Origin of the sequence: Knoellia sinensis KCTC 19936, assembly GCF_000768705.1 — a bacterium.
Classification (GTDB): Bacteria; Actinomycetota; Actinomycetes; order Actinomycetales; family Dermatophilaceae; genus Knoellia; species Knoellia sinensis.
Map to the genome: position 1 here is coordinate 230233 of NZ_AVPJ01000004.1, position 57671 is coordinate 287903.

At 68.2% G+C, this 57671-nt stretch carries 53 protein-coding genes and 1 tRNA gene (2 of these 54 only partly in view); 39 read left to right on the forward strand and 15 right to left on the reverse strand.

Features of this window, described 5'->3' with window-relative positions; genetic code table 11:
- Positions 1-1091, forward strand: the 3' portion of a protein-coding gene (locus N802_RS07480; protein WP_035914196.1) for a class I SAM-dependent methyltransferase. 190 nt of this gene lie to the left of the window's left edge; the window shows 1091 of its 1281 coding nt (coding positions 191-1281); its start codon lies beyond the left edge, outside the window; it ends in the stop codon at positions 1089-1091.
- On the forward strand, positions 1088-2218 hold the full coding sequence (locus N802_RS07485; RefSeq protein ID WP_035914490.1) for an NAD(P)/FAD-dependent oxidoreductase: 1131 nt from the start codon (positions 1088-1090) through the stop codon (positions 2216-2218). Before N802_RS07480 ends, N802_RS07485 begins: the two co-directional genes overlap by 4 nt.
- On the opposite strand, the gene N802_RS07490 is transcribed toward N802_RS07485, so the two are convergent.
- From N802_RS07490 to N802_RS07500, 3 genes are read right to left on the reverse strand one after another with little or no spacing between them, the layout of a single operon-like run.
- Complete coding sequence (locus tag N802_RS07490; RefSeq protein ID WP_035914198.1) at positions 2197-2844, reverse strand: class I SAM-dependent methyltransferase; 648 nt, start codon at positions 2842-2844, stop codon at positions 2197-2199. The two genes, N802_RS07485 and N802_RS07490, sit on opposite strands and share 22 nt — an antisense overlap.
- Positions 2841-4778: an acyl-CoA dehydrogenase family protein gene (locus N802_RS07495; RefSeq protein WP_035914201.1), complete on the reverse strand. Its 1938-nt coding sequence runs from the start codon at positions 4776-4778 to the stop codon at positions 2841-2843. The genes N802_RS07490 and N802_RS07495 overlap by 4 nt, the downstream gene beginning before the upstream one ends.
- Positions 4779-4780: 2 nt before the next feature.
- On the reverse strand, positions 4781-5548 hold the full coding sequence (locus N802_RS07500) for a TetR/AcrR family transcriptional regulator (RefSeq protein WP_035914203.1): 768 nt from the start codon (positions 5546-5548) through the stop codon (positions 4781-4783).
- Between the two features lie 112 nt (positions 5549-5660).
- On the opposite strand from N802_RS07500, the gene N802_RS07505 reads away from it, so the two are divergent.
- The 4 genes from N802_RS07505 to N802_RS07520 all read left to right on the forward strand — a co-directional run bounded on the left by N802_RS07505 (position 5661) and on the right by N802_RS07520 (position 9834).
- On the forward strand, positions 5661-6950 hold the full coding sequence (locus N802_RS07505; protein ID WP_035914206.1) for an acetyl-CoA C-acetyltransferase: 1290 nt from the start codon (positions 5661-5663) through the stop codon (positions 6948-6950).
- A gap of 5 nt (positions 6951-6955) precedes the next feature.
- Entirely contained in the window at positions 6956-8293 is a 1338-nt protein-coding gene (locus N802_RS07510; RefSeq protein ID WP_035914208.1) for a 3-oxoacyl-ACP reductase, read from the forward strand.
- The gene (locus tag N802_RS07515) at positions 8293-9150 is read left to right on the forward strand and encodes a MaoC/PaaZ C-terminal domain-containing protein (protein ID WP_035914213.1); all 858 of its coding nucleotides are present in this window, start codon (positions 8293-8295) and stop codon (positions 9148-9150) included. Before N802_RS07510 ends, N802_RS07515 begins: the two co-directional genes overlap by 1 nt.
- Positions 9151-9324: 174 nt before the next feature.
- Positions 9325-9834, forward strand: coding sequence for a matrixin family metalloprotease (locus N802_RS07520; RefSeq protein ID WP_156971318.1), 510 nt, complete (start codon positions 9325-9327; stop codon positions 9832-9834).
- 3 nt (positions 9835-9837) lie between these two features.
- On the opposite strand, the gene N802_RS07525 is transcribed toward N802_RS07520, so the two are convergent.
- Positions 9838-11730, reverse strand: coding sequence for an alpha/beta hydrolase family protein (locus tag N802_RS07525; RefSeq protein ID WP_035914218.1), 1893 nt, complete (start codon positions 11728-11730; stop codon positions 9838-9840).
- Positions 11731-11747: 17 nt separating this feature from the next.
- Positions 11748-12500: a GNAT family N-acetyltransferase gene (locus N802_RS07530; protein WP_035914221.1), complete on the reverse strand. Its 753-nt coding sequence runs from the start codon at positions 12498-12500 to the stop codon at positions 11748-11750.
- Between the two features lie 124 nt (positions 12501-12624).
- On the opposite strand from N802_RS07530, the gene thrS reads away from it, so the two are divergent.
- The 9 genes from thrS to pdxS all read left to right on the forward strand — a co-directional run bounded on the left by thrS (position 12625) and on the right by pdxS (position 20905).
- Positions 12625-14610, forward strand: coding sequence for a threonine--tRNA ligase (thrS, locus tag N802_RS07535; RefSeq protein WP_035914223.1), 1986 nt, complete (start codon positions 12625-12627; stop codon positions 14608-14610).
- Between the two features lie 25 nt (positions 14611-14635).
- Complete coding sequence (locus N802_RS07540) at positions 14636-15094, forward strand: GNAT family N-acetyltransferase (RefSeq protein WP_035914227.1); 459 nt, start codon at positions 14636-14638, stop codon at positions 15092-15094.
- A 94-nt stretch (positions 15095-15188) separates the two neighbouring features.
- Positions 15189-15752: a hypothetical protein gene (locus tag N802_RS07545; RefSeq protein ID WP_035914230.1), complete on the forward strand. Its 564-nt coding sequence runs from the start codon at positions 15189-15191 to the stop codon at positions 15750-15752.
- A gap of 252 nt (positions 15753-16004) precedes the next feature.
- On the forward strand, positions 16005-16553 hold the full coding sequence (locus N802_RS07550) for an HIT family protein (protein ID WP_035914232.1): 549 nt from the start codon (positions 16005-16007) through the stop codon (positions 16551-16553).
- Positions 16554-16579: 26 nt separating this feature from the next.
- The gene (gene pgsA, locus N802_RS07555) at positions 16580-17221 is read left to right on the forward strand and encodes a phosphatidylinositol phosphate synthase (protein WP_035914234.1); all 642 of its coding nucleotides are present in this window, start codon (positions 16580-16582) and stop codon (positions 17219-17221) included.
- Positions 17218-18171 (forward strand): phosphatidylinositol mannoside acyltransferase, encoded by a 954-nt coding sequence (locus N802_RS07560; RefSeq protein WP_245613855.1) that lies wholly within the window; start codon positions 17218-17220, stop codon positions 18169-18171. Before pgsA ends, N802_RS07560 begins: the two co-directional genes overlap by 4 nt.
- Positions 18168-19358 carry a glycosyltransferase family 4 protein gene (locus tag N802_RS07565; RefSeq protein WP_035914235.1) on the forward strand — a complete coding sequence of 397 codons (1191 nt, stop codon included), beginning with the start codon at positions 18168-18170 and terminating at the stop codon, positions 19356-19358. The genes N802_RS07560 and N802_RS07565 overlap by 4 nt, the downstream gene beginning before the upstream one ends.
- A complete protein-coding gene (locus N802_RS07570; protein ID WP_035914238.1) occupies positions 19358-19942 on the forward strand; it encodes a hypothetical protein in 585 nt (194 codons plus the stop codon). Before N802_RS07565 ends, N802_RS07570 begins: the two co-directional genes overlap by 1 nt.
- Positions 19943-19984: 42 nt before the next feature.
- Entirely contained in the window at positions 19985-20905 is a 921-nt protein-coding gene (gene pdxS, locus N802_RS07575; protein WP_035914241.1) for a pyridoxal 5'-phosphate synthase lyase subunit PdxS, read from the forward strand.
- Between the two features lie 235 nt (positions 20906-21140).
- Here the strand turns inward: pdxS and fdhD are convergent, their stop codons facing one another.
- Genes fdhD through kynU form a run of 3 tightly spaced genes read right to left on the reverse strand, consistent with a single transcriptional unit; the run spans position 21141 to position 25510 of the window.
- Entirely contained in the window at positions 21141-21965 is an 825-nt protein-coding gene (gene fdhD / locus N802_RS07580; RefSeq protein WP_035914245.1) for a formate dehydrogenase accessory sulfurtransferase FdhD, read from the reverse strand.
- Positions 21965-24247, reverse strand: a complete 2283-nt coding sequence (locus tag N802_RS07585; RefSeq protein WP_035914247.1) for an FdhF/YdeP family oxidoreductase — start codon at positions 24245-24247, stop codon at positions 21965-21967. Before N802_RS07585 ends, fdhD begins: the two co-directional genes overlap by 1 nt.
- An 18-nt stretch (positions 24248-24265) precedes the next feature.
- Positions 24266-25510: a kynureninase gene (gene kynU / locus N802_RS07590; RefSeq protein WP_035914494.1), complete on the reverse strand. Its 1245-nt coding sequence runs from the start codon at positions 25508-25510 to the stop codon at positions 24266-24268.
- Between the two features lie 72 nt (positions 25511-25582).
- Here kynU and N802_RS07595 point away from each other — a divergent pair, with 72 nt between their 5' ends.
- Both N802_RS07595 and N802_RS07600 read left to right on the forward strand, forming a co-directional pair.
- Positions 25583-27178, forward strand: a complete 1596-nt coding sequence (locus N802_RS07595) for a LuxR family transcriptional regulator (RefSeq protein ID WP_052109572.1) — start codon at positions 25583-25585, stop codon at positions 27176-27178.
- Positions 27179-27273: 95 nt separating this feature from the next.
- Entirely contained in the window at positions 27274-28341 is a 1068-nt protein-coding gene (locus N802_RS07600) for a class I SAM-dependent methyltransferase (RefSeq protein ID WP_052109574.1), read from the forward strand.
- Here the strand turns inward: N802_RS07600 and N802_RS07605 are convergent.
- Positions 28320-28847, reverse strand: coding sequence for a GNAT family N-acetyltransferase (locus tag N802_RS07605; protein ID WP_245613856.1), 528 nt, complete (start codon positions 28845-28847; stop codon positions 28320-28322). The genes N802_RS07600 and N802_RS07605 overlap by 22 nt on opposite strands.
- Before the next feature lie 46 nt (positions 28848-28893).
- On the opposite strand from N802_RS07605, the gene pdxT reads away from it, so the two are divergent.
- The 10 genes from pdxT to N802_RS07655 all read left to right on the forward strand — a co-directional run bounded on the left by pdxT (position 28894) and on the right by N802_RS07655 (position 39144).
- Complete coding sequence (pdxT, locus tag N802_RS07610; RefSeq protein WP_211254362.1) at positions 28894-29505, forward strand: pyridoxal 5'-phosphate synthase glutaminase subunit PdxT; 612 nt, start codon at positions 28894-28896, stop codon at positions 29503-29505.
- A 95-nt stretch (positions 29506-29600) separates the two neighbouring features.
- Positions 29601-30359, forward strand: a complete 759-nt coding sequence (locus N802_RS07615; protein WP_035914251.1) for a YebC/PmpR family DNA-binding transcriptional regulator — start codon at positions 29601-29603, stop codon at positions 30357-30359.
- Positions 30360-30453: 94 nt separating this feature from the next.
- A complete protein-coding gene (ruvC, locus tag N802_RS07620; protein ID WP_035914253.1) occupies positions 30454-30966 on the forward strand; it encodes a crossover junction endodeoxyribonuclease RuvC in 513 nt (170 codons plus the stop codon).
- Complete coding sequence (ruvA, locus tag N802_RS07625; protein WP_035914256.1) at positions 30963-31568, forward strand: Holliday junction branch migration protein RuvA; 606 nt, start codon at positions 30963-30965, stop codon at positions 31566-31568. Before ruvC ends, ruvA begins: the two co-directional genes overlap by 4 nt.
- Complete coding sequence (gene ruvB, locus N802_RS07630) at positions 31565-32752, forward strand: Holliday junction branch migration DNA helicase RuvB (RefSeq protein WP_245613857.1); 1188 nt, start codon at positions 31565-31567, stop codon at positions 32750-32752. Before ruvA ends, ruvB begins: the two co-directional genes overlap by 4 nt.
- A 203-nt stretch (positions 32753-32955) precedes the next feature.
- Positions 32956-33267 (forward strand): preprotein translocase subunit YajC, encoded by a 312-nt coding sequence (yajC, locus tag N802_RS07635; RefSeq protein ID WP_035914258.1) that lies wholly within the window; start codon positions 32956-32958, stop codon positions 33265-33267.
- On the forward strand, positions 33267-35063 hold the full coding sequence (gene secD, locus N802_RS07640) for a protein translocase subunit SecD (protein ID WP_035914259.1): 1797 nt from the start codon (positions 33267-33269) through the stop codon (positions 35061-35063). The genes yajC and secD overlap by 1 nt, the downstream gene beginning before the upstream one ends.
- A complete protein-coding gene (secF, locus tag N802_RS07645; protein ID WP_035914260.1) occupies positions 35060-36274 on the forward strand; it encodes a protein translocase subunit SecF in 1215 nt (404 codons plus the stop codon). The genes secD and secF overlap by 4 nt, the downstream gene beginning before the upstream one ends.
- A gap of 5 nt (positions 36275-36279) precedes the next feature.
- Complete coding sequence (locus tag N802_RS07650) at positions 36280-36840, forward strand: adenine phosphoribosyltransferase (protein ID WP_035914262.1); 561 nt, start codon at positions 36280-36282, stop codon at positions 36838-36840.
- Between the two features lie 9 nt (positions 36841-36849).
- On the forward strand, positions 36850-39144 hold the full coding sequence (locus N802_RS07655) for a RelA/SpoT family protein (protein ID WP_035914264.1): 2295 nt from the start codon (positions 36850-36852) through the stop codon (positions 39142-39144).
- Between the two features lie 319 nt (positions 39145-39463).
- On the opposite strand, the gene N802_RS07660 is transcribed toward N802_RS07655, so the two are convergent.
- Complete coding sequence (locus N802_RS07660; protein ID WP_035914267.1) at positions 39464-41209, reverse strand: DUF349 domain-containing protein; 1746 nt, start codon at positions 41207-41209, stop codon at positions 39464-39466.
- Between the two features lie 2 nt (positions 41210-41211).
- A complete protein-coding gene (locus N802_RS07665; protein WP_035914268.1) occupies positions 41212-42000 on the reverse strand; it encodes a peptidylprolyl isomerase in 789 nt (262 codons plus the stop codon).
- Between the two features lie 57 nt (positions 42001-42057).
- Here N802_RS07665 and N802_RS07670 point away from each other — a divergent pair, with 57 nt between their 5' ends.
- Positions 42058-42759, forward strand: a complete 702-nt coding sequence (locus N802_RS07670; protein WP_035914270.1) for an MBL fold metallo-hydrolase — start codon at positions 42058-42060, stop codon at positions 42757-42759.
- Positions 42756-44117 carry a histidine--tRNA ligase gene (gene hisS / locus N802_RS07675; protein WP_084071978.1) on the forward strand — a complete coding sequence of 454 codons (1362 nt, stop codon included), beginning with the start codon at positions 42756-42758 and terminating at the stop codon, positions 44115-44117. Before N802_RS07670 ends, hisS begins: the two co-directional genes overlap by 4 nt.
- Here the strand turns inward: hisS and N802_RS07680 are convergent.
- Positions 44080-44691 (reverse strand): hypothetical protein, encoded by a 612-nt coding sequence (locus tag N802_RS07680; RefSeq protein ID WP_035914275.1) that lies wholly within the window; start codon positions 44689-44691, stop codon positions 44080-44082. The genes hisS and N802_RS07680 overlap by 38 nt on opposite strands.
- Before the next feature lie 57 nt (positions 44692-44748).
- On the opposite strand from N802_RS07680, the gene ald reads away from it, so the two are divergent.
- From ald to der, 10 genes are all read left to right on the forward strand, one after another.
- A complete protein-coding gene (gene ald / locus N802_RS07685) occupies positions 44749-45864 on the forward strand; it encodes an alanine dehydrogenase (RefSeq protein WP_035914277.1) in 1116 nt (371 codons plus the stop codon).
- Positions 45865-45967: 103 nt separating this feature from the next.
- Positions 45968-46894, forward strand: a complete 927-nt coding sequence (xerD, locus tag N802_RS07690; RefSeq protein ID WP_035914279.1) for a site-specific tyrosine recombinase XerD — start codon at positions 45968-45970, stop codon at positions 46892-46894.
- Between the two features lie 57 nt (positions 46895-46951).
- Positions 46952-47914 carry a ParA family protein gene (locus N802_RS07695; RefSeq protein WP_035914282.1) on the forward strand — a complete coding sequence of 321 codons (963 nt, stop codon included), beginning with the start codon at positions 46952-46954 and terminating at the stop codon, positions 47912-47914.
- A gap of 4 nt (positions 47915-47918) precedes the next feature.
- A complete protein-coding gene (locus N802_RS07700; protein ID WP_052109616.1) occupies positions 47919-48800 on the forward strand; it encodes a segregation and condensation protein A in 882 nt (293 codons plus the stop codon).
- On the forward strand, positions 48793-49497 hold the full coding sequence (scpB, locus tag N802_RS07705) for an SMC-Scp complex subunit ScpB (protein ID WP_035914283.1): 705 nt from the start codon (positions 48793-48795) through the stop codon (positions 49495-49497). The genes N802_RS07700 and scpB overlap by 8 nt, the downstream gene beginning before the upstream one ends.
- The gene (locus N802_RS07710) at positions 49494-50411 is read left to right on the forward strand and encodes a pseudouridine synthase (protein ID WP_035914286.1); all 918 of its coding nucleotides are present in this window, start codon (positions 49494-49496) and stop codon (positions 50409-50411) included. Before scpB ends, N802_RS07710 begins: the two co-directional genes overlap by 4 nt.
- Positions 50408-51502, forward strand: coding sequence for a prephenate dehydrogenase (locus N802_RS07715; RefSeq protein ID WP_035914290.1), 1095 nt, complete (start codon positions 50408-50410; stop codon positions 51500-51502). The genes N802_RS07710 and N802_RS07715 overlap by 4 nt, the downstream gene beginning before the upstream one ends.
- Positions 51503-51529: 27 nt before the next feature.
- Positions 51530-52246, forward strand: a complete 717-nt coding sequence (cmk, locus tag N802_RS07720) for a (d)CMP kinase (protein WP_035914293.1) — start codon at positions 51530-51532, stop codon at positions 52244-52246.
- A gap of 2 nt (positions 52247-52248) precedes the next feature.
- Complete coding sequence (locus N802_RS07725; RefSeq protein WP_245613858.1) at positions 52249-52926, forward strand: lysophospholipid acyltransferase family protein; 678 nt, start codon at positions 52249-52251, stop codon at positions 52924-52926.
- A 31-nt stretch (positions 52927-52957) separates the two neighbouring features.
- Positions 52958-54439 (forward strand): ribosome biogenesis GTPase Der, encoded by a 1482-nt coding sequence (gene der, locus N802_RS07730; RefSeq protein ID WP_169743401.1) that lies wholly within the window; start codon positions 52958-52960, stop codon positions 54437-54439.
- 84 nt (positions 54440-54523) lie between these two features.
- On the opposite strand, the gene N802_RS07735 is transcribed toward der, so the two are convergent.
- From N802_RS07735 to N802_RS07745, 3 genes are all read right to left on the reverse strand, one after another.
- Complete coding sequence (locus tag N802_RS07735; protein ID WP_245613859.1) at positions 54524-56053, reverse strand: M28 family metallopeptidase; 1530 nt, start codon at positions 56051-56053, stop codon at positions 54524-54526.
- A gap of 282 nt (positions 56054-56335) precedes the next feature.
- A tRNA-Pro gene (locus tag N802_RS07740) sits at positions 56336-56409 on the reverse strand.
- A 90-nt stretch (positions 56410-56499) separates the two neighbouring features.
- A protein-coding gene (locus tag N802_RS07745) for a phospholipase D family protein (protein ID WP_052109576.1) crosses the window boundary here: on the reverse strand, positions 56500-57671 show its 3' portion. The gene runs 448 nt beyond the window's last position; the window shows 1172 of its 1620 coding nt (coding positions 449-1620); its start codon lies beyond the right edge, outside the window; its stop codon occupies positions 56500-56502.

Sequence of the window (57671 nt, forward strand, 5' to 3'; positions counted from 1 at the left end):
CCCGGGCCTACACCACCGGGGACCTCGTCCTCGACGGAGTGCACCCGGGAGACCCGTACGACGCGATCGTCGATCTCGAGGGCCTGCGGTTCCGCCGGCCCGACCCGCGTCTGGTCCTGGACCTCGCGCGGGTGTTGGGCGTGCGCGGCCTCACGCCGCCTCCGCCACCACCGCAGGAGTCGCTGCCGCGCTGGCGGCGAGTCACAGAGGGAGTCCGCCATTCGTTCCAGCGGGACAGCGAGGCGATCCAGCACCACTACGACGTGTCCAACGCCTTCTACGAGCATGTCCTTGGACCCACGATGACCTACACGTGCGCTGTGTTCCCCGACCGCGACACACACCTGGACCAGGCGCAGGAGAACAAGTACCGCCTCGTCTTCGACAAGCTGGCACTCAAGCCGGGGGACCGTCTTCTCGACATCGGCTGCGGTTGGGGCGGCATGGTGCGGTATGCCGCCCGTCGGGGGGTGCATGCCGTCGGGGTCACGCTCTCGAAGGAACAGGCTCTGTGGGCGCAGGCCTCCATCGACCGCGAGGGCCTCGCCGACGTCGCCAGCGTGCGGCACGACGACTACCGGAACGTCACCGAGGTGGGCTTCGACGCGATCTCGTCGATCGGGATCACCGAGCACATTGGCGTGCGCAACTACCCCGACTACTTCACCTGGATGCTCCGGCACGTCAAGCAGGGTGGCTTCGTCCTCAACCACTGCATCACTCGACCGGACAACAAGCCGCGAAGCACCGGGGCGTTCATCGATCGCTACGTCTTCCCCGACGGAGAGCTCACCGGCTCCGGTCGCATCATCACGACGATGCAGGATGTCGGCCTCGAGGTCCTGCACGAGGAGAACTTCCGTGAGCACTACGCCATGACCCTCACCGCCTGGAACGAGAACCTCGTGGAGCACTGGGACGAGTGCGTGGCGGAGGTCGGTGAAGGGACCGCCAAGGTCTGGGGCCTCTATCTCGCAGGTTGCCGGCGCGGGTTCGAGCGCAACGTCGTCCAGCTCCACCAGGTGCTGGCGACTCGCCACGACTCGACACGACAGCAGCAAGTGCCGCTGCGTCCGTGGTGGTCGGCATGAACGCCGGACCTGTGGTCATCGTCGGCGGCGGACTGGCGGGGGCGTCGGCGGCCGAGGCATTGAGGGACCGTGGCTACGACGGGGAGGTCATCCTCCTCGGCGTCGAGCGGCACCTGCCCTACGAGCGCCCCCCACTGAGCAAGAGTGTGTTGCTCGGTGACAAGGAGGTCGGCTCCGCCTACGTCCACGACCAGACTTGGTGGCGTGACCACGACATCGACGTCCGGACCGGGGTAGAGGTGCACTCCGTCGACCTCGCCGGCCGGCGCGTCGTCACCAGTGCCGGGGAGCAGCCCTACGAGTGGCTCGTGCTCGCGACCGGATCGGAGCCGCGGCACCTTCGCCTCGCTGACGAAGCCGATGCGCCGGTCCACTACCTCCGCACCGTCGAGGACTCGCTCGCGCTCAAGGACTCCCTGACGGACGGGGCGAAGGTCGCCATCGTCGGTGCCGGTTGGATCGGACTCGAGGTGGCCTCGGCGGCGCGTGCCGCCAAGGCGCACGTCACGGTCTACGAAACGGCCGACCTGCCGCTCCTTGCGGTGCTCGGTCCGGAGGTCGCGCAGCATTTCGCGGATCTGCACACGGCTCACGATGTCGACCTTCGCCTCGGCGCAGCAGTGTCATCTGAGGACCTCAGTGACGCCGACGTCGTCGTGGTCGGCATCGGGGCCGCGCCGCGGACCGAGTTGGCCGAGGCCGCGGGCCTGGCAGTCGACGATGGGGTCCTCGTCGACGAGCTCCTGAGGACGTCCGACGATCGAGTTCTCGCCATCGGAGACATCGCGAACCAGCAGCACCCCGTGCTCGGTCGGCGAGTGCGAGTGGAGCACTGGGACAACGCCATTGGCCAGGGCAAGGCGGCGGCGGCGACCATCACCGGTGCTGCCGAGCCGTACGCGAAGGTGCCCTACTTCTTCACGGACCAGTACGACTTCGGCATGGAGTACTTCGGGCACACCGGCCCCGCCGGCTACGACCGCGTCCAGACACGGGGTGACTTCAACGGACCCTTCCGCGCATGGTGGATCCGGGACGACGTCGTCGTTGCCGCCATGCAGGCCAATGACTGGGACGCCTCCGACGAGACGCGGGCCATCGTGGGTCAGGCGCCGCCACCCGATTGACCCGACGCGGGAACGCTGAGCAACCACACGGCATACTCCTCGTTCGCGGGATGGAGTTCGTAGGTGCCGAAGCGCTGGTCGACCGTGAGTCCGGCCGCCTCGGCGTCGCGAGTGAACTCGTCGGGGGAGTAGGTGCGGCTGCCGGCCGGCCCAGCCGTGAGGTGGAAGCCGATGAGCAGGCGGCCGCGCGGTCCCAGCAGCGTGCGAAGACGCGTGAGCGCCTGCACCTCGGTGCCCTCTGCCAAGAGGATGAACACGTTGCCGACGGCAACGACGAGGTCGTATGCCGTGGGTCGCTCATGCTCCGAAAGGGCTGCCGGTGTCGTCTCGAGGATGTCGAGGGGCAGTAACCCGAGACCGGGGTAGGTCCGCTCGGACTGCTCGACGAGGTAGGGGTCCGGCTCTATGCCCGTGACGTCGTGTCCGCGTGCCCGAAGCGCGGCCGTGACCCGGCCCATTCCTGCGCCTGCGTCCAGGATGCGCGCCCCGCGCGGGACCAAGGCGTCCGCGAGTCGAGCCTCCCCGTCGATGTCCTCACCCTGCGCGACGAGTTCGGCGAAGCGCGGACCATAGCCGCGGGCTCCTCCACCGCCAAGGGCCCATCGGGTGGGTGGAACCGTGTTCATCCGCGCCCCGCAGGCAGCGGCTCGAGCAGGCCCGGCGCGCCGAGCCATGCGTCGGGGATGGCGAAGGCGTCCACGAGAGTCCGAGCCTGGGGGGCGAGGTCCTTGCACAGGACACCGACGGAGCGGATCACTGCCTTGGAACCGGTCGGTGTGAGCCGCCCGTGCTCGAGGTACCAGCCTCTGTGACGCTCGACCGTCGACAGGGCGAACAGGTCGGTGACGGAGTCGAAGAGGTCTTTCGCGGGCCCCTCCTCAAGAGCCTCGACGGCTTGAACCATGGCCTCGAGAAGCACCCGATCGATGTGGGCCTCGGCCGCAGCGAGCATGTGGTCCTGGGCATTGTTGAAGATGCGGAACGCGGCGTCCGGCTCCTCCTTGGCAGCCTTGCCGAGCCGCAGGGCCACGCCTTCGAGGAGGTGCTTCTCACGGTCGAGGAACAAGGAGAGTTGGCGGCCACGGTTCAGTTCGGCTTCATCCGTGTCATCGCTCGGCGCCCGAGATTTCAGCTTGGCGATGAGTCCCGCGGCCGGGGTCTTCTCGAGGATCGACGAAGCCGTGAACCGTGACGCGAAGGCGATCATCGCCAGCATGGAGTTGTCCTCGAACGTCTCCTGGAACTCGGTGAGGAGGCCCTTGGCGACGAGTTGGAGAAGGACGGTGTTGTCACCCTCGAACGTCGTGAAGACGTCGGTGTCCTCCTTGAGGATGGTGAGCCTGTTGGCGGCCATGTAGCCAGCGCCGCCGCACGCCTCGCGACACATCTGAATCGTGTCCGTTGCGTGCCGCGTGGCGATCGCCTTGATGCCGGCAGCACGGGCCTCGAGTTCGCGCTGACCCTCCTCGGGTGCAGCACCCTCGTGGCCCGCGATCTCGTGCATCATCGCGACGAGGTCGTTCTGCGCGAGCATGAGCGCGTAGCTCTTGGCAATCGCCGGAAGCAGCTTGCGCTGGTGAGCCCGATAGCTCATGAGCGTGAGCTCCTCGGTCCCCCCGGGAGCCGCGAACTGCCGTCGGTGCAGGGCATAGCGCGTGGCCAGCGTCAGCGCCGAACGGGTTGCGGCGCCTGCCCCGCCCGCGACGGAGACGCGGCCCCGGACGAGGGTTCCGAGCATGGTGAAGAAGCGTCGTGAGGCGTTGTCGATGGGGGAGCTGTATGCCCCGTCGGGCTCGATGTCGCCGTAGCGGTTGAGGAGGTTCCACCGTGGCACGCGCACGCTGTCGAACTCCAGCGTGCCGTTGTCGACCCCGGTCAGGCCGCCCTTGGCGCCGCAGTCGCCGATCGTCACCCCCGGCATCGGCCGTCCGCCCTCGTCGCGGATGGGGACGAGCACGCAGTGGACGCCATGCGCTTCTCCGTCGGCGGTGACGAGCTGGGCGAACACTGCCGCCATCCGGCCGTCACGGGCGGCGTTGCCGATGTAGTTCTTCTGGCTGCCCGGCGTCGGTGAGTCGATGACGAGCTCGTCCGTGGTCGGGTCGTGCGTCGCCGTGGTCTCGAGGTGCTGGACGTTGGATCCATGCCCGGTCTCGGTCATGGCGAAACACCCCAGGAGCGTGCCGTCCACCATGCCGGGGAGGTATGCCGTGTGGTGCCGCTGGGTGCCGAGGTTGGCGATCGCGCCTCCGAAGAGGCCGAACTGCACGCCAGCCTTGACGAGGAGTGAGAGATCTCCGTGCCCGAGCATCTCGAAGGCGGTGACGGAGGCGCCGTAGTCACCCGTGCCGCCCATGCCGCGGGCCAGACCGTCCGGGGCGAAGCCCTCCTTGGCCAGTGCCATGAGCTGCTTCTTGGTCCACGCGCGGTGGTCCGCCATCGACAGGGGCTCGGGCGGAGGGGCGAACCGGGCCGCGTCCTCGTGGGCGCGCAACTGTCGCCGCACCTCGCCCCACCGGCCATCGAGGATCTGGGTCAGGGCGGGGGCGAGGTCGGTCACGGTCACTCCTTGTCGGGTGTGGCGTCGGTCGTCGGCCAGGCCGAGGAGAGTCCGCCCCAGATGAGCTCGGTGAGGTGCTCCTTGAGCGTCTCACGGGAGGTGCCGGAGGCAGCCGCTCCGGCACGCAGCCATTCGTCACCAGCGGCGCGGACCATGCCGACGACGGCGTGACCCCAGGTCTGGGCAGCGGACGTGTCGCGGCCGGCAGTCTCGAGAGCGGCTTCGATGAGCGTCCCGATCTGGACGGCCATCGCCTGGCTCACCGTCGAGGCGAGATCGATCGTCTCGGTGCGCTCCGACGGTGGCACGAGGGGAGCGGCGACGATGAAGCGATAGACCTCGGGGTCGTTCTCGACGAGGGAGAGGTAGGCATCGACGGCGGCGCCGAGCACCGTGCGAGGGGGAGATGCTGGGTCCGAGACGCGGCCGGTCAGCGCCGCAAGGTCGCCGACGGCCCGGGTGATGTCCCGCATGATGATGGTGTTGACCCGCTCGGCCACGGCGCCGTAGAGCCCCGCTCGGTCGGTGAAGTGGCGGTAGAAGACCGTCTTGGACGTCCCGGCCACGCTGGCGATGTCGTCCATCCCGACGCCGGCGCCACGGCTGCGAATCGCGCGCAGGGTCGCCTCCACCAGCTCGGTGCGGCGTTGTGCGCGGTGACGGTCCCAGCGGCTGCTGCGACCGTCGACGACGACGCCATCGAGCGTCGTCGGAGTGCTCGATCCGGTCGAGTCGCCGCCGTCGCTCACGGGCCCCGTGGTGCTGGTCACAAGATCGGACCGTAGCAGGTGGAGACGAGTACCTGCTACCGTCAGTACCGGATATGTGTCGCGTTCCACGTGACCGCCTCGTCCACCACACGACAGACCTCAGGAGCACACGGTGACAACTGCAAGTCCCCGCCGCGCCGCCATCCTCGGCGGCAACCGCATTCCCTTCGCCCGCCAGTTCGGGCCGTATGCGAACGCGTCGAACCAGGACATGTTCACGGCTGCCCTTGAGGGCCTCGTCGCGCGCTACGGCCTCGCTGGTGAGCGCCTCGGCGAGGTGGTCGGTGGTGCTGTCATCAAGCACGCCCGCGACTTCAACCTGACGCGCGAAGCGGTCCTCGGGTCGAGCCTCGCACCGGAGACCACGGCATACGACGTCCAGCAGGCGTGCGGCACCGGACTCGAGAACGCCATCCTCGTCTCGAACAAGATCAAGCTCGGCCAGATCGAGTCCGGCATCGCCGGTGGTGTCGACACGGCCTCCGACGCTCCGATCATGGTGACCGAGAAGCTGCGTCGCAAACTGCTCAAGATCAACCGCCAGAAGACCACCGTCGACATGGCCAAGAGCGCCCTGGCGATCCGTCCCGGCGACATCGGCATCGAGACCCCCGCCAACACCGAGCCGCGCACCGGCCTGTCCATGGGCGAGCACATGGCGATCACGGCCAAGAAGTGGGGGATCACCCGCGAGGCGCAGGACGAGCTGGCGGCCCTGAGCCACCAGAACCTCGCCAAGGCCTACGACAACGGCTTCTTCGACGACCTCATGACGTCCTACCTCGGCCTGGCCAAGGACCAGAACCTGCGCGCCGACTCGACCGTCGAGAAGCTCGCGAAGCTCAAGCCGGTCTTCGGCAAGGGCGAGGGCGCGACGATGACCGCAGGCAACTCGACGCCACTCACCGATGGCGCCTCGGCTGTCCTCCTCGGCAGCGAGGAGTGGGCCGCCGAGCACAACCTCACGGTGCAGGCCTACCTGGTCGACGGTGAGGTTGCCGCTGTCGACTACGTGCACGGTGACGAGGGCCTGCTCATGGCTCCCGCGTATGCCGTTCCGCGCCTTCTCGCACGTCAGGGCCTCTCGCTCCAGGATTTCGACTACTACGAGATCCACGAGGCGTTCGCGTCGACGGTTCTTTCGACCATGAAGGCGTGGGAGGACGAGGAGTTCTGCACCCAGCGCCTCGGTCTCGAGAAGCCCCTTGGCTCCATCGACCGTTCCAAGCTCAACGTCAACGGCTCGTCGCTCGCGGCCGGTCACCCGTTCGCGGCCACCGGCGGTCGCATCGTCGCCTCCCTCGCCAAGATGCTGCACGAGAAGGGTCCGGGCAGCCGCGGACTCATCTCCATCTGCGCAGCCGGTGGCCAGGGCGTCGTCGCAATCCTCGAAGGAGCCTGATCCACATGGCGTTCAACTACGGACAGTTCGTGAGCGGTGGCATCGGCAAGCAACTCGCCACCACCCTCGGCCTTCCCCGCCCGACGAAGCTGCGTCGACACAAGGTGGGTGGCTCGCTCATTCCGGGTGAGGTTCTCGTCGCGGGCCACGGCGAGGCCCCCGTGGCCGAGCGCGTGCGCCACCTGCTCTCGGATGCCGGTGTCAAGGTCGCGACGTCCCCTTCGACCTCGGTCGCGGGCGTGGTCCTCGACCTCACCGCCGTCGAGACGCCGGCCGACCTGGAGACGCTTCGGGGCGTGGTCGGTCCGGCCCTCAAGACGCTTGCCCCCACTGGGCGCGTCATCGTGATCGGCCGCCCGCCGGAGTCGGCGACCTCGGTCGCTCAGGCCGCGGCGCGCCGCGCGGTCGAGGGCATCGTGCGCTCGATCGGCAAGGAGATGCGCGGTGGAGGCACGGCCAACACCGTGCTTGTCGCGGAGGGCGCCGACGCCGGCGTCGACGCGACCGTTCGGTTCCTCCTCTCGGGTCGCTCGGCCTATGTGTCCGCGCAGGTCTTCCACGTCGCCAAGCCCGTCGGTGACGTGGCCGCACCCGCAGACTGGGACAAGCCACTGGCAGGCAAGGTCGCGGTCGTCACCGGTGCCGCGCGCGGCATCGGCGCGGCCATCGCCGACACCCTCGCCCGCGACGGCGCGACGATCATCGCGGTGGACATGCCGCAGGCCGGCGGCCCGCTCGCGGAGGTCGCGAACCGTCTCGGCGGCACCGCGCTCCAGCTCGACGTTACCGCCGAGGACGCTGGCGCCAAGATCGTCGAGCACGCCCAGGCCCGCCACGGTGGCTTCGACATCGTCGTGCACAACGCCGGCATCACCCGGGACAAGCTCCTCGCCAACACCGAGGCCGACCGATGGGACTCCGTCCTCCAGGTCAACCTGCTCTCGATCCTGCGCATGAACGAGGCGCTCATCCCGGCCATCAACGACGGTGGCCACATCGTCAACGTCTCCTCGATCGCAGGGATCGCCGGCAACCGCGGCCAGACCAACTACGCCGCGTCCAAGGCTGGCGTCATCGGGATGACCCAGTCACTCGCGGCCGACAAGGCCGTCCTCAAGAAGGGGATCACCGTCAATGCGGTGGCACCTGGATTCATCGAGACCGAGATGACCGCGAAGGTGCCGTTCGCGACGCGTGAGGTCGGTCGTCTCATGAACTCGTTGTCGCAGGGCGGGCAGCCAGTCGACGTCGCCGAGACCATCGGCTTCTTCGCCTGGGACGCCAACCGCGCTGTCACGGGCAACACGGTGCGCGTCTGCGGCCAGATGCTCATGGGGGCCTGATGACCCAGAAGGAGACCTTCAGCGAGGCGCCGTCGCTCGCCAAGGTGTTCGTGCGGGCTGCACTCGCGGGCAAGAAGTCCGGATCGACGCTGCCGGCCAGCGAACTCGTCCTCACAGACCACAAGGTGGACCGCCAGCACCTCATGGACTACCAGCGGCTGTGTGGGTTCGGTGTCGACGACGTTCTCCCGCACACCTATCCGCACATCCTGGGTTTCCCGCTGCAGGCCGAGCTCATGGCGCGCTCGTCGTTCCCGTTGCCGCTCGCCGGGCTCGTCCACACCGAGAACACGATCACCGTGCGACGCACCCTGAACGCCGACGATGTGCTCGACATCGCCGTCCATGCCGAGGATCTGCGGGAGCACCCCAAGGGTCGGTTGGTCGACCTCGTCACCGAGGCCACCGTCGATGGCGAGTCGGTGTGGAGTGGGCGTAGCACCTACATCGCCCGGGGGAAGGGCAACCCCGACGCCGAGCGCGGTGCTGAGGCGCCGCCGGTGCCGCAGGGCATCGCAGCCGCCCAGTGGTCGCTCCCGGGCGACCTGGGTCGCCAGTACGCCGCGGTCTCGGGCGATGTGAACCCGATCCACATGCACCCGCTCACCGCCAAGGCGATGGGATTCCCCAAGGCCATCGCGCACGGGATGTGGACCTCCGCCCGCACCTTGGCTGCGCTGGGTCGCTCCGTCAACGGGCCGAGCACGTCCAACGTCTGGTTCAAGAAGCCGGTGCTCCTGCCGAGCAAGGTCGACTTCGTCGTCGACCGCAGCCAGGCGCTCACGGTGGCGGGGTTGCGTGCCACGCGCAAGCCCGAGACCGAGCACCTCGTACTCACCCTCGAGACGGCTCACTGACCTCAGGGTCAAGCAGTCGAGAGGAGAAGAAGTCCCGCCGCCAGTCGCTGGAGGCGGGACTTCTTCTACTCTCGAGTGCCTTGCGGTTCCGCCTCGGCAACGGGTCGGAATCAGTCATGCTGGACACATGCTGGGTGGCGCGTTCGTGCTGGCCGTCGCCTGCGGCGGTGTGCCGTGAGACGTCGCACCGCCGTGGCTGCGTTCGGCGCCGGTGTCGTTGCGGCTCTCGTGAGCGTGTACGTGATGGCACAACGACTCGACAAGGACCTCGTGACCCCGACGTGGCAACAGCCCGTGGTCACGATCGACGACAAGGCGGCCGTGGCGGCAGCGCAGCAGTGGGATGCGCCGTTCCAGATCCGCTACTCCACCACCAGCCCCGACATCAACGTCACTCGCGGCGTCACGCTCCGGGACCAATCGTCCGGCGCCGTGATCGGCGGCAAGGCGTTTCCACCCACAGTCGACGGGGACCGGATCACCGGGTGCCTCATCCTCGTCCACCACAGGCACGTCACCGATGCCGTCCTGGCACACGAGATCGGGCACTGCCTTGGGCTCGGGCACAGCCTGAACCCCGCCCGCCTCATGTACGGGGCGAGTGGGGTTCCTGGTGGGGCGAGCGGCGTCACCGAGGCCGATCGTGCCGCACTCGCGGCGCTCTACGGGCGCAGGCCGCGATGAGGGTCAGTCAGGGCTGGGGGTGAAGCCGAGGACGCGACCGTAGAACGCGAGTTCGCGGGTCAGTGAGTCCTCTATGGCCGACGCGGAGCGGAACCCGTGCCCCTCGTCCGGATAGAGGACGAGGTCGACATCACCACCGGCTGCCCGCATCCCTGCGGCCATTGCTTCTGCCTGCGCCTGAGGGACGACCTCGTCGATCCCTCCCTGCAACAAGAGGACGGCTCCGTGCACCGCGTCGGCGTGGTGGACGGGCGAGCGCTCGACGTAGACGTCCTTGGCCTCGGGGTACGGACCGACGATGCGGTCGAGATAGCGCGACTCGAACTTGTGGGTGTCGGTGGCGAGTCCCTCGAGGTCGGCGACACCGAAGTAGCTCGTGCCCGCCGCGAACGCGTCACTGGTGGTCAGCGCCCGCAGCACTGAGTAGCCCCCGGCACTGCCACCACGTATCGCGAGCCGGTCTCCGTCGACCTCGCCGGCGTCCGCGAGCGAGCGAGCTCCGGTGACGATGTCATCGATGTCGATGACGCCCCATTGTCCGAGCAGTCGATCGCGGTAGGCCCGACCGTGGCCGGTGCTCCCGGAGTGGTTGACGTCGAGAACGGCGAAACCACGAGTCGTCCAGAACGCGCGTGCCAGGTGGAGGCCGGCCTCCGTTCGCGCCGTGGGTCCACCATGGACGAAGACGAGCAGAGGCGGCAGCTCGCCCTCAGGGCCGGTCGCCTGCGGGTGCGTGGGCGGCAGGAAGACCCCGTGCACCTCCTGGCCCCCGCTGTTGGTCCAGGTCCATGGCTGAGCCGTGCTCGCGTATGCCGGGTCGAGACCTTCGTCGCGGCTGCGCCGGATCGTCGTCTGGGGTCCGTTGACCGGACCGCGCGTGATGACCGGCATCGCGGAGAGAGATCCCGAGCGCAGGGCGATCTCATCGCCGGCGGCGTGGAGGTGGTCGAACTGCACACCGTCGTTCTGGACATCGAGAAGCGTGCCGTCCGAGGGGTCGAGGACTCCGAGCTTCCCGACGCCCTCGGCCCACCAGTGCACGAGCACCCGCCCGTCCGACAGGAAGGCGTAGTCGCTCATCCCCAGTGCCCACTGTGGCTGCATGAAGTCGGCGTCGACGGAGTGGACGACCTCGATGCCAGAACCACTGTCCTTCTTGAGGTTCCACCAACCCGAGTCGTCTGACACGAACCACAGGGTGCCGTCGTCACTGAACTTCGGCTGTCCTACCGACACGTCCGGACGGCCCTCGACGATCCGCCAGTCGAGGGATCCTCCCTCGGGGGTGAGTGCGGCGCGCCGCAGGGTCGTCGTGTCCCAGGGCATGTTCGGGTGGTCCCACGTCACGACGGCGACCTCGGCACCATCGGCCGAGAGTGCCGCACGTCCGACGAAGTCGGATCCCTCCCACAGGATGCGCCCACCGTCGGCGTTGTCCCCGTCGAGCGAGAGCCGGACGAGGGTGTTGACCGGCTCGTCGTCTCCTGAGTGGTCCTCCCTCACGGCGAGCGCGAAGCCGTCACCCAGCACGAGCCCCCCGTAGCGGAAGCCACCCTCCGGTGTGATGGGGCGGAGTTCGCCCGCATCCGTCACCACATGGACTCTCAGGTCCGGCAACGTCGCGACGACCACCTCCCCGGACCGGACGGCATACGCGCCGCCGCCGTACTCGTGGACCCGGGAACGGACGTTGATCCCTTCGCCGACCACGTCCTCGACGGCCCCGGTCGCGCCGACATGCCGCATCAGGACCACGCGGCCTCCCTCCCACGGCCGGCCCTCGAGCCAGTAGGTGTCGGGACCATCGACGCGGACCTCGTCGAGCGCCCGGGTCGCAGCGGTGAGGTCTCTGGGGGAGAGGGGCGATGGCCAGGAACCGAAGGGGAGCGTGGTCATTCAGCCAACCTAGGTCGTCAGAGCCGGTGGTGCACCCAGACGTTGGGCTCCACATAGACGGCGTGGTCGTGCTCGACACTCACGTGGACGGGGTTCAGGGCGAACGGCACCTCCACATCACCCGAGGTGTCGAACGGCAAGCCGGTCCACTCCCGCCACTCGGCGAGCGTCCCGGGGATCGTCATCGATCGCGCACAGACGCCCTCGATCGTTCCGCCAGCACGCACGTGCAGCCGCAGCCACGGGTCGACGGGCAGCCCGTCTTCACGGGTCCGGAACGCATACTCGGTCATCGGTGTCAGGGGTTCGAGGTGCTTGTTGCTGGGGCGAACCGGGGCCACGAGGTCATGGAAGCCGTGACGGATGGCGTTCTGCCGTTTGGCCTCCAGCATCACAGACGCCAGACCGGTGCCCTGGAGGTCTGGACGGATGGCGACCTCCAGGGCCGATACGTGCGTCGGCTTCCGGCCGGCAAGTTCGTCGAGCCAGGCCCATCGGATCACTCCGTCCCAGCCGTCCTCCGGCAAGGTCGGGCGTCCGATCTCGGAACCCATCGCGAACGGGATCGCGTGCGACTTGGCGACGATCCGCTCGGGTTCGGCCGCGTCCCACGCGACCAGGCTCCACTCGGCGTACGTCGTCGATGCCCGCGCGTAGTAGAGGTCGCCAATCGGATCCCACTTCATGAACTCGGGCCACGGGTTGTCGAACTCCCCCTGCAGGTCCGTGAGGTCGGGTCGTTCGGCGCGCGAGGCGATCACAAGGTCCATACCCCGAACGTCCCACACCCGAACTCCGTCGCGCCTCCGCTTTTCCGGCGGATAGCATCGGTATGCCGTGCCGGGACGTCCGCACACGGCATACCTTCCGCAGTTGCCACCACAGGAGTAGCCCGTGTCATCGCAGATCACCGTTCACGTCGCCGGAGACGAGCGATCGGTGGGTCTGGACACGACGGCCGCTGATCTCTTCGAAGGGCAGCGCGAGGTGCTCGTCGCCCGGGTCAACGGTGAACTGCGTGACCTCACCCACGTCCTCGCCGAAGGTGACACGGTGGAGCCGGTGACCGCGCAGGAGCAGGACGGCCTCGATGTGCTGCGGCACAGTGCTGCTCACGTCCTGGCGCAGGCCGTGCAGCAGGTCAACCCCGACGCCAAGCTGGGCATCGGCCCGCCCGTGCGCGACGGCTTCTACTACGACTTCGACGTCGCCGAGCCGTTCCACCCCGACGACCTCAAGGCCCTCGAGAAGGTCATGCAGAAGATCGTCAACGAGGGCCAGACGTTCGTGCGCCGCGAGATCAGCGACGATGCCGCCCTCGTCGAGCTCAAGGACGAGCCCTACAAGTGCGAGCTCATCGGCCTCAAGGGTGGCTCTGCTGGTGAAGCGGCTGAGGGTGCCGATGTCGAGGTGGGCGGCGCCCAACTCACGATCTATGACAACGTCCGGCGCGACGGTTCAACGGCGTGGGGAGACCTCTGTCGGGGCCCCCACGTGCCGACCACCAAGGTCCTCGGCAACGCCTTCAAGGTGATGCGCAGTGCTGCTGCCTACTGGCGCGGGTCCGAGAAGAACCCGCAGCTGCAGCGCATCTACGGCACCGCCTGGCCGACCAAGGACGAGCTCAAGGCCTACCTCGACCGTCTCGCCGAGGCCGAGAAGCGCGACCACCGCAAGTTGGGTGCCGAACTCGACCTCTACTCGTTCCCCGACGAGATCGGCTCCGGCATGGCCGTCTTCCACCCCAAGGGCGGCGTCATCAAGCGCGAGATGGAGGACTACGTCCGTCGGCGCCACATCGAGGAGGGCTTCGACTACGTCGGGACCCCGCACATCAGCAAGGACGGGCTGTTCCACACCTCGGGACACCTGCCCTACTACGCCGACACGATGTTCCCGCCGATGGAGATGGAGCATGCGGAGTACCGCCTCAAGGCGATGAACTGCCCCATGCACAACCTCATCTTCCGATCCCGCGGTCGCTCCTATCGAGAGCTGCCGCTGCGCTTCTTCGAGTTCGGGTCGGTCTACCGCTTCGAGAAGTCGGGCGTCGTGCATGGGCTGACCCGGGTGCGGGCCATGACTCAGGATGACTCGCACTCCTACGTCACCCCGGAGCAGGCGCCGGCCGAGGTCGAGCACCTCCTCGACTTCGTCACGGGGTTGCTGAAGGACTTCGGCCTGGACGACTACTACTTCGAGCTGTCCACCCGTGACGAGGACGGCGAGAAGGCCGAGAAGTTCATCGGCTCGCCGGAGCAGTGGGAGACCGCGACCAAGGTCCTCGAGGAGACGGCCGGCAAGTACGGCGTGGACCTCGTGCCGGACCCCGGGGGCGCGGCCTTCTACGGCCCGAAGATCTCCGTGCAGGCCCGTGACGCGATCGGGCGCACCTGGCAGATGTCGACGATCCAGTACGACTTCAACCAGCCGGAGCGCTTCGGCCTCGAATACCAGGCCTCCGACGGCTCGCGGCAGCAGCCGGTGATGATCCACTCCGCCAAGTTCGGCTCGATCGAGCGGTTCATCGGCGTGCTCGTCGAGCACTACGCCGGTGCGTTCCCGGTCTGGCTCAGCCCGGTTCAGGTCCTCGGTGTGCCCGTCGCGGACGAGTACAACGACTACCTCTGGGACGTGCTGTCGCAGATGAAGGCCAAGGGCATTCGCGTCGAACTCGACGAGAGTGACGACCGGTTCCCCAAGAAGATCCGCAACGCAAGCAAGTCCAAGGTGCCCTTCACGCTCATTGCCGGAGAGGAGGACCGCAGCAACAACGCGGTCTCGTTCCGCTATCGCGACGGCTCGCAGAAGAATGGTGTGCCGATCGAGGACGCCATCGCCGAGGTACTCACCGCCATCGAGACCCGCGCCCAGGTCTGACCGCCATGACCAGGAGCCAGCGCCCGTGAGCAGCGACATCAGGCTGGCCGAGCCACGTGATGCGTTCGCGATCGCGGCTCTCACAATGCAGGACGACCGGGAGACCGGAGCGACGATCGCACCCGGCTTCATCGACCGCTATGCGGACGCGTGGTTGGCCGACCGCAACCGGGTCACGTTCCTGGCCGAGGGCACCGACGGACGTCCGCTCGGCATGGTCACTGCTGCCGTCGTCACCAAGTTGCCAAGCTCGCGTCGACCGGACGAGCGTTGGCTGCACGTGTCGTTGCTGTTCGTCACTCAGGACGCGCGCGGTGCTGGACTCGGTGCGCGGCTGCTGGCCACCTTGAAGGAGTGGTCACGGGCACATGCCGTGAGCAGGATGCAGCTCAACGCTGACGCGCGGGCGCGTTCGCTCTACGAGCGAGCCGGATTCGGGCCGGCCACAGCCGAACTCATGGAGTGGCACGCGGATCCATCCTGAACGGGTGCAACCTTGTCGGCGGCCACCGCGTCTGGTGTGGTGAGGGGGCGGGACCGCAGGGGGTATCCGCCTCTCACCAACGAGAGGATCAACGATGTTCACTCGCACCACTCGCCTGGCTGCCGTCGTCGGCAGTGCAGTCCTGTTCGGCTTGGCTGGCACGACGGGGGCGTCCGCAGCAGGCCCGGGCATTCCGGACGTCCTGCCCGACACCATGCTCGGAGCATCGCTCCAGGCCGAGTTCGACAACCACCCGAACGGTCCCACGGTGACGGGCGCGCAGTACTGCGACCCGATCAACAACCCGAAGGCCAAGCTCGCCCAGGTTCGTCAGAACTGGATGTACTGGAACGCGGACGACGACACCTCCGGGCTCTCGTCCGACGTCACCATCTCCAAGTACGCGCGTGCCGGGGTCGCCTTCGCGCAGGTCGTCACCGACACGGGGTACTGCACCATGGGCGAGAGCCTGGAGCGCACGGAGTGGGACGGCGTGGACGCGGGGACCCACGCCCTCTACAGCGGCGCCGACTACGCCGCCGCCGTCATCCACGACGGCCGCTACATCATCGCCGTTGCCGTGAGCGACTGGGACGGTGGACTTGACGAGGTCGGGGGAGCGACGGCCGAGGCGCTGAAGCTGGCAGCCGCGCTCTGAACGATCGGTGAGCGGACGGCATACACGGTCCTTCGCTGTATGCCGTCCGGTCACCGACGAGGTCGGCTGGCAAATTCCCACAACTCGCTTGCCCCGAACGATGAGAAACCTACAATGATTGAACCTTGGCTGATGCGGACGCAACCTTCGGAGCCTGCCCCGCGTCTCTAGTGGTGAAGGGCCGGGGCGCCGGTACAGGGGTCGGCGCCCCGGCCCTCCGCCGTGCACGGGCTCGTGCCTAGGATCGTGGCCATGGATGAGGTTCCGACGAGCGGGGCGGGCGAGTTCGCGGGTGTGCCGGATGGGTTCGACCGGCTCTGGACTCCGCATCGACTGGCTTATGTGACGGGGGAGCGGCCCTCGAAGGACGCCGGCGACGGATGCCCGTTCTGCGCGGCACCAGGGAGGGACGACGAGACCGGTCTCATCGTCCACCGCGGCGAGCACTGCTACGTCGTCATGAACCTCTTTCCCTACAACCCCGGCCATGTGCTGGTGTGCCCCTACCGTCACGTGTCCCTCTACATCGACCTCACCGAAGAGGAGACGAACGAGTTCACGGCCGTGACCAAGACGGCGATCCGCGCACTCCAGGCCTCGTCGGGGCCGCAGGGCTTCAACATCGGGATGAACCAGGGCGAGGTTGCCGGCGCCGGTGTCGCTGCCCACCTCCACCAGCACATCGTTCCCAGATGGGGCGGCGACATGAACTTCCTGCCCGTCGTCGGCCAGACGAAGGCGCTCCCCGTGCTCCTCGAAGACGCGCGGCGGCGGCTCGCCGAGGCCTGGCCGAAGGCATGAGTCCGGCCCACTAGGCTGACGGCACCATGCTCAACAAGTACGCGCGCCCCTTCTTCACGAAGCTGTTCACCCCGTTGGCCTCGCTCCTGTTGCGCCTCGGGGTGAGTCCTGACGTCGTGACCGTCGTCGGCACCCTCGGGGTCAGTCTCGGGGCCTTGATCTTCTATCCGCGTGGCGAGTTCCTCGTGGGGACGCTGGTCATCACGGCGTTCGTGTTCTCCGACACCGTCGACGGGATCATGGCGCGCCGTTCGGGGCGGTCGAGCATGTGGGGGGCCTACCTCGACTCGACCCTCGACCGGGTGGCAGATGCCTCCGTCTTCGGAGGTCTCGTCCTGTTCTACGCCGGGGGGCAGAGCCTCCGACCTGGCGGGGCACTGCAGGTGAGTCCGGGAGTGATGGCTGCCCTCGCTCTGGCCTGCCTCATCCTCGGGATGGTCGTGTCCTACGCGAAGGCCCGGGCCGAGGGCTTGGGCATGACGGCGAACGTCGGCATCGCCGAGAGAGCCGAGCGACTCGTCGCCGTCCTCGTCACCACCGGTCTTGTGGGCTGGTTCCTCCCGGAAGTCTTCCTCACCGTCGTTCTTGCGCTCCTTGCCCTCGCGAGCCTCGTCACCGTGGTGCAGCGGATGCTCGAGGTGCGCCGACAGGCCCTCGACGTCGCGTGAGCCCGTCCATCGGAGGTCGTGCTGCCAGCGCCGCGGACGTGGTGACCGTGGCCGGCTTCCGCGTGGGTTGGTCCCTGATTCGGCGGATGCCGGAACGCGCGGCCTACGCGCTCTTCGACCGAATCGCCGACCTGACCGTCGCCCGGGGTGGGGGAGCGATGATGCGCTCCAACTACGCGACCGTGCGCCCGGAGCTCGGGGACACCGAGTTGGACGGGCTCGTGCGCGAGGGAATGCGCGCCTACATGCGCTACTACTGCGAGGCGTTCCGCCTGCCGGTCCTCGGACCCGACGAACTGGCAGCGAGGGTGCGTGCGGAAGGTGACGGCCCTGTGCGGGAGATCCTCGAGTCGGGAGGGTCGTTGGTCTGCTTCCTCGGCCACATGGGCAACTGGGACCTTGCCGGCGCGTGGAGTGCCGTGCACCTCGGACCCGTCACCACGGTGGCCGAACGTCTCAAGCCCGAGGAAGTGTTCGAGGAGTTCCTCGCGTTCCGAACGGGGCTTGGCATGACGATCCTTCCCCTGACCGGTGGCCCCCCGACGTTCCCACTGCTCCGTGAAGCGACCGGGCGACGCGGGCTGATCCCGCTGCTGTCCGACCGCGACCTCACCCGACAAGGTGTCGAGGTCGACTTCTGCGGGGAGCCGGCACGCATGGCGGCTGGGCCTGCGGCTCTGGCCCTTGCGGAGAAGCGGCCGCTCTTCCCGGTCTCCATCCGACACGAGCCTCTGTCTGGTGGTCGCTGGGGCATCGTGATCACCTTCCACGACCAGGTCGCCGTTCCCACGTCCGGAACCACGCGGGACAAGGTTGCGGCGATGACGCAGGCCTGCGCCGACGCGCTGGGCGACGCGGTGCGACTCCACACCGCCGACTGGCACATGCTTCAGCCGGTCTTCACGAAGGACCTGGATCAGGACCGTCTGGTGAGGGCGGGTGCGTCATGAGGATCGGGCTCGTCTGCCCCTACGCCTTCGACGTCCCAGGGGGAGTGCAGTTCCACATCCGCGACCTGGCCGAGTACTTCATCGCGCGAGGGCACGAGGTGGGCGTCCTCGCGCCGGTGGACGACCTCGATGCCGATCTGCCGGCATACGTCACGTCGTGCGGGCGCGCAGTTCCGGTGCGCTACAACGGATCCGTCGCACGCCTGACCTTTGGGCCAGTGACTTCCTCACGCGTCAGTCGGTGGCTCGAAGAGGGTGGTTTCGACGTCCTACACCTCCACGAGCCCGTGACGCCGAGCGCTTCGCTCATGGCGTTGTGGGCATCCACCGAACCGGTGGTCGCGACCTTCCACACGTCCAACATCCGCTCACGGGCCATGCACGCGGCCAACCCACTGCTTCGCCCGTCAACCGAGAAGATCCGGGCGCGGATCGCCGTCTCGGAGGAGGCTCGGGGCACAGTGCGCCGGCACCTCGGCGGAGATGCCTACATCATCCCCAACGGTGTCGACACCCGTCGGTTCGCGCCCGATGGTGCGGTGACCCGTTGGTCCGGCACGCCGGAGCGGCCCGTACTGGCCTTCCTGGGGCGGATCGACGAACCTCGCAAGGGCCTCCAGGTTCTCCTCGCGGCGATGCCGACGATTCTCGACGCCATCCCGGCGACGCGCCTCGTCGTGGCCGGTCCAGGAGAGGTGGCCGAGATCGCGTCTCGGCTTGATCCGCGCGTGCGCTCGGCAACGGAGTTCCTGGGAGCGGTCTCCGAGGAGGACAAGGTGGCGTTGTTGCGTTCCGCCGACCTGTACGTCGCTCCGCACACGGGCGGCGAGAGTTTCGGGATCGTCCTCGTGGAGGCGATGGCTGCGGGGGCGCCGGTCCTGTCGAGTGACCTCGAAGCCTTCGTTGCGGTCCTGGGTGACAGCCCCTCGGGGCGGACGTTCCCCGTGGGGGACATCGGGAGCCTCGCGGGCACAGTGCTCGAACTGCTGCGTGACCCGGCGGAGCGGGAGCGCCTCAGTGCACTCGGTCTCCGGCGGGCCCGTTCGTTCGATTGGGACGTCGTCGCCGGGCGCGTGATGGCGGTCTACGAGACCGTGATCGAGGGTGCCGACAACTCCCCGGTGGAGCCGATGCTCCGGGCGGGTCTGTTGAGCCGGCTCCGGTGGCCGATGAGGGGTGAGGTCTGATGGACGTCCTGCAGGTCACGACGATGATTGCCCTGGTGCTCTTGGCCGTCGCTTGGTACCTCTCGTACTCCGCCTCCCGGCTCGACCGACTCCACGCCAAGGTCGAGGGTGCGGTCTCGGCGCTCGACGCCCAACTGGTGCGGCGTGCCGAGGCCACGCTCGAGCTCGCGACGAGCGGAAGCATGGACCCTGCCACCTCGCTGCTCCTCGGCGACGCGGCCAGCGAGGCCCTCGAACGCCACACACACCATCCGCTGAGCCATGACCTCCTCGACGGGCAGACGTTCGCGGGCCGGGAGGGCACCGAGACGGACCTGACCGAAACCTTGCGTGCGGCCCTTCCCGAGGAGGCTGTGACGGCTCTGAGGCGTGATCCGGGCAGCCCGGGGGCGGTCGCCCTGGGCCGTGTCGAGGCCAGCGCTCTGAGGGTCCAGCTGGCGCGCCGCTTCCACAACGACGCAGTGCGCGAAGTGCGTCGTGTGCGGGCCAAGGGTGTGGTGCGTCTCTTCCGTCTTGCTGGCCACGCCGCACTTCCGCAGGTCGTGGACTTCGACGACGACCTTCCGCCCGCGGTGGTCGACTAGGCGCGTCCGCGGACGCTTCCGGCCGGATCTACACTTGCCCGCATGAGTGAGTTCGACACCCCCGACGCTTCCACGACCACCTCCCATACCGGCACGACGCGCGTGAAGCGCGGCATGGCCGAAATGCTCAAGGGCGGCGTCATCATGGACGTCGTCAACGCCGAGCAGGCCAAGATCGCCGAGGACGCCGGCGCTGTCGCGGTCATGGCTCTCGAGCGTGTTCCGGCCGACATCCGCGCCCAGGGCGGCGTGTCACGCATGTCGGACCCCGACATGATCGACGGCATCGTCGAGGCGGTGTCCATCCCCGTCATGGCAAAGGCCCGCATCGGCCACTTCGTCGAGGCCCAGGTGTTGCAGTCCCTCGGCGTCGACTACATCGACGAGTCCGAGGTGCTCACCCCGGCCGACTACGCCAACCACATCGACAAGTGGAAGTTCACCGTTCCCTTCGTGTGTGGTGCCACGAACCTCGGCGAGGCGCTGCGCCGCATCACCGAGGGTGCGGCGATGATCCGTTCCAAGGGCGAGGCCGGCACGGGCGACGTCTCCAACGCGACGACCCACATGCGCAAGATCCGCGCCGAGATCAAGCGTCTCCAGAACCTTCCCGAGGACGAGCTCTATGTCGCGGCGAAGGAGCTCCAGGCACCGTTCGACCTCGTCAAGGAGGTGGCCGAGGCCGGGAAGCTCCCCGTCGTGCTCTTCACGGCTGGCGGCATCGCCACCCCCGCCGACGCCGCCATGATGATGCAGCTCGGTGCCGAGGGTGTGTTCGTCGGCTCCGGCATCTTCAAGTCGGGCAACCCGGCGCAGCGTGCCGAGGCGATCGTCAAGGCCACGACCTTCCACGACGACCCCGACGTCATCGCCAAGGTCTCGCGCGGACTTGGTGAGGCCATGGTCGGTATCAACGTCGACGAGATCCCCGAGCCGCACCGGCTCGCCGAGCGCGGCTGGTGACTCCTCGCTGACTGCGTGACACGAGGGCGGCCCCATGGGGTCGCCCTCGTGTCGTGTGCGACGCGTTAGCGGGCCTGACGGACTGCGCGCTGGTTCGGACGCAGCACACCTTTCGAGGTGAGCGCGCAGTCCTTTGGCCCGACGCACGTCGCGCACGACACCACGGGCTCACCGCATGCTGGCCTGACGGATGTCGGGCGCTTCACCCGAGCTCGCCATCCGCCGGTCGAGTTGGTCAGTGGGGGATGCGGTGGGTGTGGGTGTAGACGCTCAACCGGCGATCGCGGGCGAAGGCCACCAAGGTGACTCCCAGGCGGTCGGCGGCCTCGATTGCGAGGGTCGACGGCGCCGAGACACACGCCAGCACGGCCACCTGGGACACTGCTGCCTTCTGGACGATCTCGAAACTCGCACGGCTGGACACCACGAGGAGAGCGCCCGCAGTGGTCACGTCACCGACAAGCGCCGCGCCGAGGACCTTGTCGACCGCGTTGTGGCGGCCGATGTCCTCGCGGACGATCGCGAGCGAACTCGGCGACGGCGCGCCGTTGGAGTCGGCCGGAGCGAGGCCAGCGCCGTGGACGCCTCCGGTCTTCGCGAACACCGTCTGGCGTGACCGAAGTTCGTCGAGGGCACCGGCGACGTTCTCGGCTGCCCACACCATGTCCGGCGGGCGGGAGGCCACGACTTCCTCGACCGCTTCGACTGCCGTCGTGCCACACAGGCCACAGCCGCCGAGGGAAGCGAGGTTGCGCGTCCCTGTCGCTGCTCGGGCGACCGAGCCGCCGGGCACATCGAGGTTGAGGACGTTGAGCGTGTCGAGGTCCGAGCAGAACCGCGCCGAGACGACATCGTCCCTCGATCGAATCACTCCTTCGGCGCGCAGCAGGCCGTGAGCCAGATCGACGTCTGCCCCCGGCGTGCGCATGGTCACCGTGAAGGTCTCGCCATTCACCCTGATCTCGAGCGGCTCCTCACCGGCGACGGTGTCGATCGCGCGGGACACGTCGCCATCGAGGTCGATCCGGACGACCTTGTGGCGGGCGGTGACGCGTCCCATCAACGGGCCTCGAGCCGGACCACGACAGACTTTGACGTCGGGGTGTTGCTGCCGCGTGCCGTGGAGTCGAGCGGGACGAGGACGTTGGTCTCGGGGAAGTACGCGGCCACGCATCCACGAGGCGTCGGGTAGCCGACCAACCGGAACTCCTCTGCACGACGCTCGGTGAGTGCGTCCGCTCCGTCCGGGCCCCGCCACTCCGAGATGATGTCGACGCTCTGGCCCTCCGAGAGGCCCAGAGTCGTCAGGTCATCGGGGTTGATGAACAGCACGCGACGACCGCTCTTGATGCCGCGATAGTGGTCGTCGAGACCATAGATCGTGGTGTTGTACTGGTCGTGGCTCCGGATCGTCTGGAGCAACAACCGACCGGGTGGGCACTCTGGGTACTCGAGTGGGTGCACCATGAATCGGGCTCGACCCCCGTCGACCTCGAACCGCCGTTCGCGCGGCGGGATCGGCAGCTGGAACCCCCCGGGATCAGCGATCCGCTCCTCGAACCGCTCGAAGCCGGGCACGACGCGGGAGATCTGGCTCCGGATGACTCGGTAGTCGCCCCGCATCGCCGACCAGTCGATCGTCGACTCGGGCCTGACCCTCCGGGCCAGCTCGCAGACGATCGCCACCTCGCTGAGCAAGGTGTCACTGGCCGGTGCGAGCCGTCCGCGCGACGCGTGGACCATCGACATCGAGTCCTCGACCGTGACGACCTGCTCACCGGAGAACTGCACGTCTCGCTCGGTGCGGCCCAGTGTCGGGAGGATCAGGGCCTCGGTTCCGGTCACCGTGTGCGACCGGTTGAGCTTGGTCGAGACGTGACAGGTGAGATCGGTGGCTTCGAGTGCGGCCTCGGTGACGTCACTGTCCGACATCGCCCGAACGAAGTTGCCGCCCATGGCGAAGAACACGCGACCACGACCGTCACGCATCGCGCGGACGGCGTCGACCGCGTCGACTCCGTGTTCGCGGGGCACGGTGATCGAGAACTCGGCGTCGAGCGCGTCCAGGAAGGACTCGGGAGCCTTCTCATAGATGCCCATCGTCCGGTCCCCCTGGACGTTGGAGTGACCCCGCACTGGGCACACCCCGGCGCCCTCGCGTCCCATGTGCCCGCCGAGAAGGAGCACGTTCACCATTTCCTGGATCGTGGCGACCGCGTGGCGGTGCTGGGTGATTCCCATCGCCCAACACACGATGACCGACTCGGCCGACGCGATGGCATCGGCCAGAGCGCGGATCTCCGCTTCGGCCAGTCCCGTGGCCTCAAGCACGCGCGACCAGTCCAGCGACGCCCGCGCTTCGGCAAACTTCGCGAACCCCGCTGTGTGCGCCTCGATGAAGTCCTTGTCGACCGCGCCCTGCTGGACCAGCAGATGTCCGACCGCTTGGAAGAGCGCCTGGTCCCCGCCGAGTCGGATCGGGAGGTGCGTGTCGGCGATCTTCGATCCCGCCCCCGCGACACCCTTCACCGTTTGCGGGTTCCGGAACGTCATGAGGCCCGCCTCGGCGAGCGGGTTGATCGAGACGACGCGAGCACCGTTCTCCTTGGCGGCTTCCAACGTCGACAGCATCCGCGGGTGGTTGGTTCCCGGGTTCTGGCCGACCACGAGGATGAGGTCGGCCGCGACGAGGTCGTCGAGCGTGACGGTTCCCTTGCCGATGCCGATGCTCTCGCCCAACGCCGTGCCGCTCGACTCGTGGCACATGTTGGAGCAGTCGGGAAGGTTGTTGGTGCCGAACTCCCGCACGAACAGCTGGTAGGCGAACGCCGCCTCATTGCTCGTCCGTCCCGAGGTGTAGAAGATCGCCTGGTCGGGGTCGTCGAGTTCGCACAGGTGGTCGGCGACGATGTCGAGGGCACGCTCCCACGTCACCGGCTCGTAGTGCGTTGCCTCCGCCGGCTTGTGCATCGGAGTCGTCAGCCGTCCCTGTTGGCCCAGCCAGTAGTCGGACTTCTCGCGCAGCTCGGCGATCGAGTGCTCAGCGAAGAAGGCCGGCTCGACCCGCCTCAGCGTGGCCTCCTCCGCAACGGCCTTGGCGCCGTTCTCGCAGAACTCCGCGCGATGCTTGTCCGCTGGGTCCGGCCATGCGCACCCCGGACAGTCGTAGCCGTTGTCCTGGTTGATCCGTAGGAGTGTCCGGCCGGTGCGCACCACGCCCATCTGCTCGATCGACATGCGCAGGGACCGCACGACCGCAGGTACCCCGGCTGCCGACGACTTGGGCTCGGTGACCACGAGGTCGGCGTCGCCCCTGTCCTGCGTTCCTGCTTTGGATGCCATGCGGGCATTCTCTCCCGCTCAGGTCACTGCGGCTCGGGCGGCATGCTCCGGCCGTGCGAACTCGGCCCCATCGATCACGTCTCGCAGGTGCCGGGCCGCGGTGAGCACGTCCTCGTGGGAGAGGTAGAGCGGTGCAAATCCCAACCGAACGATGTCCGGCTCACGGAAGTCTCCGATGACCCCGCGCGCGATGAGGGCCTGGACGACGGCATACGCAGCAGGGTGCCGCAGGCTCACCTGGGAGCCGCGCCGGTCATCGCGCGGCGTGACGATCGGGAGGTCGACGCCGAGGGCGTCGAGACACTCGACGAAGAAGCCGGTGAGCGAGAGCGATCGGCGCCTCACGTCCCCCATGTCCAAACCTTCGTATGCCGTGAGCGCACCTTCGAGTGCCGCGATCCCGAGCACCGGTGGAGTACCCACACGGGCTCGGGTGATGCCGTCCGCGGGCACATGGTCGGGGGACATGGCGAAGGGAGCCGCGTGACCGTTCCACCCGAGGATGGGGTTGGTGAACTCGGCCAGATGCTGTGGTGCGACGAAGAGGAACGCCGGTGCGCCGGGTCCACCGCTGAGGTACTTGTAGCCGCACCCGACCGCGAAGTCAGCCGCACCCTCGGTCAGCCCCACGTCGACGACGCCCGCGGAGTGGCACAGGTCCCAACACGCCAGCGCGCCCACCTGGTGGGCCGCCTCGGTGATCGCCGCGAGATCCCACAGCTCACCTGTGCGGTAGTCCACGTGTGAGTAGGCCGCGAGGGCAACGTCGTTCGAGCCTTCGAGGCGTGCCACGGCGTCACGCGGTGACACGAGCTCCAGCGTCAGGCCGAGCTGGTCGCACACCCCCCGGGTGACGTGGACGTCCGTGGGGAACGAGTCAGGATCCGTCAGGACGACGCGACGGTCGGGCCGGAGCCGGGCGGCGGCGTGCACTGCCTTGAACAGGCTGATCGTCGTCGAATCACCGACGACGACCGAACCAGACGGTGCACCGACGAGCGAGGCGATGCGGTCGCCCACGCGTTCGGGCGCGGTCCACCACGCCGACTCGTTCCACGCGCGGATGAGCTGCTGACCCCACTGGCGCGTCACGGCATCGGCCGTCGCGTCGCGGGCCGCCACCGACATCGCCCCGAGGGAGTTGCCGTCGAGATAGATGACGCCCTCTGGCAGGACGAACGCGTCTCGGCGGTCGGTCGCGAGGTGCTCGCTGTCGAGGTGGCGTGCGCGTTGGGCCAGGGCGGTCTGGGCGTTGTCGCTCATGGGCAGAAGCATGTCACCCGACGCCCGCGCACGAATACGCTGGAGTGTTGGACCCGGCCGCAGGAGGCGAGGATGACAGAGCCGTTCGAGTCGGCGAGGGCGAGCGCCCGTGAACGTGGCTCTGCGCTGGGGTTGGTCGAGTTGAGGGGCCTTGCCGACGCCGCGTGGTGGGAGGGCGACGGAACGACCTCCATGGCGCTGGGGGAGGAGGTCTATCGACGACTCCATGGCGAGGGCCGTCTCGAGGAGGCCGCACGGCAAGCCCTCGACCTCGCGCTCGAGTGGGTCACCCGTGGCGACGTGACCATTGGGGAGGCATGGCTGGCTCGAGCCAGCCGAGTCCTCGACGGAGTCGGAACGGCGGATGCACCAGTGGCGCACGGCTTCCTCCGCTTCGTCGAGACGTCGTTCGACCCGGACGTCGACGCGGACCCCAGGGCCGCGGCGGAGGCGGCGAACGAACTCGCCGCCCTGGGCAGAAGCCACCCTGAGTCGCCACTGCTCTGCTTCTCCGGGGTGCTCGAGGGCCTGGCCGCGGTGCGGGACGGTCGAACGGCCGACGGGTTCCGGGCACTCGACGACGCCATGCTCGAGGTCTTGGCCGGCCGGGTGCCCCCGAAATGGTCCGGCGACATCTATTGCACCGTCATCAACCTCGCCCATGTGCTGGCGGACTGGGGTCGGATGCGGGACTGGACGGACGCTCTCGATCGCTGGGCGTCTCCACTTTCCCGGACCTTCATGTACTCGCCAGTCACCCGAGTCCACCGCCTGCAGCTCATCGCCGCAGAAGGTGGCTGGGATGAGGTGCTCGAGGAAATGGAGAACCCGAGTGCCGCGCTCGTGGGCTCCCACGGGTGGCTCGCGGGTGAGGGCTACCGGGAGCTCGGCGACGTCCTGCGCCTCCGGGGGCGGCGGGAGGAAGCCTCGGTCGCCTACCGCCGGGCACGCGAGCTCGGCGTCGACCCACAGCCGGGGGAGGCCCTGCTTGCGCACGCGGCGGGGTCGTCGTCCGAGGCCGCGAACATGATCCGCGCGGCCATGGAGGGGCAGGGTCGGCTTGACCGCGCCAGGGTGCTCCTCTCGGCTGTCGAGGTGGGTCTGGCGATCGGCGACGCCGACCTCGTCGTCGGCTCAGCGGCGGAGCTGCGGGCGACAGCGACGTTGTACGGCACCCCTGGCCTTGCAGCCTGGGCGGACCACGCCGACGGACTGCTGGCCCTGGCTGACGGACGTCTGTCCGACGCGATCGCCTCCCTCAAGTCCGCCTTGCGCACCTACCGCGGTCAACGACTCCGGTATGCCGTCGCGCGCGTCCACGAGGATCTCGCCTCGGCGCGGCGCGAGACGGGGGAGGACGCGGCGGCCGACGCGGATGCGGCGACCGCGCTGTCGATCTATCGGGACCTGGGCGCGGAGCCGGACGTCGCCAGGCTCTCGCCCGCAACCCGTCCGGGCGGCCTGACGGCGCGCGAGGAGGAGGTGCTCCGCCTCGTCGTGCGCGGCTCCAGCAACCGTGAGATTGCGGCAGAGCTCGTCATCAGCGACAAGACCGTGAGCCGCCACCTCGCCAACGTGTTCGTCAAGATCGGCGTCGGGTCGCGGACCGCAGCGGTCGCGTGGGCGCACGCGAACGGCATACACGATTCGCTGCAGAGGCCCCACTGAAACCTGCACGATCTGGCCGATGCGGACGAGGTGACCGGGTTCCTAGCGTCGGTGGTGCGGGCCACACCGCCCGCCGCACGGAAGGAGCAGGAAGCATGAGCGCCACCACGACACTGGAGCAGCAGGAGACGCCGGCCGCCCTCGAGCGGCTGGTGCAGGTCTTCAATGACGGCAGCATCGCGATCCTTTGCGGCATCGGCTATGACACGGGACTGTTCGACACCCTGGCCACCCTTCCTCCGGCGACGAGCCACCAAGTCGCCGACGCCGCCGGGCTCGACGAGCGCTACGTGAGGGAATGGCTCGGCGGTATGGCGGCCGCTGGATTCGTCGACTACGACTCCGACAGCCGGACCTACGCACTCTGTCCGGAGCACGCGCCGTTCCTCACCGGACCGACTGCTGACAATCTCGCGCGCTCGATGCGTCTTGTCTCGTTCATGGGCCAGGTCGCCCCGCTGGTCGTCGAGCACTTCCGAATCGGTGGCGGCCTGACCTACGAAGAGTCCCCAGGGTTCCACGTTGGCCAGGCCGAGGAGTCCGCGGCCGTGCACGACGGCTCGCTCATCGACCGAATCATCCCCCTCACGGGCTTGGTCGGTCGACTGCAGGAAGGCATCGAGGTCGCGGACATTGGCTGTGGACAGGGACACGCGATCAACCTCCTCGCCCGAGAGTTCCCGCGGAGCACGTTCACCGGATACGACCTCAGTGGCGAGACCGTGGCGGTGGGTCGCGCCGAGGCGCATGAGTGGGGTCTGGGCAATGCCACGTTCGTCGAGTGCGATGTGGCCCGCCCGATCCACTCGGCGGCGTTCGATCTCGTCACAGCGTTCGACGCCATCCATGACCAAGCCCACCCCGCCACAGTGCTCGCCAACGTCCACACGGCCCTCCGGACCGGCGGCACCTTTCTCATGGTCGACATCAAGGCGTCCAGCCACCTCGAGCGGAACTTCGACCTGCCCTGGGCGAGCTTCCTCTATGCCATCTCGATCAGCCACTGCATGTCGGTGTCCCTGGGTCAGGGCGGCGACGGGCTCGGCACGGTGTGGGGAGTCGAACTCGCGGAACGCATGCTCAAGGATGCTGGCTTCGCCACGGTCGACCTGCACGAACTGGAGGAGGACCCGTTCAACGCCTACTTCGTGGCCAGGACCTGATCGAGCACCATGAAGGCCACGTCTGGCGCGCCGTCGGGCAGCCACGCGGGCCTCCGGTGGCCGATGACCCTCCAGCCTCGTTTCCGGTAGTACAGACCTGCATGGGTCTCCTCACCGACGACTTCGAGGACGGGGTCACGGCCCAGCGCCCGGATCTCGTCGATGGCACGCCCAAGAAGCGCACCACCGATGCCTGCCGCGCCGTGTCCGGGACCGACGAAGAGGATCGACACCTCGCCGAACCCCTCGCCGGGGCGGCCGAGGATCTCGGACCACAGCGGCGCTCCCCAGCCGACGGCGACATCCGTGACGGCGACGTGGCCAGCCAACTCCCCGTCCACCTCCGCCACCCAGGCCCCGAGCTCGCCCGGTCGGGCGATGAAGTCCTCGACCGGGAAGTCCAGGGGCCAGAAGTGCGGGTAGCCCGATGTCGACTGCTGTGCGCCGAGGAGCTCCGCGAGCACAGGGAGGTCGTATGGTCGGCGGCTACGAATCGTCACGGACACGGGCACCACGGTAGGCCCGGACGACGCTGGGTCGCGCGGACGTACGATTCGCGACGTGACTGCTCAGCCCACCATCGGAGTCCTCGCCGTCCAAGGGGACGTGCGCGAGCACGTCCGCGCCCTCGAGTTGGCCGGGGCGCGAACCCTCGCAGTCCGGCGCCCCAGCGAGGTTGCGGCCATCGACGGACTCGTCATCCCCGGTGGCGAGTCGACGACCATGGACAAGCTGTGTCGCATCTTCGACCTGCGAGACCCGCTGGTGGCTCGACTTCAGGCCGGGATGCCGGCCTACGGCTCCTGTGCCGGGATGATCATGCTCGCGGACCGGATCCTTGACGGGCACCGCGACCAGCAAACCCTGGGCGGCATCGACATGACGGTGCGGCGGAACGCCTTCGGGCGCCAGGTGGATTCTTTCGAGGATGACCTCCGAATCCGTGAGCTCGGCCCTGAGCCGGTGCGTGCCGTGTTCATCCGCGCTCCGTGGGTCGAGGAGATCGGGGACGACGTCCACGTGCTCGCCAGCGTCCACGTCGAAGGAACCGACCACCCCGTCGCGGTGCGCCAGGGCAATCTCCTCGCGACGAGCTTCCACCCCGAGGTCACCGGCGACCACCGCTTCCACCAGTTCTTCGTCGACATGGTTCGTCACGCCTGATCGACCGGGTCCGAGGCAACACCGAAACGGGCCCACACGGCATACGGCTTAGGATCGACGGCGAGTCCTGCACGTTCACAGCACGAGGAGACACCTTGTCCGGCCACTCCAAATGGGCGACCACGAAGCACAAGAAGGCCGCCATCGACGCCAAGCGCGGCAAGCTCTTCGCCAAGCTGATCAAGAACATCGAGGTCGCGGCCCGCACGGGTGGTGGCGACCCGACGGGCAACCCGACGCTCTACGACGCCATCCAGAAGGCCAAGAAGAGCTCGGTCCCCAACAACAACATCGACAACGCGGTCAAGCGCGGCTCCGGTGCGACGGCCGGCGGCGCCGACTGGGAAACCATCACCTACGAGGGCTACGCGCCCGGTGGTGTCGCCATCCTCATCGAGTGCCTCACCGACAACCGCAACCGCGCCGCGGCCGAGGTTCGCACCGCCCTGACCCGCAACGGCGGCCAGCTCGGTGACCCGGGCTCGGTGGCGTATGTGTTCGACCGCAAGGGTGTCGTCGTCGTTCCCAAGGGCGACAAGACCGAAGACGACATTCTCGAGGTCGTCCTCGAGGCCGGCGCCGACGAGGTCAACGACCTCGGTGAGTCCTTCGAGATCATCTCCGAGGCCACCGACTTCGTCGCCGTCCGCAAGGCGGTGCAGGACGCCGGCATCGACTACGACTCGGCCGAGGCATCCTGGGTGCCCAACCTCCAGGTGCCCTTGGATCTCGACGGCGCCAAGAAGATGATCCGCGTCATCGAGGCGCTGGAGGACTCGGACGACGTCCAGGACGTCTTCGCCAACGGCGACATCCCCGACGACGTCCTCGCCGAGCTCGAGGCCGAAGGCTGATCGCACGGCCCTGCGTGTTGCTGCGCGCCGCCTTCCACCACGCTGTGTAGCGTGGCACCGAACACCTGTTCGGTTCTCTTGGAAGGCGGCGCGCGTGCGCGTTCTCGGCATGGATCCCGGCCTCACCCGGTGCGGCCTCGGAGTCGTGGACGGACGGGCGGGGCGCGCGACCATGGTCGCGGTCGGAGTCGTGCGCACGCCCTCGGACGCCGAGCCGTCCCACCGCCTGATGTTCCTCGAACGAGAACTCGAAGGATGGCTCGACAGGTTCGAGCCCGACGTCCTCGCGGTGGAGCGGGTCTTCGCCGACACCAACGTCACCCAGGTCATGAATACCGCCCATGCGACCGCGATCGCTCTGCTCACCGCGGGCAAGCGCGACATTCCCGTGGTCTTCCACACTCCGACCGAGGTCAAGGCCGCGGTCACGGGCACTGGTCGCGCCGACAAGTCACAGGTCACCTCCATGGTCACGCGCATTCTCAAGCTCTCCTCACCACCGAAGCCGGCAGATGCCGCAGACGCCCTGGCGCTGGCGATCTGCCATCTGTGGCGGGGGGCGGCGACGGCCCGCCTCGACGCCCTCGCCAAGGCAGGTGCCCGGTGATCGCCTCACTGTCGGGTCACGTGGGGCACGTCGGACTCGACCGAATCGTCCTCCAGGTCGGGGGAGTGGGGATGCTCGTCCACACGACGCCTCGGACGGCCGGTGAGCTGCGGACGGGTCAGGAGGCGACAGTTGCCACCACTCTGATCGTGCGCGAGGAGTCACTGACGCTCTTCGGCTTCGGATCGGTGGCGGAGCGCGACATGTTCGAGACCGTGCAGACGGTCTCCGGCGTGGGGCCGCGTCTCGCGCTGGCGATGTTGTCGGTCCTCACCCCCGACGAGGTCCGCGCGGCGCTCACGACCGGCGACGTCGCGACCCTGACCAAGATTCCCGGTGTCGGCAAGAAGAGTGCGGAGCGTCTCGTTCTCGAACTCAAGGACAAAGTGGGTATGCCGTCCGGCTCGGCGGGTGCCGACGTCACCTCCGCGTCGGCTCCCTCCGGAGATGCGCGCCGCGATCAGGTGGCCGAGGCCCTCGTGGGTCTCGGATGGTCGTCGAAGCAGGCGAGCGATGCCGTGGCAACGGTGTCCACGGCAGCGGACCCTGACGCCTCCGTCGCGGCCCTGTTGCGCATGGCCCTCCGGGAACTCGGCCGATGAGCCCCTCACCCGCCAAGCGCACCGCGACGAGCGTGGACGACGCCGGCGGGAGCACGCGGGGGTTCCGGTCCGACATCGTCGAAGCGGAGTTGGGGGAGGACCGAGGGCCCGACGGGTCGCTCGACGCGACGGCACGGATCGTCGATGCCGGTGCCGACAGCGACGACGAGCGCGTGGTCGAGGCGGCGCTGCGACCCAAGCGGCTGGCTGAGTTCCCCGGTCAGACGCGGGTTCGCGACCAACTCTCACTCGTGCTGGAGGCCGCCCGTCGTCGCGGGAGCGTCCCGGACCACATCCTGCTGTCCGGCCCTCCAGGCCTGGGCAAGACGACGCTCGCGCTGATCGTGGCCGCAGAACTGGAGCGCCCGATCAGGATCACGTCCGGTCCCGCCATCCAGCACGCCGGTGATCTCGCCGCAGTGCTCTCGTCCCTCGACGAGGGGGAGGTGCTCTTTCTCGATGAGATTCACCGGATGTCGCGTTCGGCGGAGGAGATGCTCTACCTCGCGATGGAGGACTTCCGCGTCGACGTCATCGTCGGCAAGGGCCCGGGTGCGACAGCGATTCCGCTGGAGTTGCCGCCCTTCACCGTCGTCGGGGCGACGACGCGGTCGGGCCTGTTGCCGGCGCCGCTGCGCGACCGGTTCGGGTTCACGGGGCACCTCGACTACTACGACGCGAGCGACCTCACGACCATCCTCCACCGATCCTCCGGGCTGCTCGACGTGGACGCCGACGAGGCGGGCATCGCCGAGATCGCTGGTCGTTCGCGAGGCACTCCGCGGATCGCGAACCGGCTGCTGCGGCGGGTGCGCGACTGGGCGCAGGTGCACGGGACCGGCCGCGTCGACCTCGAAGCAGCCCACGAAGCGCTGAGCCTGTTCGACGTCGACGACGCGGGACTCGACCGTCTCGACCGCGCGGTCCTCGATGCCCTCTGCAAGCGATTCGGTGGTGGGCCGGTCGGGTTGTCGACCCTCGCTATCGCCGTCGGCGAAGAATCCGACACGGTCGAGACCGTCGCCGAGCCCTATCTCGTGCGCGAGGGCTTCATGGTGCGCACACCGCGCGGCCGGGCTGCCTCGCCGCGAGCCTGGTCCCACCTCGGACTCACGCCGCCGCGAGACGCCATGGCGCAGGACGTCCTGCCCCTGGACGAGGGTGGCGGCCGGTTCGGTAGGTGACCGATGCGTGGTCGTGAGCACCCGGCATACGGGCTGATGGTCACGATCGGGCATCGGAGTGGCGATGGGCACCCCAGAGGGGTGTCAGGCGTTGGTGATGGTGAACGCGTCACCTATGCTGGCTCGACGGCCCGGCGTCGACCGGGCCGCTGACGTGCCCAGCAGCGTGGCGGGCACTCTGATCCAGACTCGAAGGACACTCCATGAATTCCGGTGCCGGCCTCGGCAACCTGCTCGTGCTTGCCCTGCCCCTTCTGCTGCTGGCGTTCCTCATGTTCAGCCAGCGCAAGCGTGGTCGGCAGATTCAGGACTTCCAGGCATCACTCAGTGTCGGTGACAAGGTCGTGCTGACCTCGGGTCTCTACGGCACCATCACCGCGCTCGACGACGTCGTCGCGACGCTCGAGGTCGCGCCCGGTGTCCAGGTCCGCGCCGACCGTCGGGCCGTGGGCCTCAGCCAGCCCGAGAGCGGTCCTTCCACGACGACGCCCGACACGACCCCCGAGGCCAGCTGATGGCACAGATGAGTCATGCGAAGTTCGCCCGTCGAGCACTGGCCGCGATGACCGTTCTCACGCTCGCCCTGATGGGTCTGCTCTTCGGCGCGAACCAGTTCAGCAACGGCAGCTACGCCCCCAAGCTCGGTCTCGACCTCGAGGGTGGCACCCAGCTGATCCTCGAGCCGCGTGTCGCTGGTGGGAGGACTGTGGCTCCCGAGCAGGTCACTGAGGCGCGCGACATCATCGTGCAGCGCGTCGACGCCGGTGGATTCAGCGGTGCTGAGGTGACGACGCAGGGCGGTCGCAACATCGTCGTGAGCATGCCCGGCGACCCGACCCAGCGCGACGAGGACGCCCTGCGCCGGTCCTCGCAGATGCAGTTCCGTCCCGTCCTCGCGATCGCCGCAGGTACGCCGGCACCCGCTCCGTCAGCATCGCCGAGTGGCTCGCCCGCCCCCAGCGGCTCCGCCACTCCCTCGCCTGCGCCGTCGGCATCGGCCCCGGCAGCCAGCCCCGTTCCCTCGACGACGAACAAGTCGGCGATCCCCGGTGCGTTCACCACGGAGCCGAGCCCGTCGGCTCCCTCCGGTTCGCCCAGCCCCAGCGCTTCGCCCAGCCCGAGCCCCAGCGCCTCGGGCTCCGGTGCCGCCGCGAGCGACCCCTACAGCCTCGACCAGATCACGCCTGAGCTCACCGAACAGTTCACACTGCTCGACTGCTCGAAGGACGACGCGCTCGAAAACCTCGTCGACGACGAGAACAAGGCGATCGTCACCTGCGACCAGGACGGTGCGGCGAAATACATCCTCGGCCCGGTCGTCGTCTCCGGTGACAAGATCTCCGACGCCGTCGCCGGCTACCAGGTTGGTCCCCAGGGTCAGCAGACCGCGACCGTCGAGATCCAGCTCAGCCTCAACGGCGAGGGCACCGAGCAGTACGCCGACGTCTCGCGCAAGATGGTCGCGCTCCAGGCACCTCAGAACCAGTTGGCAGCGACCCTCGACTCGCGGGTCATCGTCGCCCCGAGCTTCAACGAGGCCATCCCGAACGGCAAGGCGAGCATCACCGGTGGCTTCGGCATCACTGAGGCCCGTGACCTTGCCCAGCAGCTCAAGTTCGGTGCGTTGCCGATCTCGTTCGACCTGCAGACCCGTGAGCAGATCAGCCCGACCCTCGGCAGCGAGCAGCTCCGCTACGGCCTCTACGCCGGCATCGTCGGACTCCTGCTCGTCGTCCTGTATTCACTGGCTCAGTACCGCGTGCTCGGGTTCGTCACCATCGCGTCGATCGTCGCGGCCGGTCTCCTGACCTATCTGGCCATCACGATCCTCGGCTGGTCGCACAACTACCGCCTCGACATGGCGGGAGTCACCGGTCTCATCGTGGCCATCGGCTTCACCGCAGACTCGTTCATCGTGTACTTCGAACGCATCCGCGACGAACTGCGAGAAGGACGTTCCCTCGAGAGTGCTGTCGCCACCGGCTGGGACCGGGCCAAGCGCACGATCCTCATCGCCGACGGCGTGAACTTCCTCGCGGCGATCGTGCTCTTCTTCCTCGCCAGCTCGAGTGTCCGAGGCTTCGCCTTCACCCTGGGGCTGACGACGCTGCTCGACATCCTCATCGTCTTCGCCTTCACCCACCCGCTGGTGACGCTGCTGGCACGCCGCAAGTTCTTCCGCGACGGACACCCGATGTCGGGACTCGACCCGGACAAGCTCGGTGCCGTCAAGAAGACCTCGTATGCCGGCCGTGGCCGGTTCACGACGACCCCGCCCCGCGTTGCGGGCGGCGAAGGGAGTGCGTCGTGAGCTTCTCCGACTTCGGAAACGACCTCTACACGGGCAAGCGTTCGATTCCGGTCATCCCCAAGCGGCGGACGTTCTACCTCGTCTCGCTCGTGCTCATGGCCATTGCCATCGCAGGTCTGGGCATCAACAAGCTCAACCTCGGGCTCGAGTTCAGCGGTGGCTCGGAGTTCCGAGTGACGAGCACCTCGGTGCCCGACGACTACGAGTCCATGGCACGTGAAGCCCTTGGTGCGGCCGACGATTCGCAGGGCGTGCGCGTCTCGAAGCTCGGCACTGGGACGGTCCGGGTCCAGACGGAGCGACTCGGTGAGGCCGAGAGCGCCGAGGTGCGCGCGGAACTCGCCGAGACCTTCTCGGTCCCTCAGGATCGGGTGAGCGCCACGTTCATCGGCCCGTCATGGGGCGAGTCGGTCACCAACCAGGCGCTGCGCGCGCTGGTCCTCTTCCTCGTTCTCGTGGCCGCGGTGCTCGCGATCTACTTCCGCAACTGGAAGATGGCTGCAGCGGCCCTCATCGCCCTGGCTCACGACCTCGTCATCACCGTCGGCATCTACTCGTTCAGCAAGTTCGAGGTCTCGCCGGCCACGATGATCGGCTTCCTGACCGTCCTCGGGTACTCGATCTACGACACCGTCGTCGTCTTCGACAAGGTGCGGGAGAACACCACCGAAGCCTTCGGCAACGGCCGTATGAGCTTTGCGCAGGCCGCCAACCTCGCCGTGAACCAGACCCTCGTGCGCTCGATCAACACGACGGTCATCGGTGTGCTCCCGATCCTCGCGGTCCTGGTCGTGGGGGCCCTGTTCCTCGGCCCGGGAACGCTCCTCGACCTCGCACTCGTGCTCTTCATCGGTATCGCTGTGGGCGCGTACTCGTCGATCTTCCTCGCGACACCCCTCCTGGTGAGCATGCGCAGCAAGGACGAGTCAGTCCTGGAGCTCGACAAGCGTGCGGCCCGCTCGCAGGCCGCGAAGGCCAAGAAGCAGGCCGTGGCAGCGACGGCCTCCGGCGGGGTTCCTGCTGAGGGTCCTGGCGCGGGCGCCGACCGCGCTGTCGACAGCGACGAAGCAGCGACGGGCCGCCCGGCGGTCAGTGTGCCGATGGCCACCGAGGAGTCGTCCGCGACCATCACCGGGCGTCAGGTGCACAAGTACGCGCAGTCCGGTCCCCGCAACCAGCCCAAGCGGCCTCCGAAGTCGCGCCGCAAGTAGGCCCCGTGGCGGTTCCGAATCCGCACAGCGAGCTCGTCGCGAGCCGACTGCGTGACGTCGCCGACTTCCCGAAGCAGGGTGTCGTCTTCAAGGACATCACCCCGCTTCTGGGGGACGGCCACGCCTTCCGCGAGGTGATCCGCGGACTGGCGGCACGGCATACCGGATCGCCTTCCCGGATCGATGCCGTCGCGGGCGTCGAAGCACGCGGCTTCATCATCGGAGCCGCGTTGGCCCTCGAACTCGGCGTCGGCTTCGTGCCCGTCCGCAAGGCGGGAAAGTTGCCGGGCGACACAGTCCAACGCAGCTACGACCTCGAGTACGGCACGGCCACGATCGAAGTCCACTCGGATGCTGTCGCCGACGGCGATCGGGTGTTGCTGGTCGACGACGTTCTCGCCACCGGTGGCACGGCGATCGCGGCGTGGGACCTGCTCACCTCGTGCGGGGCGGAGGTCGTCGGGTTCGAGACCATCGTCGAACTGGCCTTCCTCGGAGGGCGAGTAGCCCTGGGGGATCGCCCCGTGCACGCCCTCCATGTCGTGGGTGGCGTGGAGGGAGCCTAGACTCCGTTCATGGCAGAGGAGACCACGCCGATCCCGGTGCGTAGTGGGGCATCCGGCTCCAACCGCGCCCGAGCCCGAGCGCGCCTCGCCCGATTCGGCTCCTCGCGCCCCTCGGCGCATCCGGTGCTCGAGCCGCTGCTCACGACCGTGCGGCTGACCCACCCCAAGGCCGATGTCTCCGTCATCGAGCGCGCCTACGAGGTTGCCGAGCGCGCTCACGAAGGGCAGATGCGCAAGAGCGGTGACGCCTACATCACGCACCCACTCGCCGTGACCACGATTCTGGCCGAGCTCGGCATGACCCCTCCGACGCTGGCGGCGGCGCTGCTCCACGACACGGTCGAGGACACCGACTACGGCCTCGATGAGCTCGAGAAGGATTTCGGCGCCGAGATCGCCATGCTGGTGGACGGTGTCACCAAGCTCGACAAGGTGACCTACGGCCAGGCCGCCGCGGCAGAGACCGTGCGCAAGATGGTCGTGGCCATGGCCCGCGACATCCGAGTTCTCGTCATCAAGCTCGCTGATCGACTGCACAACGCGCGCACGTGGCGCTACGTCTCACGGGAGTCGGCACAGCGCAAGGCCCGTGAGACCCTCGAGATCTATGCGCCGCTCGCTCACCGCCTGGGCATGAACACCATCAAGTGGGAGCTCGAGGACCTCTCGTTCCAGACGCTCTACCCCAAGGTCTACGACGAGATCGTCAGGCTTGTCGCCGAGCGTGCCCCCGCACGCGAGGAGTACCTCGCGACCGTGCGCGAGAGCGTCGAGTCCGACCTGCGCGCCGCCAAACTCAAGGCCACCGTGACCGGACGGCCCAAGCACTACTACTCCGTCTATCAGAAGATGATCGTCGGAGGCCGTGACTTCGAGCAGATCTACGATCTCGTCGCTGTGCGCGTGCTGGTCGACACCGTGCGTGACTGCTATGCCGCGCTCGGCGCGATGCACGCCCGCTGGACGCCGGTCCCCGGGCGCTTCAAGGACTACATCGCCACGCCGAAGTTCAACATGTACCAGTCCCTGCACACGACGGTCATCGGGCCCGAGGGCAAGCCGGTTGAGATCCAGATTCGGACCCACACGATGCACCGCCGCGCTGAGTACGGCGTCGCGGCCCACTGGAAGTACAAGGAGAAGAGTCCGGCCGGTGCCGGTTCACCGTCGACGAGCAACACCGGCGCCAACGACATGGCGTGGCTGCGGCAGCTGCTCGACTGGCAGCAGGAGACGGCTGACCCGGGGGAGTTCCTCGAGTCCCTGCGCTTCGAGATCAACGCCAGCGAGGTCTATGTCTTCACTCCCAAGGGACAACTCGTCGGACTGCCTGCCGGGTCCACCCCTGTCGACTTCGCGTATGCCGTGCACACCGAAGTCGGGCACCACACGATCGGTGCCAAGGTCAACGGGCGTCTGGTGCCGCTCGAGTCCCGGCTCGACAACGGCGACACGGTCGACGTCCTCACCTCGAAGGCCGATGGTGCCGGTCCCTCGCGTGACTGGCTGATGTTCGTCAAGTCCGCTCGGGCCCGCAACAAGATTCGCCACTGGTTCACGCGCGAGCGTCGTGAGGAGATGATCGAGAACGGCAAGGAGTCGCTGGCCAAGGCCATGCGCAAGCGCAGTCTGCCCGTGGCGCGGCTGTCCTCGGTGCAGTCGCTGACGGGCGTCGCCGAGGAGTTGCGGCTCGCCGGGATCGACGCACTCTATGCCGCGATCGGCGAGGGCCATGTCAGTGCGCAGCACGTTGTGGCCAGGCTGATCGCCGCGCAGGGCGGCGAGGAAGCCAGCGACGACCTCGCCGAAGTCACCATGCCGCGCCCGGTGTCGAACCGACGCCGCCGTGCGGGCGACCCCGGGGTCGTCGTCAAGGGAATGTCCGACGTCTGGGTCAAGTTGGCACGCTGCTGCACACCGGTGCCAGGCGACGACATCCTGGGCTTCGTCACCCGCGGCATGGGCGTCTCGGTCCACAGGCGGGACTGCACCAACGCCGAGGCGCTGCTGCGACAGGACGACAAGATCATCGAGGTTGAGTGGGCGCCGACCTCCAACAGCGTCTTCCTGGTGCAGTTGCAGGTGGAGGCGCTCGACCGTTCGGCCCTCCTGTCCGACGTGACCCGCGTTCTCTCCGAGAGCGGCGTCAACATCCTCAGTGCGACCGTGCACACCTCACGCGATCGCGTGGCAGGTCTGAAGTTCACATTCGAGATGGGTGACCCGAGCCACCTCGACCACGTCATCAAGGCCGTGCGCAACGTGGCTGGCGTGTTCGACGCCTACCGCATCACGCAGAACTAGACGCGCTCAAGGGCGCCGACCCTTGCGCGATGTGGTGCGCGCTCAGTCGTCCGATGCCCTTCGCGCGCCAATTCCGTTGTCGCAGAGGCTTCTCGTGCAGGCGCGCTCCGGGTCATCGACCGAACGCGCACCCCACACCGTGCCACACGTCGACTCGGCTGGCTGACGCGGCCGTGGTGTCGTCTGGGCCGTGCGTCGGACCTCCGGCCGGCGCGTGACCAGGAGAAGGTGAGACATCTCCCGAACTGGCGCGCCGGACGGAGGTTCGCTAGCGCGGAACGGACGACACGAGGACGCCGTCCAACGCGGACGTGGCGCGTCAGGCGCCGAATTCGTTGCCTGCGGCCTCTGCTTGGGTCAACCAGGCTTGCTGGGACTCGAGCTTCGCCGTCAGGTCCTTGACCTTCTTGTCGTTGCCGGCCGCGGTGGCCTTGGCGAGGTCGGCCTCGAGGGACTCGATCGAATCACGGAGTTGAGTGACGAGGGAGTTGGCGCGGGCTGCGACCTCGGGGTTGGAGGACTTCCACTTCGCGTCCTCCTGCTCCCGCACGGCCGTCTCGATGCGGCGGATCGCCTTCTCGGTGCGGTCGATGTCGGCGCGGGGAACTTTGCCCGCCGCGTCCCACTTGTCCTGGATCACGCGGAGTTGTCCCTTGGCCTGCTCAAGGTCGGTCACAGGGAGGATCTGCTCGGCCTCCTTGAGGAGCTCCTCCTTGACGGCGAGGTTGGCGCGGAACTCCTTGTCCTCGGCCGCTGAGACCTCGTCCTTGGCGTTGAAGAAAGCGTCCTGGGCGGTCTTGAAACGCTCCCACAAGGCGTCATCCTCGGCCCGCGAGGCGCGACCCGCGTGGCGCCACTGGTCCATGAGGTTCTTGAAGGCGCGAGCGGTCGGTCCCCAGTCCGTGCTCTTGGACAGAGCCTCAGCCTCCTTGACCAGGGACTCCTTCGTGGACTTGGCCTCGGCGCGCGTCGAGTCGAGCTGGGCGAAGTAGGTCCGCCGACCCTTGTCGAAGTGGTTGCGCGCGTGGCTGAACCGCTGCCACAGGGCGTTCTCCGTCGGCTTGTCGAGTTTGGTACCAGAGCGCTGGTGCTGCTTCCACTGGTCGAGGAGGGCACGCATCCGCTCGCCACTCTGCTTCCACTGGGTCTGCTCTGCGGGCTGCGCAGCGATCGACTCCGCCTCCGAGACGATGGCTTCGCGTTCGGTCGCCGCGACGGCTCGGGCCTCGGCACGCGCTGCCTGTTCGGTCTCGCGCTTCGCGGCCAGCCCCGCTTCGATGGCGGCGATGCGCGCATCGAGTGCGGCAAGGTCGCCGACGACATGGGCCTCGGCGACGTGGTCCTTCAGGGTGGCGAGGCCGTCGGACACCTCCTTTGCCGAGACGTCGGGGTTGGCCAAGCGCTGCTCGAGCAGATCTGCCGACGAAGCGATCTCGTCGTACTTGCGCGCGAAGTACTGCAGGGCCTCATCGGGTGTGGCCCCGGGGTAGGAACCGACCTCGCGCTCCTCGTCGCCGACCTTGACGAACACGTGGCCGTCGGCGTCAGCGCGGCCGAACCGAGCGGACTCGGAGTGCTCGTGGACGACGGGAACCTGGACCGGGGGTGTCGGGCGTGCCGCCATCTTCGAGGCGAGCGCCGCCGGCGACGGCACGGCGGGCTTGGGAGCGGACGGAACTGCCGGAGCCGCCGGTGGGGCGGGACTCGGGGTGACCGGCTCCTCAGCAGGGGTCTCGGCAACCGGAGCCGGCACTTCAGCAGGCGTCTCCGGGGCGGCCTGGGAGGACGCCTCAGCGGGTGTGTCGCCTCCAGCCGTCCCGATGGGCTCGTCGACCGAGCCTTCGACCGAGCCTTCGACCGAACCTTCGGCCGGAGTCGCCACGGCCGCCGGAACGTCCTCTGTAGCCGGAACGTCTTCCGTTGCCGTGACTTCCGCGGGGGGTGGTGTCGAGTCGGCGGACTCCACGGCCGGTGCGTCCTCGACCGGTGCCACAGGGTCCGGCGTCGCCGCGGGGACCTCCACGGGCTCGTCCGCGGGGGTGGTGCTCGTCGTCTCGTCGCTCACGGCTATGCCTTCTTCTCTGTCACAGCAACCCGAAGGATGCTGATGGGTGCGTTGGGGGCACCTACGGTCTCCGACTCGCCACCTGCCTGAACTCCGGCAGCGGCGACCTTGTCGACGATATCCAAACCCTTGGTCACCGTGCCGAAGATTGTGTAGCCATTCGGGTCCGGGAGCTCCGTGGGGCCATTGATGATGAAGAACTGTCCACCGTTGCCGGCCTTGGGGTCCTGGGTGCGCGCCATGGCCAGCTGGCCTCGCGCGTACTTCCCGTCCTTGGGGGCGTTCTCGACGCCGAAGCCATAGCCGGGGCTGTCGTCGCCTGCACCCGACGGCGAGCCGCACTGGAGCAACTTGAAGCCTTCGCCGATGCCCAGTCGATGGCAGGGGGAGTTGAGCCAGTAGTCGGCGCGCGCCAGCTGGATGAATGACGCGACGGCCTGTGGAGCCTTGGCTCCGTCGAGGTCGATGACGATGTCACCGCAGTTCGTCGTCAGCGTGGTGGTCCACGTGGCGCCCTTGGCGGTGGCCTTGTCAGGCAGGTCGAGCTTCGCAGAGGTGCCCAGCGGCTGCGGTGGTTGTTCGCATCCCGCGGCCGTCTTCTGGGGCGTGGCTGGGGCCTCCGGTTTCAGGGCGAAGGCGAGCCCTCCGACGAGGGCGCCCACGATGGCGATGGTGGCGACGACCGCCACGATCCTCAAGGTGCGCGCACGCTTCTCCGCCCTGGTGGTCACCTTGGCCTGCTGCTTCTCCCAGCGTCGGCGCGCTCGGTCACGTTCCTGCTTCTTGGTCACCCGGCTGAGTCTATTGACGGCGTATGCCGTGTGCTCACCCGACTAGGGTTGGGCGCCGTGCTGACCATCGCCTTTCCTGCCGCGGCCTTCGGAACCAACTGCTATGTCCTCGCCCCCGACGAGGGGGAGGAGTGCGTCATCGTCGATCCGGGGATCGGGGTCGTGGAGACCCTCCGCGAAGTGTTGGCCCAGCACCGGCTCAAGCCCACAGCGGTGCTCCTCACGCACGGTCACGTCGACCACGTGTACTCGGTGACACCGGTCTGCGGAGGCGACACCGCGGCATACATCCATTCGGATGACCGCTACCGGCTCGTCGACCCGCTGGGTTCGGCGAGCGCGGGGCTCGTCGGAATGCTCGAGCAGGAGTTCGGGAGCAAGGCGACCTGGACCGAGCCGAGCAACGTCATCGAGGTCACCGATCGTGAGTCCCTCACCCTCGCGGGCCTGGACCTCGAGGTGCTCCACGCACCCGGGCACACCGAGGGCTCGGTGATGTTCGGCTTCGACCGTCTCCCCGAGGGCGTGCGTGCCCCTGAAGAACTCGATCGCACGATGATCAGCGGAGACGTCCTCTTCGCCGGGTCGATCGGGCGCACCGACCTCCCCGGCGGTGACGGGGCAGCCATGCAGCGATCCCTGCGCGACGTGGTCCTGCCGCTCGCCGACTCCACCCTCGTGCTCCCCGGCCATGGACCGGCGACGACCATGCGCCGTGAACGGAGCACCAATCCGTACCTGCAAGGATTGACCGCGTGAAGGTCACCAAGCTCAGCGGATTCCCCGAGTACCTGCCTGCGGAACGCATCGTCGAACAGCACTTCCTCGACATCATTCGCGAGACGTTCGAACTGCACGGGTTCACGTCCCTGGAGACCCGCGCCGTCGAGCCCGTCGAGCGGTTGCTCGGCAAGGGTGGCGACGCCGACAAGGAGATCTACGGCGTCACCCGGCTCGCGCAGCGGCCCGAGGACCGGAAGGACTCGGAGGCCGAACTCGGGTTGCACTTCGACCTCACCGTGCCCTTCGCGCGCTTTGTCCTCGAGAACGCTGGCAAGCTCGCGTTTCCCTACCGTCGCTACCAGATCCAGAAGGTGTGGCGTGGGGAGCGGCCTCAGGAAGGCCGCTACCGCGAGTTCACGCAGGCTGACATCGACGTCGTCGACATCGGGGAGCTCAGCCCGCACTTCGAGGCCGAGATGCCGCTCGTCATCGCCGAGGTCTTCAGCAAGCTTCCGATCGGACGGATGACCATCCAGGTCAACAATCGCAAGATCCCGGAGGGCTTCTACCGAGGCATCGGGATCGGCACGGACGACGTCACCGAGGTCCAGAGCACGCTCCGGATCGTCGACAAGCTCGACAAGATCGGGCCGGACAAGGTCAAGACGCTGCTCGTCGAGGCGGGTCGCACCGCTGAGCAGGCAGACCAGTGCCTCGCCCTCGCGGCCATCCGCACCGAGGACCTGTCCTTCGTCGAGCAGGTGCGGGCACTCGGCGTGGAGCACCCGACCCTCGACGAGGGCCTTGAGGCGTTGAGCGCCGTCATCCGGAGCGGGCTCGTCAATGCCCCCGGCGCCATGGTCGCCGACCTCAAGATCGCGCGCGGTCTCGACTACTACACGGGGACGGTCTACGAGACCCAACTCGAGGGCTACGAGTCGTGGGGTTCGTTCTGCTCGGGTGGTCGCTATGACGCGCTGGCGAGTGACGGCAAGACCACCTACCCAGGTGTCGGCATTTCGATCGGGATCTCGCGACTCCTCGGCCTCCTCCTGTCCAAGGGCCTGGTCACAGCGTCCCGTGCCACCCCCGCCGTCGTCCTCGTGGCGGTCGCGGACGAGGAGTCGCGGCGGGCTTCCGACGCGGTGGCGCGCTCGCTGAGGGCGCGTGGCGTCGCCTGCGAGGTCGCACCGTCGGCCGCAAAGTTCGGCAAGCAGATCCGCTACGCCGACCGTCGCGGCATCCCGTTTGTCTGGTTCCCGGGCGAAGGCGACGTCGCCCACCAGGTGAAGGACATCCGTTCGGGTGACCAGGTCGACGCCGACGCCGACACGTGGACCCCGCCGGCCGACGACCTCACGCCGACCGTGGTGGCTTCAACCCCGAGTCCTTGAGTTCGAGCAGGGCCAGAGCCCTGATCATGTCGCGCTCCCCGCGCCGCCAGGCCCCGCTGGGGTCGTGACTCACCTTGGCGAGCGATGCCATGGGCTGGTTGGCGATCGCGCGCAGAGCGAAGAGGTCGAGGTCGTGGTCGGCGTCGATGAATCGCTGCGCGGCTGAGGCCCGGCGAGCAAAGCGCCCGCGCTGAACGGCCCACCAGATCGTGACGATCAGGATGGGGACGAGAGCCGTCGTCCAGCCGATGACGAGGGCGAATCGCTCGACGGCGCGAACCAGGTCGGTTCCGGCCTGCTCGATGTCAGTCCCGGCTCCCGCGGCGGACCGGAAGGGCCCGGCAACGCGATCGTCGAGCACGGGGAGGTCGTCGACGGAGTCACCAGCACCGGACATCTTCTCGCGGAAGCCGGAACCTGCCCCCTGGAGCTGACGCCCCGGCTCGGCCAACGCCATCGTGACGTCATGAACGCGTCGGCCGACCCAGGCCCAGAGGGCGATCCAGGCGACGAAGCCGAGGTCGGCGAGGATCTGGACGAGGCGGCGACCGGGCAGGTCTGCATAGAGCTTCACGGGTCCTAGACTCGCACTGCGGCACACCCACCGCAGCCCCACGACAAAGGAGTCCAGGTGCGGATCGGCATCCCCAGCGAGGTCAAGAACAACGAATTCCGGGTCGGCATCACGCCGGTCGGCGTGCATGAGCTCGTCACCCACGGTCACGAGGTGCTCGTCCAGAAGGGTGCCGGGATAGGCTCCTCGATCACGGACGACGAGTTCGCTGCGCAGGGCGCCCGGATCATCGACTCCGCCGACGACGTGTGGGGCGAGTCCGAGATGGTCATGAAGGTCAAGGAACCAATCGCCGAGGAGTACCACCGGCTGCGTGAGGACCTGACCCTGTTCACCTATCTCCACCTCGCCGCCGATGAACCGCTGACCAAGGAGCTCGTCGCCAAGCGCACCACCTCCATCGCGTACGAGACGGTCCAACTGCCGTCCGGGCTGCTGCCCCTCCTCTATCCCATGTCGGAAGTCGCCGGATGTCTCGCGCCGCAGGTGGGTGCCTACTCGCTGACCAAGCCCCAGGGCGGCCGAGGCGTCCTCATGGGTGGCGTCGGGGGAGTCGCCAACGCCAAGGTCGTCATCATCGGTGCCGGGGTCTCTGGCCAGAACGCCGCCAACATCGCGCTCGGCATGGGCGCCGACGTGACCCTCCTCGACACGGATCTCGACAAGCTGCGCATGAGCTTCTGGCGCTACAACAACCGCGTCCACGGCCTCGCGTCATCGACCCTCGCGATCCGTCAGCAGGTGATGGAGGCCGACATGGTCATCGGGGCCGTGCTCATTCCGGGCGCGAAGGCGCCGACCCTGGTGTCCAACGAGCTCGTCTCGCAGATGAAGCCCGGCTCGGTGCTCGTCGACATCGCAGTCGACCAGGGCGGTTGCTTCGAGGACACGCGCCCCACGACGCACGCCGACCCGACCTACGAGGTCCACAACTCGGTCTTCTACTGCGTCGCCAACATGCCCGGGGCCGTGCCCAACACCTCGACGTGGGCCCTGACCAACGCCACCCTTCCGTATGCCGTGCGTCTCGCCAACCGTGGCTGGCTCCAGGCATCACGCGACGACGCCGCACTGGCGCTGGGGCTCAACACCCACGCCGGGGACGTCACCTGCGCGCCGGTCGCGGAGGCGCACGGCCTCGCGAGCCGCGAACTCGCCGAGGTCCTCGCCTGATCACGGTGAAGCTCGCGTCCCCCCGACTTTGTGCCCCGTTGGGACTCTCGTCGCTGGGCTCCTCGCGTCCCAACGGGGCACAAAGTCGGCGGTGGTGACGGCGATGACCGGCTCCGCGGTCGAACGCGCTGCCCGCGCGTGGCTCACGCACCTCGACGTCGAGCGTGGGGTCTCCGCCAACACCCTCAAGGCCTACCGTCGCGACATCGCGCGCTGGACGGCATACCTTGATTCGATCGGAGTGGACGACCCCGCGGCGGTGACCGAGCGGCACGTCACCGAGTTCCTCATCCGGCTCCGCGAGGGAGATGCGGATCATCCGCCGCTCAAGGCGAACTCGGCGGGGCGGACGCTCGTGGCGGTGCGTGGGCTGCACAGGTTCCTCGCCCTCGAGGGTGACGTCGCCACCGACCCAGCGGCTGCGGTGAGTCCTCCTCCGCCGCCATCCAGGCTCCCCAAGGCGATCACAGTGAGCGAGGTCGAGCGGCTCCTGGACGCAGCGGCCGTGGGGGACACGGCCGGCTCCCTTCGCGACCGTGCCCTGCTGGAGTTGCTCTATGGCACGGGGGCGCGGATCTCCGAGGCTGTGGGCCTCGACATCGACGACGTCGATGTCGAGGCCGGAGTCGTGCGGCTCGAAGGCAAGGGTGGCAAGCAGCGACTCGTTCCTTTGGGCTCCTACGCCAAGAAGACGCTCACCGCCTACCTCGTGCGGGGGAGGGGAACGTTCTCGGCCAAGGGAAAAGGCACGCCGGCGATCTTCCTCAACCAGCGCGGATCACGCCTCTCGCGTCAGAGCGCATGGTCGATCCTGCGCTCTGCGGCCGAGCGGGCGAACCTCACGGGTCATCTGTCGCCGCACACGCTGCGGCACTCGTTCGCCACGCACCTCCTCGAGGGTGGCGCGGACGTGCGCGTCGTCCAGGAGCTCCTCGGGCACGCGTCGGTCACGACGACACAGGTCTACACACTCGTGACCGTGCAGCAACTGCGCGAGGTCTATGCCCAGAGCCATCCGCGTGCGCGCTGATAGTGTCGTGGCGATCAGCGGGACGCTGACCGTTTGCACGCCAGTTCCGGGAGAGAGATGGATTCGTCAGACATCGAGGCCATGGTGACCGAAGTGGATGAGACCACCGAGGTGGGGAGCGCCAAGAGGACCCCGAGCCGGGATGGCCATTTGCCCGGAACCGAGCAGGCCGCCAACGGCCAGGTCGGCCCCACGGGGCGCCCGATGCCGGTCTTCCCGGAGCCGCAACCCCTCACCAGCCATGGTCCGGCCCGAGTCATTGCCATGTGCAACCAGAAGGGCGGCGTCGGCAAGACGACGACGACGATCAACCTGGGGGCAGCGCTCGCGGAGTACGGCCGGCGCGTGCTTCTCGTCGACTTCGACCCTCAGGGTGCGTTGTCGGTCGGTCTGGGCATCCAGGCCCACAACCTCGACGTCACCGTCTACAACCTCCTCACCGAGCGCGGGCATGACGTGCGTGACGTGATCCAGGAGACCAAGGTCCCCGATCTCCACGTCCTCCCCGCCAACATCGAACTGTCCGCGGCCGAGGTCCAGCTCGTCGGTGAGGTCGCCCGCGAGCAGATCCTCGCGCGCGTGTTGCGGCCCGTCCTCGACGACTACGACGTCATCCTCATCGACTGCCAGCCGTCCCTCGGTCTGCTCACGGTCAACGCCCTCACGGCGGCCCACGGCGTGCTCATCCCGCTCGAATGCGAGTTCTTCGCGCTGCGCGGCGTGGCCCTGCTCGTCGAGACGATCGAGAAGATCACCGACCGGCTCAACCCGCGCCTTGAGATCGACGGGCTCCTTGCGACGATGTACGACGGCCGCACGCTCCACAACAAGGACATTGTCGCGAGCATCGTCGGGCACTTCGGCGACAAGGTCTTCCACACGGTCATCAGCCGCACTGTGAAGTTCCCCGACGCAACCCTCGCTGCCGAGCCGATCACCACCTATGACTCGACCCACAAGGGGGCTGGCGCCTACCGCCAGTTGGCCAGGGAGCTCGTGGCTCGTGGCGGAGCGGCCTGACGCCATGACCGAGGCCCCCGGCGGTGTGATCACGCGGCGGGCGGCGACCACGGCCTTCGAGGTCCACCTCGAGAACTTCTCCGGCCCGTTCGACCTCCTCCTCGGTCTCATCTCCAAGCACAAGCTCGACATCACCGAAATCGCTCTCGCGAAGGTCACTGACGAGTTCATCGCGCACATCAAGGCCGAGCAGGCCAAGGGAGGCGACGGCTGGGACCTCTCGCAGGCCTCCGAGTTCCTTCTCGTGGCCGCAACCCTGCTCGACATCAAGGCCGCACGGCTGCTGCCCCAGATCGGGCCCGAGGACGAAGAGGATCTGGCCCTCATCGAGGCGCGGGACCTGCTCTTCGCACGGCTCCTCCAATACCGCGCCTTCAAGGACATTGCGAGGACGTTCGAGGAGCGGATGGCGACGGCAGGTCGCATGACCGCGCGACAGGCGGGACTCGAGCCGCAGTTCGCGGCACTCCTGCCCGAGCTCATCTTCACGATCACGCCCGACCAACTCGCGATGATCGCCGCCGGAGCCCTGACCCCGAAGACTCCCGACGTCGTCGGACTCGGCCACCTCCACGCTCCTGCCGTGAGCGTCCGGGAGCAGGCGACGATCATCGGTGAGCGGCTGCGTCGGGACGGTGTGTCTTCCTTCCGCACCCTCGTCCGGGACGCCGACAACACACTTGTCATCGTCGCCCGATTCCTGGCGCTCCTCGAACTGTTCCGCGAGTCGTCGATCACCTTCGAGCAGGCCGAGGCACTCGGCGAACTCACCGTTCGGTGGACCGGGTCCATGGACGGCGACATCGAGGTGACCGACGAGTTCGACGACAACGCGTCCGAGGACGGGACGCTCCCCATCGATCAGCGAGAGGCTGACCATGACTGAGACACCGGCGGCGAGCGCCCAGGACCCGACACCTGACGATGTCGTCGTGGACGCGGCCGTGGACGACGCCACTGTCGAGGGCCCAGACGACGCCGGCGTGGCAGAGGCCGCGGCCGATCAGATGGTCTTCGACGTCAATGACTTCCCGGGCGGACTCCCTGGGGCGATCGAGGCCGTCCTCATGGTCGTGGACGAGCCTGTCAGTGAGATGGCCCTCGCCTCTGCCCTCGAGGTGCCCGTGCCGGAGATCGAGTCCGCACTGGTCGAGCTCGAAGACGGGTATGCCGCCCAGCACCGAGGCTTCACGCTCCGTCACGTGGGGGGCGGGTGGCGCATCTACAGCCGCTCCGATTACGCACCCGCCGTCAGCCGGTTTATCCTCGACGGGCAGCAGGCCAAACTCACCCAGGCATCGCTCGAGACGCTTGCGGTCATCGCCTACCGGCAGCCGGTGTCGCGCTCTCGGGTCTCGGCGGTCCGAGGTGTCAACGTCGACGGGGTCATCCGCACCCTCGTGACGCGAGGCCTCATCGAAGAAATGGGCTCTGACGAGGACACGTCCGCCACCCTCTACGGGACGACGTCCACCTTCCTCGAGCGGCTTGGCCTGCAGTCCCTCGATGACCTACCCGCCCTAGCCCCCTACCTTCCGGAGGTCGACGTGCTCGACGAGATCGCAGAGAGCGGTCGGGCATGACCCCGCCGCAGAGCAGGCGCGGCGGGTCCGCCAAGAAGCCGTCAGGCGGTCGCGGGACTCCGCAGGGAGGCCGTGGTGGGGCAGGTGCCGGGACTGGAGGTGGACGACCGCGCGGAGTCGGCACGACCAAGAAGAGCCAGCCGACATCCATGCCGGAGCGACGCAAGGCCAAGCCTGTCGACGTTCACGACCCTGACGGCATACGACTTCAGAAGCTGCTCGCGTCCGCGGGAGTCGGATCGCGGCGCGTCTGCGAACAGATGATCACCGAGGGTCGCGTGGAGGTGGACGGCCAGATCGTCACCGAACTGGGGGTCCGGATCAACGCCGACCAGGTGGTTCATGTCGATGGCGTGCGCGTCACCTTGGATGAGTCTCGGGTCTACCTCGCCTTCAACAAGCCGCTCAACGTCGTGACGTCGATGAACGACGAGCTGGGTCGGATCGACATCGGCGACTACTTCGGTGACCGCAAGGAGCGACTGTTCCACGTCGGTCGCCTCGACGCGGACACCGAGGGACTCCTGCTCCTGACCAACGACGGTGATCTGGCGCACCGGCTCCAGCACCCCAAGTACGGCGTGCTGAAGACCTACCTCGCGCAGATCCGGGGCCCCGTCCCGCGCGACCTCGGCAAGCGACTGCGTGAAGGCATCGAGCTCGACGACGGGCCCGTGCAGGTCGACTCGTTCCGGGTCGTCGACAGCCAGCCCGGCAAGGCGATCGTCGAGGTGATCCTCCACGAGGGCCGCAAGCACATCGTGCGGCGCATGCTCGCCGAGGCCGGTCATCCGGTGCTCTCGCTCGTGCGAACGCAGGTGGGCCCCATCCGGCTCGGCGACACCAAGCCCGGCAAGTTCCGCCGCCTCAGCAAGGGCGAGATCGGCGAGCTGTACTCCGCGGCGGGGATGTGACCGAGGCCGCCGCCCCCGAGCGCGTCCACATCATCGGAACCGGGCTCATCGGGACCAGCCTCGGACTGGCCCTGACCCGCGCCGGCGAGTCGGTGACGCTCGAGGACCTGTCGACCACCAACGCCGCCCTCGCGCGGGACCTCGGGGCCGGAAAGACATCCGTCGACGTCGACCCGGACCTCGTGGTCGTCGCGACACCACCTGACGTCACGGCTGCGTGCGTTGCTCGGGCATTGGATCGCTGGCCCCACGCCGTGGTCACTGATGTCGCGTCGGTCAAGGTCGCGATCATCGACGCACTACGCTTGGAGGGCGCGGACCTCGCACGCTTCTGCGGGTCACATCCGATGGCTGGCCGCGAGCGCAGTGGAGCCGTCGCCGGTCGTCACGATCTCTTCCACGGCCGGGCGTGGGTGCTCACGCCAACGGTGGAGACATCGGAGACCGCAGTGGCACTGGTTCGCTCCGTGGCGGCCACCGTGGGGTCGGCCGTCGTCACCCTGGAGCCCGAGGAGCATGACGCTGCGGTGGCCTCGGTCTCCCACGTGCCCCAACTCGTCGCGAGCCTCGTCGCAGCCCGCCTCGAGCATCTGGCCGACTCGTCAGTCGCACTGGCCGGGCAGGGACTGCGCGACGTCACGCGCATCGCGGCGAGTGACCCCCACTTGTGGACCCAGATCCTCTCCGGCAACGCTCACGCTGTGCGCGACATCCTCGCTGCGCTGGCGACCGACCTCCACGCCGTGATCGGCGCGCTCGATGCCTTGGGCTCAGATCAGGACGCACTTGGCGCGCGGGGCACCTTGGCGCGCGCGATCGCGGCCGGCAACGCGGGCCACGCACGCATTCCGGGCAAGCATGGAGCCGCACCCACGGCATATGCCACGGTTCGAGTTCTCATCCCGGACGAGCCGGGACAACTCGGCCGGCTGTTTGCCGACGTCGGCGCGATCGGCACCAACATCGAGGAGTTCCACCTCGATCACGGCTTGGGGCAAGCCTTCGGGCTCGCCGAGATCGACGTTGTCCCAGGTGCGGCCGCTGCGTTGGCGGAGGGTCTTGAGGAGCGCGGCTGGCGGCTGCACGGATGAGGCTCCCGACCCTTTAGGCTGACCGCCATGTCCACCGCCGAGAGCCCCCTGATCATCGCCATCGATGGGCCCTCCGGCTCGGGCAAGTCGAGCGTTTCCAAGGCGGTTGCATCGCGGCTGGGCGTGGGCTACCTCGACACAGGAGCGATGTATCGGGCCCTGACGTGGTGGTGTCTCGACCAGGGCGTCGACCTCGCTGACGAGGCCGCTGTGGTCGCGGCCGCGCAGACGTTGCCACTTGAGCTGTCGACCGACCCGGACGACCAGCGTGTCGGAGTCGGCGGCTCCGATGTCACGGTGGACATTCGCACGACAGAGATCAGTTCGCAGGTCTCCAGGGTGGCCACCAACACGGGAGTCAGGCCGATCCTGCAGCAGGCCCAGCGTGACCGCATGGCCGCCATCGCGACCGCCACCGGGGGCGTCGTCGCCGAGGGACGAGACATCACCACGGTCGTCGCTCCCGACGCACTCGTGCGCATCCTCCTCACCGCGAGCGAGGAGGCCCGACTACGGCGCCGCTCGGCCGAGGTGCACGGCACCGCGGACGAAGAGGCCATGGCTGCGACCCGGGACCAAGTGCTGCGGCGTGATCGCGACGACTCGTCGGTCTCCCAGTTCACCGTCGCAGCCGACGGTGTCGTCACGGTCGACACGTCCGACCTCGGCTTCGACGAGAGCGTCGAGGCCGTGCTCGCGGTGGTGGCTTCCCGCGTCGGGATGGCCGCGCGGGACGAGACGTGACCGTGACCCCTCCTGCGGCGTGGCGGGCGGGGTTCGGTCGCTACGTGGGTCGGACCCTCGTCTCGACGCTGTATGCCGCGGAGGCACACGGCCGTGACCGCGTGCCGACCACGGGGCCCGTGATCCTTGCTGCCAACCACACCGGCTACCTCGACGGAGCCGTCGTGTTCGGTTTGGCCCCCCGACCGGCTCACTTCCTCGTCCTTGCGTCCACCTTCGAGCTGGGTGTCGGCCCACTGCTCCACCTCACCGGCCAGATCCCCTTGGAGCAAGGGCACGGGGACCGCGCCGCGCTCACATCGGCTCTCGCGGTCCTGCAGCGTGGGGGAGCGATCGGCATCTTTCCCGAGGGTGGTCGTGGCCGGGGCGATCTCGCCCAGGCCGAGAAGGGCGTGGCGTGGCTGGCGCTCCAGGGTCACGCGCCAGTGGTGCCCGTGGCATGCCTCGGCACCCGAGCGACCGGCGAACTCGCCGCATCGTGGCCCACCTTGCGCAGCCGACTCGTCGCCGACTTCGGTGAGCCGATCTCGGTGACGCGGCAGGACGGCATACCGGGGCGGGTGCGACTGGAGCGGGCCGCGGAAGAGATCCGCTCGGCCCTCGCACAGCACGTCGCGGCGGCCAGTGATCGGCACGGCATCGAGCTACCCACGGACCTGCCGCCGGACGTCTGGGACTGAGCACGGTGTGATCTGGGGGAGAATGGTCCCCATGAACACCCCCGAGACCGACGAGACCGTGACCGACACCGGGTCGCTGGACGAGTCCGTCACGCATGCCCTGCGTGCTGGCCTGGAAGACTTCGAGCTGAGTGACGAGGACCTCGCACTCGTCGACCGAGGCGAGATTCCGGAAGGTGTCGACGGATTCGAGGGCGGAGTGCCGGTCGTGGCCGTGGTCGGTCGCCCCAACGTGGGCAAGTCGACGCTGGTCAACCGGATCATCGGTCGTCGTGAGGCCGTCGTCGAAGACGTTCCAGGCGTGACTCGTGACCGTGTCGCCTACGACGCCGAGTGGTCCGGCACCCGGTTCACGCTTGTCGACACGGGTGGCTGGGCCATCGACGCCAAGGGCATCCACCTGCGCGTCGCGGAGCAGGCCGAGATCGCCGTCGAGCTCGCGGACGCAGTGCTCTTCGTCGTGGACGCCGTCGTCGGAGCGACCGACGACGACGAGGCCGTCGTCAAGCTCCTGAGGCGATCGGGGAAGCCCGTCGTCCTGGTCGCCAACAAGGTCGACGACCAGCGCACTGAGGCCGATGCCGCCACGCTCTGGAATCTCGGGCTCGGCCAGCCGTGGCCCGTTTCCGCACTGCACGGGCGGGGGAGCGGTGATGTGCTCGACGCCATCCTCGACGTGCTCCCGGAGAAGTCGGCGGTCGATGCCTACCAGCGCGGTGGGCCCCGCCGCGTCGCGCTTCTCGGTCGGCCCAACGTCGGCAAGTCGTCGATGCTCAACAAGCTCGCCGGATCCGACCGAGTTGTCGTCGATGACGTCGCGGGGACGACCCGCGACCCGGTCGACGAGTTCATCGAGCTCGGTGGCAAGACGTGGCGCTTCGTCGACACCGCCGGCATCCGCCGTCGGGTACACCAGACCCGCGGCGCCGACTTCTACGCCTCGCTGCGCACCCAGACGGCGCTCGAGAAGGCCGAGGTCGCCGTCGTCCTGATCGACGCCTCCGTGCCGATCACCGAGCAGGACATCCGCGTCGTCCAGCAGGTGGTCGACTCCGGTCGTGCGCTCGTCATCGCCTACAACAAGTGGGACCTCACCGACGAGGAGCGCCGCCACTTCCTCGAGCGAGAGATCGAGCGCGAACTCGTGCAGATCCCTTGGGCACCCCGTGTCAACGCGTCCGCATCCACCGGGCGTCACATGGACCGCCTCGTGCCTGCCATCGAGAAGTCCCTTGAATCCTGGGACACGCGTATCCCGACCGGTCGGCTCAACGCGTTCCTGGGTGAGGTCGTGGCCGGGCACCCGCACCCGGTGCGTGGCGGCAAGCAGCCACGCATCCTCTTCGCGACCCAGGCGTCGACGCGTCCGCCGCGCTTCGTGCTGTTCGCGTCGGGCTTCATCGAGGCCGGCTACCGCCGGTTCATCGAACGTCGCCTGCGCGAGGAGTTCGGCTTCGAGGGGACGCCGATCGAGGTCTCGGTGCGGGTTCGAGAGAAGCGCTCGCGCCGCTGAGCAGAGCCGCGACCGGTAGTCCCGCCGGTCGTCGCACGAAGGGCGGGGGTGCCGTTGTCGGCACCCCCGCCCTCGTTCAGCGGGTCAGTTGCTGGACCCGTGCGAGTGGCCGCCGCCGCTTCCGACGGTGCCTTCCGGTCCTGCCGGAGCCGGGAGTTTGAGGCCGCCCGGCACCTTCTTGCCGGCCACGCCGTTCACCGTCTCGGTGGAGTAGGAGTAGGCGAGCACGGCGAGCGCGATTGCGTCGCTGTTGACGTCGAGCGCGTGCAGGTTCACGTTGTCGATGTCATCGCAGACAGCGTGGTAGCACTGGTCGTAAGCCTCACCGGCGATGCCGCCCCAGATGTCCTCCTGCTCCTGGGTCTTGACGACCTCGGCGCCGGTGAACAGACCGCCCGCGGGGATCCCGTTCAGGATGAATGCCTCGTAGTCGCTGCGACCACTGAACTCGGCGTCGTCGTAGGGCTCGCCCACGCTCGTGAAGTAGCTCTCGAACAGGTCCTCGATCTGGACCGAACCCTCCGGGACCGTGACGGGCGCCGTGAAGCCGGACTCGTCGCCGTCATACACCATGAAGATGTAGTTCGGCGAGGCGACCATGTCGAAGTTCAGGTAGAGCGCGATGCGATCCTTCTCCGCCTGGCTCAGCCCTGCGACATACTCCTCCGAGCCGATCAGGCCGCTCTCCTCGGCACCCCACCACGCGAAGCGCAGGGTGTTCTCGGGCTTGAGCTTGGACACCTGCTGTGCGACCTCGAGCAGCGCGGCCGAGCCGCTGCCGTTGTCGTTGATGCCAGGGCCGGCCTGCACGCCATCCAGGTGTGCGCCGGCCATGACGACATTGTTGGCGTTCTTGCCGGGAAGCTCCGCGATGATGTTCTTCTGCGGACGCTGCTCGGGGGCCGGCACGAAGACGCGGGCCGTGGAACCCTGCTGGGAGAGGGCTACGCCTTGCTCGTAGCTCGCGCCCACGACCGGGATTCCGACGACGTTCGGTCCACCGAGGGTGCCCACGATGAGGTCCGTGCGGTCTGCGGTGTTGCCCTGGTTGAAGATGACCACGCCGTCCGCGCCTGCGGCCTCGGCGTTGAGCGCCTTCTGCGCGAAGGAGCAAGTGCCGCGCTGGATGAGGGCGATGTTGCCCGCCGGGAAACCGACGAAGTCCGCTGCTTCGCAACCACTGGTCGACGTGTTTCCGAGGCCGAGCTGGATGTCAACCGCCGTTACGGAGGCCGTGACGTTGCCGGCGCCACTTCCGGTGTAGGGGCCAGTCTCGTAGGTCGCGGCGACTGGGGTGAGCTGTTCGAGTTCCGACGGGCCCACGAAGGTGAACGGGAACGTGTCGATGGAGACGTTCCACCCAGCGGCCTCGAGCGCATCGACGACGTAGTCGACGCTCGCCTCATAGCCGGGTAGGCCGGCAGCGCGGTTGCCGCCGTTGGCGTCAGCGATGGCCTGGAAGGCCTCGAGGTGCTCCATGGCTCCATCGGCGTCGACGCACGCAAGCAACTTCTTGACGGTGTTGTTGTTGCGACTCTCGCATCCTTGGGCGGGTGCCGCACTGGCTCCGGCAGCGGGCACGAGCGCCACTGCCGACAGCGTTGCGACGGCCACGCCCAGGGTTCTGATGCGTTGGGACAGCGTTATAGATGACTTCATTGTCTTCCCTTCACTCGGCGACCTCGCTGATGAGGCGGCCACCCGCCCGAGGTTAGGGGTGCGGCTCACCCATGGGAATAGTCCTTCGAGTAGACACGCGACCCGTGGCGTTCGCCCCCGGGCGGCCTGGCTGGTTGGCCACTGCGGGCGAGGCGAAGCCCCTGCAGACCTGATCGAGCGTGAATCACAGGGCATGAAAGAGGCCCTGACCTGCGTGAACAGGTCAGGGCCGATGCGTCGGGCTGACAGGATTTGAACCTGCGACCCCTTGACCCCCAGTCAAGTGCGCTACCAAGCTGCGCCACAGCCCGTGGCTTGCTCTCACGTTGCCGCGCGAGCGAACGAAACCATATCCCATGCGTGCCACGACAACCGAATCGACCCGGCGGCGGCGTGGGTCTTCAGAACACACCGCCTCGACGGAGCCGACGCGGGCGTCCGTCGGGGTCACCGAAAAGGCGTTGCGGAAGCTCCAGCAACCGGCGCTGACCTGCCCTGAGCCTGGGTGCGGTGAGGGGACGGAGCCGCCCAGCCGGCCGAGATCCCAGCCCACCGCCGTCATGCCACGACTGCAGCGCCTCGGCCGACGCGGCATACGCATCGAACAACCCACGACCGGAGACGCAGTCGCTCATCGCCTCGACATGTCCCGGACCGGACAGTGGTCGGTCGAGGTGCTCGGCCGCCAGCCGAAGCCGTAGCGACCGTGCGTAGGGCGAATGGTCGAGCCCGGCGTCGTCGACCACGAGAGCGGTCAGTTCCGAGTCATGGGTCCAGGACCGGCGGTTGATGTTGTCCGAACCGACTGTGGCGTACCAGTCGTCGATGACGACGACCTTTGCGTGGACGTAGACCGGCCACCCCGCGTGATTCTCGATCCCGTATGCCGCGAACCTCCCCGGACCCGCAGCGCCCAATTGCTCGATGGCTTCCAGGCGACCCTCGAGTTGCATGAGTTCGCCGACGCCTTCAAGGTCGGGCCGGTGGGGGAGGACGGCCACGACGTGAAGATTGGGATTGGCGGACAGTGCCTCGGCCAATGCCGCGGTGATGGTGGACGACCAGAGGTATTGGTCCTCGAGGTAGACGAACTCCCGCGCCTGACCAGCGGCCTTGAGGTGCGCCAGCGCGATGGATCGTTCGCCATGCGGCGCGAAGGGATAGGAGCGCCCGCGCCGAAGTGGCGGGTAGGTGCGCAGGATCTGGACGACGTGGGTGCCCCGACCGACAGCGGGCGGTGGTGGGAATGGCGGGGGCAGGGGAGTCGGCTCGTGCGGCACCCGGCCCAGTCGGTCGCGGATCCGTGAGTGCAGGGCTGGCGCGAGGGGAGAGGGGTCATCCCATCTCTCGCGGAAGACGGTCTCGACATCCGCGACGGCGGGACCCGAGATCGCGCATTGCACGTCGTGCCACCCGGGGCTCGGCCCGAAGGGTGCCGCCAGAGCCTGCTGCTGCGGGTCGCCGTGGTGCTCCGAGTCATCCCGACGAGAGTGGGCGACGTCGATGCCGCCCACGAACGCGACGTCGCGCTCCGGCTCGTCACGGTGCCGGACGACGACGAACTTCTGGTGGT

Bases quoted from the DNA above. Each gene is read 5' to 3' on its own strand.
- N802_RS07490 (WP_035914198.1), bottom strand. From the start codon at position 2,844: ATGAACACGGTTCCACCCACCCGATGGGCCCTTGGCGGTGGAGGAGCC.
- N802_RS07485 (WP_035914490.1), top strand. From the start codon at position 1,088: ATGAACGCCGGACCTGTGGTCATCGTCGGCGGCGGACTGGCGGGGGCG.
- N802_RS07545 (WP_035914230.1), top strand. From the start codon at position 15,189: ATGTTCACTCGCACCACTCGCCTGGCTGCCGTCGTCGGCAGTGCAGTC.
- N802_RS07570 (WP_035914238.1), top strand. From the start codon at position 19,358: ATGGACGTCCTGCAGGTCACGACGATGATTGCCCTGGTGCTCTTGGCC.
- N802_RS07510 (WP_035914208.1), top strand. From the start codon at position 6,956: ATGGCGTTCAACTACGGACAGTTCGTGAGCGGTGGCATCGGCAAGCAA.
- kynU (WP_035914494.1), bottom strand. From the start codon at position 25,510: ATGAGCGACAACGCCCAGACCGCCCTGGCCCAACGCGCACGCCACCTC.
- pgsA (WP_035914234.1), top strand. From the start codon at position 16,580: ATGCTCAACAAGTACGCGCGCCCCTTCTTCACGAAGCTGTTCACCCCG.
- N802_RS07710 (WP_035914286.1), top strand. From the start codon at position 49,494: ATGACCCCGCCGCAGAGCAGGCGCGGCGGGTCCGCCAAGAAGCCGTCA.
- ruvB (WP_245613857.1), top strand. From the start codon at position 31,565: ATGAGCCCCTCACCCGCCAAGCGCACCGCGACGAGCGTGGACGACGCC.
- N802_RS07695 (WP_035914282.1), top strand. From the start codon at position 46,952: ATGGATTCGTCAGACATCGAGGCCATGGTGACCGAAGTGGATGAGACC.
- secD (WP_035914259.1), top strand. From the start codon at position 33,267: ATGGCACAGATGAGTCATGCGAAGTTCGCCCGTCGAGCACTGGCCGCG.
- N802_RS07600 (WP_052109574.1), top strand. From the start codon at position 27,274: ATGAGCGCCACCACGACACTGGAGCAGCAGGAGACGCCGGCCGCCCTC.
- N802_RS07515 (WP_035914213.1), top strand. From the start codon at position 8,293: ATGACCCAGAAGGAGACCTTCAGCGAGGCGCCGTCGCTCGCCAAGGTG.
- yajC (WP_035914258.1), top strand. From the start codon at position 32,956: ATGAATTCCGGTGCCGGCCTCGGCAACCTGCTCGTGCTTGCCCTGCCC.
- N802_RS07595 (WP_052109572.1), top strand. From the start codon at position 25,583: ATGACAGAGCCGTTCGAGTCGGCGAGGGCGAGCGCCCGTGAACGTGGC.
- cmk (WP_035914293.1), top strand. From the start codon at position 51,530: ATGTCCACCGCCGAGAGCCCCCTGATCATCGCCATCGATGGGCCCTCC.
- der (WP_169743401.1), top strand. From the start codon at position 52,958: ATGAACACCCCCGAGACCGACGAGACCGTGACCGACACCGGGTCGCTG.
- N802_RS07550 (WP_035914232.1), top strand. From the start codon at position 16,005: ATGGATGAGGTTCCGACGAGCGGGGCGGGCGAGTTCGCGGGTGTGCCG.
- scpB (WP_035914283.1), top strand. From the start codon at position 48,793: ATGACTGAGACACCGGCGGCGAGCGCCCAGGACCCGACACCTGACGAT.
- N802_RS07655 (WP_035914264.1), top strand. From the start codon at position 36,850: ATGGCAGAGGAGACCACGCCGATCCCGGTGCGTAGTGGGGCATCCGGC.
- N802_RS07700 (WP_052109616.1), top strand. From the start codon at position 47,919: ATGACCGAGGCCCCCGGCGGTGTGATCACGCGGCGGGCGGCGACCACG.
- fdhD (WP_035914245.1), bottom strand. From the start codon at position 21,965: ATGGGACGCGTCACCGCCCGCCACAAGGTCGTCCGGATCGACCTCGAT.
- N802_RS07565 (WP_035914235.1), top strand. From the start codon at position 18,168: ATGAGGATCGGGCTCGTCTGCCCCTACGCCTTCGACGTCCCAGGGGGA.
- N802_RS07525 (WP_035914218.1), bottom strand. From the start codon at position 11,730: ATGACCACGCTCCCCTTCGGTTCCTGGCCATCGCCCCTCTCCCCCAGA.
- N802_RS07585 (WP_035914247.1), bottom strand. From the start codon at position 24,247: ATGGCATCCAAAGCAGGAACGCAGGACAGGGGCGACGCCGACCTCGTG.
- N802_RS07530 (WP_035914221.1), bottom strand. From the start codon at position 12,500: ATGGACCTTGTGATCGCCTCGCGCGCCGAACGACCCGACCTCACGGAC.
- xerD (WP_035914279.1), top strand. From the start codon at position 45,968: ATGACCGGCTCCGCGGTCGAACGCGCTGCCCGCGCGTGGCTCACGCAC.
- pdxS (WP_035914241.1), top strand. From the start codon at position 19,985: ATGAGTGAGTTCGACACCCCCGACGCTTCCACGACCACCTCCCATACC.